Source organism: Halorubrum aidingense JCM 13560, assembly GCF_000336995.1.
In the GTDB taxonomy this organism is placed as follows: Archaea; Halobacteriota; Halobacteria; order Halobacteriales; family Haloferacaceae; genus Halorubrum; species Halorubrum aidingense.
In genome coordinates, this window is sequence record NZ_AOJI01000017.1 from 333,465 (window position 1) to 391,135 (window position 57,671).

Genomic DNA, 57,671 nt, shown 5'->3' on the forward strand with positions numbered 1-57,671 from the left:
TGCTGGCGGCGTTCCGTGGGTTCGACACCTTCGGCGAGGCGGTGGTCGTCTTCGCCGCCGGGATCGCCGCGTTGATCGTGCTCCACCGCGAGGTGTTCGCATGAGCGACGCTCGTCCGAACGACCGCGACGATGAACCCGGCGGCACAGGGGCCGTCGACGGCGAATCCGGTGACAACGGCACCGACGAGAAACCCGACGACGTTCCGCCGCATCGCGCGGTCGCCCGCTCCGGCCGGCTCGATTCGGAGCAGCGACAGGGAACGCCGTACACGGAGAGTCAAGTTATCATGCCGACGGTGAAGATCGTCGCCCCGTTCGCGTTCACGTTCGGGCTCTTCGTCACCTTCCACGGCAGCGGATCGCCCGGCGGCGGGTTCCAAGGCGGCGCGATCATGGCGGCCGTCGTGTTCATGATCGCGTTCGCGTTCGGCATCGAGGCGACTCGAGACTGGCTCGCGAACACGGTCGTCGTCGCGCTCGCGGTCGGCGGCACCCTCGCGTTCGCCGCTATCGGGCTGATTCCGGTCGCACGCGGCGGCGCGTTCCTCCAGTACGACCTCCTCCCGATCCCCGTGAAATACGGCCTCGAAAGCGTCGAGGTGTTCGGTATCGCCGCCATCGTGAGCGGCGTGCTCATGGGGCTGTTCTTCCTGCTCGCGAACGGGTTCGCGTCCGACGGCAGCGGGTTCGGAGACGGAGGTACCGGCGACGATATCGACGACATCGACGATATCGACGACACCGACGAGTCGGCATCGACCGGGTCAGACCCGTCGCCGGTGACCGACGGAGGCGAGCGATGACGGGCGTCGGAGCCGTGCTCGCGTCCGGGACGGCGGCGACCTCGGCGCTCAAAGTCGTGACCACGCGACACGCGTACGTCGCGTTCGCGCTGTTGTTGTGCGTCGGACTCTACATGATGATTGCCAACCCTCACCTCGTCAAGAAGATCATCGGACTCAATCTGTTTCAGACGGCGATATTCCTGCTGTTCATCACGTCGGCGTACGTGGACGGCGGCGCGATTCCGATCGTCCCCTCGGGGGCCGCGGAGACGGAGACGTTCGTGAGCCCGCTCCCGCAGGTGATCGTCCTCACCGCCATCGTCGTCGGCGTGAGCCTCACCGCGGTGGGGCTCGCGCTCTGTATCCGCATCTACGACGAGTACGGAACGCTCCGAACCGACACCCTCCGCGAGCTGCTCCGCGACGAGGGATCGATCCCGGAGCGGGCGCAGTTCGGTGACGAGACGACTGCGACCGACGACGGAGCCGCGACCGACGGCGGTGTCGCCGCCACCGGAGGTGAGACGGATGACTGACGTCCTCCTCCCGGTCGCGATCGCGGTCCCGATCGTGGCCGCGACGCTGCCGATCGCACTCGGCCTGTGGTACGAGGACGTCGGCTGGCCGATCGCCGCGGTGGCGACGACGGTCCTCGTCGGATTCGCGGGCGCGATCGGCGCCGAGGTCGCTCTCGGCGGGCGGTTCTCGCACGCGCTCGGGACCTACCAACCGCCGGTCGGGATCGAGCTGGTCGCCGACGAGCTGTCGGCCGCCGTGCTCGTCTTGGTCGCGACCGTCTCGCTCGCGGTGCTCGCGTTCTCGCGGGTCGCCGGGCCGCGCGGGAACCCGTTTTACAGCGGGTACCTGCTGTTGGTCGGCGGCCTCACGGGGCTCGTGCTCACCGGCGACCTGTTCAACCTCTTCGTCTTCTTGGAGATCGTCGGGATCACGACGTACGCGCTCATCGCGGCCGACCGCTCCGGCGCGAGCGCGTACGCCTCGCTCAAGTACCTCGTGTTGGGGACGGTCGGCGCGTCGCTGTACCTGATCGGCGTCGGATACGTCTTCCTCGCGACGGGGACGCTGAACATGCTCGACGTACAGGCGCAGATCGTCGAACAGGCGGGCTACGCCGACCCGCTCGTGCAGGCGAGCTACGCGTTCATCGTCGCCGGGCTCGCGCTCAAGATCGCGCTGTTCCCGGTGCACGTCTGGCAGCCGGACGCGTACCAACGCGCGCCCGACGCGGTGACGGCGCTGATGGCGGCGCTGGTGTCGACGACGAGCGCGTACGCGCTCATCCGGGTGAGCTACACCGTCTTCACCGTCGACTTCCTCGCCGCGAACGACGCGATCACGACCGCGCTGCTCGTCGTCGCCGGCGCGTCCATCCTCTCGGGCTCCGCGCTCGCGGCGATGCAGTCCGACCTCAAACGGATGTTCGCGTACTCGTCGGTGGCGCAGTTCGGGATGATCGCCGGCGCGGTCGGACTCGCGAACGAGACCGCGCTGCTCGGCGGGATGGTCCACCTCATCGGCCACGGCCTGCTGAAGTTCGGGCTGTTCCTCGGCGTCGGGATGCTCTCGCTCGGATACGGTGCCCGGCGGATCGAGGACCTCGCGAGCGTCGCCCGGGAGGCGCCGTACACGGCCGGTGCGATCGCCGTGTTGGGGCTCGCGCTCGTCGGCATCCCGCCGTCCATCGGGTTCCTCGGAAAGTGGTACATCGGCGTCGGCGCCGTCGAGTCGAGTCTGACCGGCGGCGGCGCGGCCGGCGTCGGTATCGCCGTCGTGATCTTCGTCAGCACGCTGTTCACGCTGGCGTACGTCGCGCGGCTGATCGAGCGGTTCTACTTCGCCGGGGTCGGGCTCCCCGGCGGACACGGTGACGACGCGTCCGATCCGGCCGTGACCGACGGCGGTCACGGGGGCGCGTCCGAGGCGTCCGAGGCAGACGCCGGCCCCGTCTCGCCCGTCGAGGACGCGCCGCGGTCGTCGTGGGTGCCCGATCGGGTGCCGCCGGCGTCGCTCGCTCTCCTCGTCCTCACCGCTCTCACGGCGGTGGCGCTCGGCTTCGGCGGGTTCGCGCTCGCCGAGTGGTTCGATCCGTATCTCACGGAGGTGTTCGCATGACTGACGTTCCAATCACTGACTTACGTCCCCTACTGGCGGTTCTCGTCTCGTTCGTCGCGGCGTTTTTCATCGTCGCGTCGCATCGCTTCCCGAACGTCCGCGAGGGGTGGACCATCGCCGCGGCGGTCGCGAAGTTCGCGATCGTCACCTCGATGCTCCCGGCGGTCCTCGGCGGCGCCGTCTTCGAGACGTCTCTCGGGGCGTTCCTGCCCGGTGGAATCGAGTTCGTGCTCCGCGCGGACGCGCTCGGCATGCTGTTCGCGTTCCTCGCGAGCGGGCTGTGGATCGTCACCTCGTTTTACAGCATCGGCTACATGCGCGGGAACGACGAGATCAACCAAACGCGGTACTTCGCCGCGTTCGCCGTGTCGCTGTCGGCGACGATGGGGATCGCCTTCGCGGGCAACCTCGTGACGATCTTCGTGTTCTACGAGATCCTCTCGATCGCGACGTACCCGCTCGTCGCCCACGACGAAACGCCGAAGGCGCGCTCGGCGGGCCGGAAGTACCTCGCGTACACGATGTTCGGCGGCGGCGTGCTCGTGCTCGCGGGCACCGCCCTCGTCTACCTCATCGCCGGAAACGTCGACTTCACCGCCGGCGGGATCCAAGAGCTCGCGAACGCCGACCCCGGCCTCGCGATGCTCGCCTTCTTCCTCCTGGCGATCGGGTTCGGCGTGAAAGCCGGGATCATGCCGCTCCACCAGTGGCTCCCCGAGGCGATGGTCGCACCGACGCCCGTCTCCGGACTGCTCCACGCCGTCGCGGTCGTCAAGTCCGGCGCGTTCGGCGTCTCGCGAGTCGTGCTCGACGTCTTCGGCCCGGAGCTCGTCTTCGATCTGTCGCTGCCGTTCGGTTTCTCGGCCGGGCTCGTCCTCTCGACTATCGGGGCGGTCACGCTGACGGCGGCGTCCATTATCGCCATGCGGAAGGATCACCTGAAACAGCGGCTCGCCTACTCGACGGTGAGCCAGCTGAGCTACATCATCCTCGGTCTCGGGCTGTTCGGCTGGTACGGGCTCGTGGGCGCATTGTTGCACATCCCGGCGCACGCGTTCATGAAGCTCACCCTGTTCTTCTGCGCGGGGAACCTCCACGTCTCGACGCACACCGACTACATCTCCGAGATGGCGGGGATCGGCAAGCGGATGCCCCTGACGATGGGGGCGTTCACGGTCGCCGCGCTCGGAATGGCGGGGATACCGCTGCTCGCCGGCTTCGTCAGCAAGTACTACATGCTGATCGGCGGCGTGCAGATGGGCGCGGAGCTGACGCCCGTCGCCTACTACCTCGTCGGCGCGCTCCTGCTCTCTGGCGTGCTCAACATCGCGTACTTCTGGCCGGTGATCTACACCGCCTTCTTCGAAGCGGAGGACGACCACGACGCGAAACCGCTCGTCGACTTCCGGCTGGGCGGGGAACGCCGGTCGACGCTGGCTGTGACCGACGGCGGGCGTGCGGGTGACGACACCGACGGCGGCGAGCGCGACGACGACGACACCGGAGACGGTGACGACGAGACCGACGATGACGCGATCGTCGAGAGCGCCGAGACGGACGTCGAGCCGACGACCGCCGATGCGAGCGAGGACGTCGAGGTTCCGGACGACTCCGACATCCCCGACGCCGAACTCGACGACCTCCCGACCGACGAGGAGGGCGTCGTCAGACCGGACTTCAACACGAGCGAGCGGGACTTCTCCGAGCCCGCCGAGCGCGTCGACACCGGCGACTACGCGGTCGATCAGAAGCCGTCCGACGCCGACGTGCCGTTCGGCGTGGGACGAGCTGATGACAGCGACGTCGACGACGCTGACGACGACCGTGGCATCGACGGTGCCCACGACCACAGTAGCGAGGGCGCTCACGACGAACACGTCGACGACGACCACGACGGACACGACCACCACGGTGGTCCGCCACCGGGCGGTTGGGAGCACATCACGGGGCTGGACGCGCTCCGCGGGCGCGAGTCGACGTGGTTCACGCTCGGGCCGATCCTCACCGCGATGAGCCTCGCGGTGCTGCTCGGCGTGATCCCCTACGAGATGGGCTTTTTGGAGCTGATCGAACTGATCGTGGACACGCGGCTCCCTGAGGAGGCGATGCGTCCATGAACTCGCTTCTCACCGCGATTCCACCGTACGTCCTGCTCGCGGTCGCGGCGGTGGCGGTGCTCGCGCTTCCGCGTCGCGCTGGGCACGCGCTAGCCGCGCTGGCGACCGCGTTCACGTTCGCACAGGCGGTGCTGCTCGGCGACGGGGGGACGGGCGCGCACCTCGCGACACAGCTGTTCGGCTTCGACGTCGTCTTCTTCAACGTCGATCAGTTCTCGCTGCTGATGGGGGTCGTCGTCGGATTCCTCGCGACGGCGGCGGTGCTGTACGCGTACGGGACCGACGCGCCGACGTGGGTGACGGCGTTCGCGCTGATCTACGTCGCCTCGACGGTCGGGACGATCTACGCCGGCGACTGGCTCACCCTGATCTTCTTCTGGGAGTTGATGGCCGTCACCAGCACGCTGCTCGTGTGGCAGTACGGCGGGGCGGCGGTGCGGGCGGGCTACCGCTACGCGATCTTCCACGGGATCGGCGGGACGCTCCTGCTCGGGGCCGTCGTCGTCCACGGCGCGTCGATGCTTGGCAGCGTGCCCGGGAGCGAGATCTTCCTCTTTTCGGCGACGACGGGGATTCACGCCTCCGCGACGCTGCTCGCGGCGATCGGCATCGGGATCAACTGCGGGTTCATCTTCCTGCACACGTGGCTGCCGGACACCTACCCGCGGCCGCACGTCGCGGGGTCGGTGTTCCTCTCGGTGTTCACCACGAAGACCGCGGTGTACGTGATGTACCGCGCGTTCCCCGAGGGCGGCATGTGGCTCGCGTACCTCGGCGGCTTCATGGCCGTGTACGGCGCGTTCTTCGCGCTGCTGCAGTACGACCCGCGCCGCCTGTTGTCGTATCACATCCAAGCGCAGGTCGGGTACATGCTCGCGGGGCTCGGACTCGCCACCTACGTCGGCGAGTTCGCCGTCACCGGCGGGTTCGCGCACCTGTTCAACAACGTCCTTTATAAGAGCCTGCTGTTCATGGCGGTCGGCGTCGTGATCTACCGGACGGACGTCGAGGACATCCGAGAGATGGGCGGACTCTGGCGGGTGATGCCGGTCACGTTCCTCGTGTACGTCGTGGGTGCGGCCTCGATTACGGCCGTGCCGGGGTTCAACGGGTTCATCTCGAAGGGGATGGTGATCGACTCCGCTCACGAACTGCACAACTTCGAGCTGCTGTTCGGCGAGGGGCTGCTCTGGTGGCTGCTCATCCTCGGCGGCGTGGGGACGTTCATGTCGTTCATCAAGCTCGGCTACTACATGTTCTTCCACGGCTCGGCGACGCTGTCGCCGAAGGACGCGACGCCGTTCCAGACCGCCGGCATGGTGCTGGCCGGCGGGGCGTGCGTCTTCTTCGGTGTGTTCTACTACCAGCTGATCGAGCTGATGCCGTTCACGGAGATCATTCTCAGCGAGGACGTGTACTTCAAGCCGTACAGCATGAGCCACCTGACCGAGAGCGCGGCGCTGCTCGTCACCGGCTTCGTCGGGTTCTTCACGCTGAAGCGCCCGCTCGGCTGGCTCGCACACCGGATGCCCGACGTCGACGCCGTGACGTACCCGGCGACGTTCTACCTCGCCCGGGGAACAGTGTGGGGCGTCACGGAGCTGTGGGCCGCCGTCGACCGTCTGACGATGGACCTCGCCGGTGTGACGATGTGGACGGCGATCAACCCGCGCGAGGCGCTCGGACGAGCGGGCGTCGACGCCGAGATCCGAACCGGGATCGGTCGCGGCGTACTGTTCTTGACCGTCGCGGCCGGCGTGCTGCTGTTCGCGCTGCTGCTCGGCTGATCGGGGGCCGGTGTCACCCTGCGGTGGGGACGCCGCCCACCGGTCGCCGATCCGGATCTCACCCGCGATAGTCGGACATCCACGTTTATCAGCGTTCCCGCGGAACCGTCAGTCATGAGCGGGAGCGCGCGCGCACAGAGCGAAGTGATCGGGACGGTGCTCCTGTTGGGGTTGACGATCGCGGTCGTCGGCTCCACGGTCGCGCTCGGTTCCGTCGCGCTCGCCGACTCCCAGCAGACGGCGGACCTCCAGCGGGTCGAAGGAGCGATGACGCAGCTCGACTCGAAGGCGAGCCTCGTCGCCCACGGCGAGTCGCCGAGCCAGCGGCTTCAGTTGGACCTCGACCGGACGGCCGACTTGCGCGTGGACGACGAGGCGGGATGGATGCGGATCGAGGTGGAGACCGACGACGGGACCACCAACGAGACGGTCCCGCTCGGTGCGGTCGTCTACGAGAACGGCGACGACACCGTGGCGTATCAGGGCGGCGGCGTCTGGCGGTCGAACGGCGACGGCGTGCGGATGGTCTCACCGCCGGAGTTCCACTACCGCGGGAGCGGTGGCACCGAGACACTCACGCTCCCGCTGGTGCGGATCGAAGACAGCCGGGGGCCGCTTCAGGACTCGGTCGCTCTCACCGACACGGGGCGTCCGCCCGAACGGTTGTTCCCGTCCGCCAACGGCTCAAACCCGCTCCTCGGCGGTAACGTCACCGTCACGGTCGGCAGCGAGTACGCCGAAGCGTGGGGCCGGTTCTTCGAGTCCCGGACGAGCGCGACGGTGACCGAACTCGGTGACGACCGAGTCGAAGTGCGGCTCCGGACGCGAACGATCCACCCGACGCTGAGCACGGGCGTCTCCGCCACGGGCCGATCCACGTTCGACATGGGGGGCGTCGACACCATGTACGCCGACAGCTTCGACTCGGCCGAGGGGACGTACGAATCCCAAGACCCACGAGACGGCGCGAGCGTGCAGACGCGCGACGAGTTCCGGCTCACGGCCGGTGGCGGCGGAGGGACCGACTCCATCACCATTCGCGGCGATCTCATCGCGGAATCGTACAACCTTCCCGGCGGACAGACGGACAAGCTGAACGTCACCGGAGAGCTACGCGAGGAATCGGCCATCGGCGAGCTGGCCCCGGTGTCGGGAGCGATAACGCAGCGCATCGACGCCGTCCGCGCCCTCGATCTCGCGACGAACGGAGACGTTCACACGGGGGGTCTCGAAGTTGCCGACGGCGACGAGAGAGTAATCGAGAACGACACCTACGTCGACGGCGGCGTCTCCGTCTCCGATGGCGGTCTTCTCAGGGTCACCGACGGGGCGACGTTGCACGTCAACGGCGACGTCGCAGTCGTGGGGTCGGGACGGATCGAGTTCGACACGTCAGGCGGGGAGACCAACGCGCTCGTCGAAGACGGCCTCAATCTCAGCGGTGACGGCGCGATCGCGGCGGACGGCGACGGCCGAGCTAACCTGTACGTCGACGACGCGATCACCCTCCGAGACACCGCGTCGATAACCACCGCGAACGACACCCACCTCGAGATCTACAACACCGGCGACATCCAACTGGACGACAACGTGAGTGTCGCGGCCGACGGCGACGTGACGAGCAACCTCTGGTTCTATTCGAGCACCGACCAGATCGATATCCGGGGCGACGAAGGCGACGGGATAGAGTTCACGGGCGTGTTCTACGCGCCCCAGAGCGACGTGGAGCTCGAAGACCGGATGACGATCAAAGGCTCGTTCACCTTCCGCTCCTTCTCGTTCAACGACGGCGACATCCGGCTCCACTACGACGAGTCGCTCCGCGAACTCCAGCCGTTCGGGGGCGATTCGGTCCCCGTCGTGAGCCACCTCCACGTGTCCACGCACGGTGTGACGGTCAGCGCCGACTGATAACCCTTCACAGCGGATCCTAGCGGTCGCTCAGTCAGAGATGTCGATCCGCACGGCCGTTCGGTGCACGACGAACCGGTCGTACTCGGCGGCGTCGAACGTCACCGTGAGGTCGGCGTCCCCCCCGTCGCTCACGGTGATCGATTCGTTCGAGGGGTCGAGTTCGTCGTAGTACCGCTTCCAGACGTTCGCCTGCGCCGAGTCGATCTCCAGGGTGACGTTCTCGGTCGCCGATCGATCGTCGACGGACGGCGTCCGCGCGCTGCGCTGGCCGACCACGAGGACCGTGCGATCCCCCGCGACAGATCGGGCCGAGCCGCCGAGACCGTACAGCGAGTAGACGGTGGTGTCGCCGAGCAGCAGATCGGGCTCGTTGATCATGACCCCGTTGTCGCCCTGCATCCGGAACACCGCGCCGTTCTCGTAGACGATCCGCGTGTCGCCGGCGCCGTGGTACGTGATCGATCCGGTCTCGGAGACGGGGCCGTCCCACGCGCTGCTGTTGAGTCGGAACTCGGACGTCTGGTCGAGCGCGAGCTCGCCGCCGCCGAGCCGGATCTCGGTGGCGCGGCTCGGGACTCCGTCCCGACTGATGTCGTTGAGGTTGTCGTGAAAGACGTCGAACGCGCGTTCGACGTTGTTGTCGCGCTCGGCGAGTTGGGCGTCGTTCAACCCGCCGAGCCCGACGGTGAACGTGACCGCGATCGTCGTCGTGATCAGCGCGAACACCAACACGAACCCGACGGTCTCGCTGACGCCGCGGTCGGCCGCGAGAAACCGGTTGGGCCGAGACTCTCCCGTCACGACTCGCTCACCACCACTGCACCGTCAGCCCCGGCAGTCGGGTCCCAGCGGATTCGGAGGTCGCCGCCGGTGACCGTCGCGTTCCGGATCTCGGTGTCGGATCGCGTCCGGAACGGCACCTCGACGATCGCGTCCGTGCGGTCGCTTTCCAACCTGATCGTCCCCTCGGTTCCCTCGGCCCCCGTGGTCGTGACGGTGATTCGGTAGCCGGCACCCGACACCCGCGGTGGGAGCGTCACGGGTCGGTCTACCGTGAGATTCGCCGGTGACTCGGCGGTCCCCGCCAGCCGGTCGACGGTCATCAGATCGGCCGCCAGCCGCTCGCCGATGACGCTGAGCTGTCCCTGCGCCGCGCGCTCGCGCTCCGTGTCGACGAACGAGCCGCCCGCGATGAACAGCCCCGAGAGCAGCAGCGACGCGATGGCGAGCGTCAGGACGTAGCCGACGGTGACGGAGACGGCGCGGTCGTCGTGGCGGAGACGACCGCGGGAACCGGTGCGGTCGTCGTGGTGGAGACGACCGCGGGAACCGGTGCGGTCGTCGTGGTGGAGACGGCCGCGGGAACCGGCGCGGTCGTCGCGGTGGCCCCGGTCTTGTCCGGGACGGCTATCACGCATCGCGCTCACCCGGTGCGACCCGAATCACGTCGCCGTACTCCAGTTCCGGCGTACGGTGAGATATCTCGACGTCGGCGCTGTACACGGCGTCGACCACGTAGGGCTGTGACGACCGGTCAGCGGGCGAGCTACCGTACTGATCGTCATCGCCACTGTCGAGGTCGTCGGACTGCACGACGAGGTGGTACGTCCCCGTCGCTTCGTCCCCGTTCTCGTAGCGGATGTCGTAGTCGGCGGTGCCGTCGTCGTTCTGAACGCCTTCGGCCCAGACCAGCGCGTCGAACGGCTCTCCGTTGACGGTCCCGCCCGTGACGTCGACGGTGTGGTTCCCGTCTGCGGCCGGTGCGAACGTCTCGGTGACGCTGGCGGTTTCGTTCGTCACCGTGACGTTGATATCGTCGGGGTCGGACGCCGACCAGAGCGAGACCGACCAAGTCGCGTTCGATCCGCCCGGCGCGCCTTCAGCCACGATCGTGAACGCGTCGCCCGACGACGCCGATAACGAGTCGGGAGCCACCGTCACTCGATAGTCCCGGGCTCGGGTGGCATTTCCGGCGACCGTCCAGTCTGCGGTCGTCCCGTCGCCGGCCGTCAGTTCATCATAGCCACCGCCGTCCTCCTCCTGTGCGATGAAGTGGCCGGGTTCGATGCCGACGACCGTGATATCGGCGACGACGCCGTCGCGCGCCCGGAGGTCGGTGGTCGCGTTCGCGTACGCCGCTGCGCTCGCCTCGAAGTCCGCGATCACGCCGTCTACGCTGCTCTCGGTGCGGTGCTCGCGGTCCATGATCGCCCCCAGATCGTCGACGGCCCCGTCGCGGAACTCGACGGCCTCGCCGCCGCCCGCGTCGACCCCGCGCGTCGCGAGGTTCTCCGTGTAGATGACGGTGTTCAACAACAGGACGACCGTGACGAAGATCACCGCGAGCGTCAGTCCGGTGATCAGGATCAACTGGGCGCGGTCTTCGTCGCGGCCGGTCGCAGTCTCGTCGCGGTCGCCGGTGGTGTCACCGCTTCTCCAGTCGGCGCGGCTCACGTCGGGGTTGCTGGGGCGGCTCACGTCGCCGTCGCGCCGCTCACCGTCGCGGCTATCGCCGTGTCGGGCGGGCGCTACATCTGCCATGCGGTGATGCGCACCTCCACGACCGTGTACAGCGTGTCGCTCCCGCCGATCGGGGCCGCGAAGTACTCCGCGCTACCGTTCTCCGCGAGGGTGTACTCGTCGTCGGCCCCGAATCGGTCGTCCCCGTAGAGCGCCACGCGAGTGCTCGCGACGGCGGCGTTGTCGGTCGGCGTCCCCATGTCGACCATCCGCGTTCGGTCCGTGGCGCCCGCAGCGGTGGGGTCAGGGTGGTACACGTCGATATCGAACGCGATCTGCCGCCTGTCGAACGCCTCCGCCAACGAGTCGTGTAGCGGGTGCGTCTCGTTCATCAACCCCGTGTAGTGGTCCCCGTTGTCCGCGCCGACGAAGCCGTCGTCGTAGTAGAGTATCGCCAGTTTCAGGTCGCCGCGCGCCGCCGTGGTCGTGAGCACGTCCTGGGCCGCGATCTCGGCCTGGTTCTCGACGTGCTGGTTCGACGTGCTCGCCGACAGCGGCGTCACGGCGGTCGCCTGCGTCGCGAAGATGAGTCCGGCGACGAGCAGCAGTGCGGCTGCAAACGCCTCCAGCGTGTGCGCCTGTCCCCGTTCGTCGGGGAGGTGTTCGACGAACATCTCACCACACCCGGAGCGTGAGCCGGTACGGTTCGCCGCCGATGTCGACGATGCGACTGGCCGCGGCGACGCTCCGGCTTCGCGGCAGCTCGTCGCCGGCGCGCATCGGAACGTCGGCTGGGCCGATCGTCCCGACGGTGCCGTTCTGAGTGATCGTGACGTTCGCGCCTCGGAACTTGGCGATGCCGAGTTCGGTGTGCAGCGCGTCGGCGTTCGCCTCCCACCCGCACTCCCACTCCGACTCGGCCCTCTCCGGGCTCGTGCCGTCGAAAAAGGCGAGCGTACAGGCCGGCGACAGCACCGCCGACGACTCCGCACTCGCGAGCGACGACTCCGCCAACTGCGCGGCGCCCCGCTCGGCGACGATGACCGTCGCTCCCTCGCCGGCGGTGTACGGCTCCAAAAGCGACGGTACGAACGCGAAGGTGAACGCGACCACCGCGAGGAACACGGACATCCCGACGACGAAATCGAGGACGGTCTGGGCGCGGTCCTCGTCCGGATCGGATCGACGTTGGGCACCGTCAGCCGGGGAGCGACGCCGGCCCCCCGTGCGATCACCCGACATAGATCCACACCCCCAGCGCGAGCGTCATCAGGATCACGGCGAACTTGACGCCGGAGATGATCTCCGCGTCGCGGATGTACCCGCTGATGAACCCCGACAGCACCGCTTGGATCGTCACCGCGTGGAAGAACAGCATCGACAGCACGTCGGGGTCGACGCCGCCGCCGCCGAACTGCGAGTTCCCGGCCTGCCCGCCGCCTCCGCTGCTTCCCTGCGCGACGAGATCGCCCATCACTTCGATGAACTGCGTCTGGAGGATGGCCATCACGCCCAACAGCGTGATGTACGTCATCACGATGATCGCGACCTGCATCCGCGTCCGGGACTTTCGCTCGCGGTCGATGTCGTCTTGGTTCTCGGACGCCTGCGCCGCGGTCGTCAGCACGTCCGTGATCTGTGAGGACGCCTCCTGCGCCTCCGAGATCAGTTTCACCGTCCGGGCGAGCCGCGGCACGGCGTAGGAGTTGTTGAACTCGACTAAGGCGTCTCGGAGGCTCATCCCGTAGTTCACCTTCGCGTGGACGACTTCGAACTCCTCGGCGAGTTGGCCCGTCGACGTCTCCGACACCGTCTGGACCGATTCGAGCAGCGTCTGTCCCGTGTCGTTCGCCGACGACAGCTTTCGCAGGCTCTCCGAGAGCTTCCCGGTGATCGCCCGCTTCGAGCGCTGGCTCCACTCGTAGAACACCGCGAGCGGCACCATGACCAGGTAGGCCGGAACGTACACCCAGACGAACGCCGACCAGACCGGGCGGTCCACCCAGCCGTCGAAGGTCGTCGGCGCGTTGCCGGTGGCCGCCGCGACGCCGACGATGACGAACGCCGCCGGAATCGTGAACGCGAGGGTGTACAGCGGGTTGTCTCGAAGGAACAGATGCGGCGCCGAGACGATCTGTGTGGTCTTGTAGGTCCCCTCCCGCTCGCGGATCCGGTCGAACACGCTGAACGTCCCCACGAACGCCTCGATGAGTCCGAAATGGAACAGCCCCTCTTTGCTCGTCTGCCGGAGCCGCTCGCTCCCGCCGTCGGGACGGAGGTAGCCGTCTCCGGGCTCGTCCTGTTTCACCGTCGAGACCAACACGAGGAATCCGGCCCCGGTGAGCGGGATGAGCACGTACACGGTCGCGTACAGCAGCCTGTCGTCCGCTTCGCCCATCATCCCCATGATGACGAGGATGATGATGAGAAGCAGGGGGAAAAGCGAGAGCGTCATGTACATCTCGCCGAACAGCTCCAGCGTCTCCAGCGTCATCTCCCGCTCCTGTTTCGACGTGCGGAGGTGTTTCTCCTTTTTATCCTTTAAGAAGCTCTCCATGTTGCCGCCGGAGTTGACGATCGAGAGCATGTCCGCGAGAAACTGCGACAGCTCGTCGGAGGGCGTTTCGAGGGACTGCTGGCGGATCGCGTTCCGGTAGTCGGTCCCGAAGTACTCCGTCTCGTTGACAATGCTCTGGAACTCTCGGGACACCTCGCCGTAGGTGTCCTCTGCCGTCGCCATCGCGCGGAGGATCTCCAGTTGATTGAGCCCCCCGACCGACAGCGCGTACATGAACGAGACCGAGTCGGCGAGCAGGAGGTTGATCTCGCGTTTCCGCGACGACGCCCGCGAGTAGGGGATCGCGATCACGCCCCCGAACCCCGTGGCGAACCCGATCGATCCGAAGACGAGCCCGCTGATGAGTATCGCCGTCGGCACGACGAGCGAGCGGAGAAACGCCCGAACTTCGGGTGTGGGAGCCGGCATGCCGAGCGAGAGCGCGTTCGGGTCGATCAGTCCGAGCGAGAAGACGCCGTACCCGACGGTCGTACCGAGCGCCCAGAGGAGTCCGCCGACCAACAGGCCGGCGCCGAGCGCCCGCGAGACGTACATCTCGACGTGGTCCGGCATCCGGGCTTCCGCCAGCTTGCGCTCCACGTCGCCGACGAAGTCCCCGTCAGCGTCGAACAGCAGTTCGAAAACGGGGTAGAACAGCTCCGCGATGACATCGCCGTCGGCCGAGCCGTCGCCGACGCCGGTGTCGAGACTCATCGGTGCCACCTTGCTCGACGCATGCCGCTAACGCTCCTCCGGGGACTCGACCGTGCCGAATCCCCAGTCGTCGATATCATCGCTGTCGGTGTCGTCGCTGTCATCGCTATCATCGCTGTCGGCGTCGTCGGCGTCGACGGCGTCGTCGCCGTCAGTGTCGCCGTCGTCAACATCGGTGTCGCCGTCGTTCGCCCCGTTCGGGTCGGAGGCGTTCGAGTCCGGGTCTAGCACGTCGATCCCGTCATCGAACGGTTCGTCGAAGTCGATCGCGCTTCCGTCGTCGGTTCCGTCATCGTCCGGCGTCGTCGTGTCGGTGACCCCCTCGAACGCGTCGTGCGGGAGGGGCTTCGGCGCCCGAGACGAATCGGTCTCGACCGCGGACTCACCGCCGTCGGATTCATCACCGTTGGACGGGCCGGCTTCGGGAGCGCCGTCGGGTGAACTCTCCTCACTTGAGCGGTTTGCGGGCGAGTCTCTCGCGAGCGTCGCCGCCTCCCGAGCCGTCTCTGCGAGCGTCGCGTGGTCGCTGTCGGGTTGCGCCTCGACGTCCAGTGCCGGTTCGACGCTGAGGAGCGCATCTGCGACCGAGTCCGGCATCTTGCCGCGGTACTCCGCGAACAACTCATCGGCGCTGTCGAGGATCTCGGCGACCTCCTCGCGACCCGCCTCGTCGGGATCGGGACGCGGAACCATCTCCTCTTTGTCGCGGTCGACGTTGATCAGCACCGACTCCATCTCGCGGAGGTCCTCTAACGACCGTTCCAGCTCCTCGTTGGCCATCAGCGCTAACACCGTCTCCGGGTCGTTGATGAACGCCTGGAACGTCGCTGCCACCTGCGCGTAGCTGTTCAGCCCGCGGTCGATGAGGTACGCCAACACGACGCGACGCTTCCGGAGCTCATCGTCGAGCGTCTGCCGGTTCCACCCGCGATCGAACATGATGTCTTCGAGGGTGTTCGAATCGCCCATCTGGAGGAACTCGTCGGTCTCCGCCTGCCACTGGAACACGTCTTGCACGTTGATCTCGTCGTTCTCGGCGTCGTAGTGGTTGATCTCGGTCAGCGACTTGTTCCGGCGGACCTTCTTGCCCTGGACTCGCGTCGACGTCTGGACGGAGACCAGATCGAGGGCGGTGAACATCGTTTTCGAGACGTTGATCGGGTCCGTGGTGAACCGCTTGAGCACCTCGCCGACGGAGTCGGCGTGGAACGTGGTGTAGGTTGTGTGGCCCGTCGACATGACCTGGAAGGCGGTGCGGCCCTCCTCGCCGCGGATCTCGCCCATCACGATGTAGTCGGGACGCTGCCGAAGCGCGGCCTCCAGCAGGTCGAACTCGTCAATGTCGCCCTTGTCGTCGTCGGAGAAGGAGGGACGGGTCACCGACGCGATCCAGTTGCGCTGCGGGAGTTCGACCTCGCGGGTGTCCTCGATCGAGACGATCTTGGCGTTCGAGGGGATGAACAGCGAGACGGCGTTCAGGCTCGTCGTCTTCCCCGACGCGGTCCCGCCGGCGAAGATCAGGCTCTTGTGGTTCTCGATGGAGAGCCAGAGGAACGCCATCTCCTCTAAGGAGAACGTCTTCCAGTTGATCAGATCGATCGGCGTGAAGGGGACGTCGTTGAACTGCCGGATCGTGTAGTTGGTCCCGTGATCGGACACCTCGCGACCGAGCGTGAGCTGGGCGCGGGAGCCGTCGGGCAGGGTGGCGTCGACCTGCGGGCGGCGCTTCGAGATCCCCTTCCCGGAGCGCTGCGCGAGCTTCACGACGAAGTCGTCGAGCTCGTCGGTGCCGTGGTAGATGTTGGTGATGATCTGCTCGTAATCGGAGTGGTAGACGAACGCCGGCGAGTTGTACCCGTCACAGGAGATGTCCTCGACGTTGATGTCGTATTTGATCGGGTCGATCCGCTCGTAGCCGATGAAGTCCCGTTTGAGGTAGTACAGCAGCTTCTCGACCTGATGCTCCGAGAGCGTCTCCGGGTCCTCCGCCAACACCGCCGGCTCGGGTCGCGCGAGGATCCGCGGCGGGGTCGGGCTCGCCTCGATTGGCGGCTCGTAGCCGAGCGACTCGGCGATCCGACCCACGACCCCCTCAGTAACGTCGAACCCGAACCGGTCGGCGAGGTCGTCCGCGAGGTCGTGGACGAGCCCGCGACCGTCCTCCGGCCGGTCGTACAGATCGTATCGGTCGAGCAGCGTCAGCGTCTCGTCGACGATGACCTCCTTGCGGAACGCCTCGTCGCCGCCCGCGATCGACTCGTCGGCGTACTTGATCGACGTTCGGAGCTTCCCGGTGAGGAACTCGACGAGGTCGGTCTCGATCTCGGTGCGATACGGCTGGACCGCGTAGTACTTGACCTCGTTCTCCTTCGTCGACCGGAACACCATCACGAACGCGTACGGCTTGTTCACCCAGTAGCGCTCGATCTCGGAGAAGTGCGTCTTCTTCGCCATCGGGACGGCCTTCTCCAGGTCGTACCGATTCGCGAGCGTCGTGTGGCCGTCGTCCGTCGAGAAGAACGCGTCCTCGTCGACCTCGGGGTTGACGTTCACCGTGCGCTCGTCGACCAGCTCGGCGAGGTCGGCCGCGGCGTTGCCGCCGGCGCCCAGCAGGTCCTCGGTCCGGTCGGGGTCGAACCCGAGGGCTTCGGTCTTGTCCTCATGAGTGAACGAGAGCGGCTCCTCTTCCCCCGCTTCGTTTGTTTCGGTCGGGGGGTTCCCCTCCTCGTCGAGGAAGTACTCGTCGCGGTAGTCATCCCACGTGTAGTACCCTTTGAGCACCGGCACCTCGTAGAGGTTGTACCGGGCAGCGCACAGGTCCCACAGGGCGTCTCCGACCGCCGCCGCCGCGGTCGCACGGAACGCCGTCTCGCTCGGGTCGAAGCCGAGGAACTCGCTCGGGTCCACGTCGACGCGAGCCCACTCCTCGGTCGTCGGCGCCCGCCGCGGAACGGTCTCCACGTCGGCGCCGGCGGCGACGACCGTGCCCGCGACGCCGACGCCGTTCACGTCGGCGACCGGGGAGGCGGCGAGCTCTGAGACGGCGGGCTCTGAGACAGCGGAGTCGCCGGGCTCGACCGCCGCGGTGGTCCCCGCTTCCGCAGTCTCGCGCTCCGTCTCGTCCTCTTCACCCACGTCGTCCCCCTCGTCATCCTCACCCACGTCGTCCCCCTCGTCATCCTCACCCACGTCGTCCCCCTCGTCATCCTCACCCACGTCGTCCCCCTCGTCATCCTCACCCACGTCGTCTTCGCCCGTCGGCGCACCGTCGCCCTCACCCTCTTCCGCATTCTCACCGGCTTCCGCGTCGCGGTCGCCCTGCGAATCTCGTTCGAGAGGCTCAGTGTCCCCCGATCGCGCGGTGATGTTCGTCTCGCCGTCGGCGACGACCGCGCGCCCGTCGAGCACGACGTCCCCGCGGCCGACGACGAGGGTTCCGGCCTCGGGCGTGCCGTGGCCGGGGACAGACGTGTCGCCGTCGGCCTCGAACGCCTCGTCGATACCGTCGGCGCGGACGATTGCGGGCGCCCCGTCCGGGAGGTGAACGCGCACCGCGCTCGCCGGCACCGTCGGTGCCTCTCCGATGTCGTCGTACAGCGCCGCCGCAGCGTCCTCGCGTCCGCGATCGCGGAGGAACGACCGCCACGAGTACCGGCCCAGCGAGACCGGCGGATCGGACGCCGAGGCACCCGCCGCGTCGTCGGGAGACGGGGGCGAACGCTCGGCGTCCTCAGTAGCCATACGTGCGGCAATGATTCGCCCGTTGAAAAAGGTGTCTAGCAAAAACCCGGGAGTGATAATCGATCGTCTCGACGGGGTTGTCTGCCGACTGACGGTTTTTAAGGTCGACGGGTGCGGAACGGACGATGTGACGCCACCAGACCGCCCCCCGATCGGACGATCGATTCGGCGCTCCATCCGACGCCTCCGCGATCCGACGATCCGCGGGCGCGTTCGCGCGGCGGTCGCCGCGGAACTGCTCGGAACGCCGCGGAGCCTCGGCGTCGTCCTCGTGCTCACCGGGTTCATGTTCGCGGTGGGCGTCGGGTACTACGCGCCGACCGCCGGGTCGGTCCCCCCGTGGCTGTGGCCGCTGTACGCGGACTCCGCCGTCGCCGTCGCGCTCGGTGCAGTCGTGTTGCTCCGTCTCGTCCCGACGGTCAGGGCCGGGGAGCCAGTCACCGCCGACGAGCCGGGTTCCGCGTCGCTCGCGTACCTCCACACGCTGGCGTTCGTCTGGCTGGTCCAGTTCGGGCTCTGGCCGCTCGTCTCGTTGAACCTCGCGTTCGACGCGTACGTCGCCGCGCCCGACGCGTGGATCTACTACTGGGGCGTGCTCGGCACGCACCTCTGTTTCGTCGGGCTAGCGCTGTTGTTTCCCGCGTTCGGACGGACCAGCCGCGGTGCGCTGACGCTCGCGCTGGCGCTCGTCGTCGTCAACGTCGTCGTCGACTACGGGTTCGGCTACCACCCGCCGCTCCTGTACGAGCCCGGCCCCCCGTTGGCGGGCGCGACGCTCGCGATCGGCGTCGGCTCGGTGTGGCTCGCTGGGCGATCGTTCCGGCGGCTGAACGGGAGCGAGTGAAGACCGGTCGTGCCCGTCTTGACCGAAGTAAAATACGGGCACGGCGGGATTCGAACCTCAGTCACTCCGCTCGCTGTGCTCGCTCGTTCCCTACTTCGAATCTCGCTTATGCCGCTACTGCTTCACTTCGCTCGCAGATAGCGGGCACGGCGGGATTCGAACCCGCGATCGAGAGGTTAGGAACCTCTCGCCCTGTCCGCTAGGCCACGTGCCCAGGAGTGCAGAAAACGTGTCGTCGCGGGTCGATCGGCGCCGCGGAGCCGGTTACGCGCTCGTCTCTTTCTCGGTTTCGAGCTCGTCGTCGTCCTCGTCGAGCGTCGCGTCGTCGTCCTCCTCGAGCGCCGCGTCGTCCTCGTCGGTCTGCATCTGTTTCAGTTCGTCCTCGACCTCCTCGCGGCCCTTCTTAAACTCGCCCATCGCTTGGCCGGTCGACCGTGCGAGTTTCGGGATCTTGTTCGCGCCGAACAGAAGGACCAGAACGAGCAGGATGATGAGGAGCTCCGGGCCCGCCGGGATACCGCCGATCAGTGGAATCGCGCTTGCCATCTCTATACCGGAGTAGCCCTGTGGCGATTATAGTCTTTTTGCCTCGGTGAGCCTACCGCAGACGCCGAATGCACAGCCGACACACCCGCCAGCCGCGGGGTTCTCCTCGCTCGCAGTCGCCGTCGAAACCGTGATACCTCTCCGCGGGCACCGATCGGTATGCCACGCGTTGGCGATACCGCACCGACGTTTACCGCCTCGCTCGTGAACGGCGATATCGAACCGTTCGACCTCGCCGAGCACCTCGGCGACGAACCGGTCGTGCTCGCCTTCTTCCCGGCCGCGTTCTCGAACACCTGCACCGACGAGATGGCGGCGCTTCGCGACGAGTTCGACCGCGACGGCGCCGCCCTCTTCGGGGTGAGCACCGACCTCCCGCACGCGCTCGCGGCCTATCGGGCGCAGTACGATCTCCCCTTTGCGCTCGTCGGCGACCCCGACCACCGCGCGATCGAGGCGTACGACGTGATCGAGGACTTCGAGCACTACGGGGTCGAGACCGTCGCCCAGCGAGCGGTGTTCGTGATCGACGCCGACGGCGTCGTGACGTACCGCTGGCTCGCGAACACCGCCGGACAAGAACCCGACTACGACGCGCTCGCCGAGGCGGTCGCGGACGCGAACTGAACCGGCAGAGCCGACGGACCGGTCGCGCCCCGTGCTCAGATCGGGTCGCGAAGCCCCTCCAGGGCCTCCGGGTTCTCCATCGAGGAGAGGTCGCCCGGGTCCTCGTCGTTGTACACCGACTCGATCGCGCGCCGGATGATCTTCCCGGACTGCGTCTTCGGGAAGGCGTCGACGAACAGCAGCTCGCGCGGGCGGAATGGCTTCCCGTGCTCCTCGCCGACCAGGGTCCGAAGCTCTTCGCGGAGGTCGTCGGTCGGCTCGACGCCGGGTTCGAGGACGACGTACGCGACGACTGCGGTCCCCGTGGTGTCGTCCGGAACGCCGACGGCGGCAGCCTGATTGACCGCGTCGTGGTCGATGAGCACGCCTTCGATCTCGGCGGGGCCGACCTTCCGACCCGCGACGTTGAGCGCGTCGTCGGCCCGCCCGTGGAGGAACCAGAAGCCGTCGTCGTCTCTCTGCGCGAAGTCGCCGTGGTCCCACAGGTCCTCCCACGTCGACCAGTACTCCTCGAGGTAGCGCTCGTCGCCGGACCACAGCGACTTCGTCATCGACGGACAGGAGTCGCGAGCGACGAGGAATCCTCGTTCACCGGACGCCTTGATCGACTCACCGGTCTCGTCGACGATGTCGATCGCCATCCCGAGCCCCGGTCCGCCGAGCGTGCACGGTTTCAGCGGCTGGTTCGGCATCGGCATCAGGAAACAGCCGCAGATCTCCGTGCCGCCGGAGATGTTGATGATCGGGCACTCGCCGCCGCCGATCGCGTCGTGGAACCACTGCCACGACTCGGGGTCCCACGGCTCGCCGGTCGACCCGAGAATCCGGAGGCTCGACAGGTCGTGGTCGTCGACCCACTGGTCGCCGTGTTTCCGGAGCGCGCGGATCGCGGTCGGCGAGATGCCGAACTGGGTGATTCCGTGACGGTCGATCATCTCCCAGAACCGGTCCGGCTGCGGGTGGTCGGGCGCGCCCTCGTACATCACCACCGTCCCGCCGAACGCGTGGTTGCCGATCAGCGTCCACGGCCCCATCATCCAGCCGATGTCGGAGACCCAGAAGAACCGGTCCGCGGGCTTCTGGTCGAACCCGAAGTGGATCTCCTTGGCGCACTGCGTCAGGACTCCGGCGTGGGTGTGAACGATCCCTTTCGGGGTCCCGGTCGTCCCGGAGGAGTACAGCAACATGGACTCCTGGTCGCTCGGGAGGCGTTTCGTCTCGTAGCTCGGCGACTGCGACGCGACCGCGTCGGTCCACGTCACGTCCCGGTCGTCGTTCCACGGAACCGGCTCGTCGGCGTCCCCGTCGGGCGTCGCCCCGAGCCGGTCGTAGACGACGGTGTGTTCGATCTGACCGGCCTCGTCGATGGCGGCGTCCGCAGCCTCTTTCAGCCGCACCTCGCTTCCCCGGCGGTAGAAGCCGTCGCCGGTGAACAGCACCGACGGCTCCGCGTCGTCGATGCGGGTCGCCGTCGCCTCCGTGCCGAAGCCGGAGAAGATCGGGACGGCAATCGCGCCGACCTTCAGGCACCCGTAAAGAATCGAGACGACTTCGGGCACCATCGGCATGTAGAGCCCGACGGTGTCGCCCGTCTCGACCCCGACGGAGTCGAGATAGTTGGCGACGCGGTTGCTGTCGCGGGCCAGTTCGTGGAACGTGATCTCGCGGACGTCGCCCGGTTCGCCCTCCCAGATCAGCGCGACCCGGTTGCGAGTCGGCGAGTCGACCGCGGCGTGTCTGTCGACGACGTTGTGCGCGACGTTGATCTCGCCGCCGGGGTACCAGTCGGAGAACTGCGGCCCCTCGCTGTCGTCACCGGACTGCGTCCGGTTGCCCGCGGAGCTCCGCTCCGCGCTGTCGCGGACCGCGTCGTAATCGGTGTAAAACTCGATGTCGAGGTAGTCGACGATCTCGTCCCAGAACCAGTCGACGCCGGAGGCCGGCTCGCCCTCGACGTCCGAGGTGGTCCGGGCGATCAGTTCCTCGTAGTCGTCGATGCCGTACTCGCGCATGAACGCCGCGACGTTCGTCGCCTCGGCGAACGCCTCGGTTGGTTCGTGTACGACTTCGGTTATCCCCTCGTACTCGTCCATTCTACGTCCGTGTTTCCGCGGAGATAGTAAGTAACTTTCCTGAATGATTCGCTACCGCGGCTCGACGCACTCGCCGGCGACCGCGACGGTTCGATCGGTATCGACGGCGACCGTCCCGTCGAACAGGCCGCAGACCGAAGCGTCCCACGCGAGCCGTCCCTCCCAGTCGTCGCCCGTCACGGTGACCTCGTGGCGACCGGTTCCGCCGACGGTCGCCTCGAACGCGCGGGCGACGCCGACGTCGACGCGCTCGGAGCGCTCCGCATATATCGTTCCGTCGTCGCCGCGGACGACCACCTTCACGTCGACGGGGGCGTCGCCGTCGCTTCGCACCGTCAGATCGAGTCGACCGGGTTCGGCCTCTCCGAGCCCGAGGCATCCCGAGATTGCTCCCGCGGTCACGGTCGCGGCCGCCGCCGTGAGGAGTTCGCGTCGATCCATGGAGAAGAGTCGTCGCCCCGAGGTTTGAATCCCGCCCACACGACCGTTCGAACGCGGACGGCGCAGGTCACGACAGAAAAACACCTGAATCGAGACGGACGCGTCGCGTCCGGGCGACTCGTTCGGGACGCCTATTGGGCGTCCACGTCGCGGTCGACCGGCTAGTCGTCGTCGAGCTCTTCGTCCGTGTCGAGCTCTTCGTCGGCGTCAGCGTCGAGTTCGTCGGTGTCAGCGCCGGCGCCAGCCGCTTCGTCGTCGTCACCGTACGTCGCTTCGGAGACGATGTCGACGGAGGCGACTTCGTCGTCGGGGTCCAGATTCATCACGATGACGCCCATCGTGTTGCGGCCCACCGTCGATATCTCCTCGACGCGAGTCCGCATGATCTGGCCCTGGCCGCTCATCGCGAGCAGGTGGTCGCCGTAGGTGACCGCCTCGATGGCGACGGCCTCGCCGTTGCGGTCGCCGGTCTTGATGTCGATGAGCCCCTTCCCGTTGCGGGACTGGAGCCGATACTCGTCGAGGTCGGAGCGCTTTCCGTAGCCGTTCTCGGTCACGGTGAGCACCCAGTTGTGGTGGTCCTCGTCGATGGCGGCGACGCCGGCGACGGCGTCGCCCTCGCGCAGGTCGATCCCGATCACGCCGCGAGCGGTCCGGCCCATCGCACGAGCCTCCGACTCGTCGAATCGGATCGCCATCCCGTTCCGGCTTCCGATGACGATGTCGGTGTCGCCGTCGGTCACCTCGACGTCGACGAGTTCGTCGCCGTCCTCCAGCCGGATCGCGCGGATCCCGGTCGACATGATGTTGCCGAACTGGTCGACGGCGGTCCGCTTGATGTACCCGTCGCGGGTGACCATCGTGAGGAACTCGTCGTCGTCGAGGTCGTCGGTGTTCACCACCGCCTCGATCTCCTCGCCGGCGTCGAGATCGAGGAGGTTGACCGCCGACTTCCCGCGGGCGGTCCGCGACATCTCCGGGATCTCGTAGGTCTTCAGCTCGTAGATCTGGCCGCGGTTCGTGAACACCAACAGGTAGTCGTGGGAGTTGGCGGCGAACACGGAGGAGACGCGGTCACCCTCCTTCAGGCCGGTGCCGATGATCCCCTTCCCGCCGCGGTTCTGCGCGCGGAACGTGTCGAGGGACATCCGCTTGATGTAATCGTCCTCGCTCATCACGACGACGCACTCCTCCTCGGGGATGAGATCCTCGTGGGTCACGTCGCCGACGTCCTCGATGAAGCTCGTGCGGCGCTCGTCGCCGTACTCCGCTTTCATCTCCTCCAGCTCCTCGACGATCACGGCGTCGAGTTCGTCGGGGTCGCCGAGGATCGTCTCCAGCCGCTCGATCCGAGCGGTGACGTCCTCGTACTCCGATTCGATCTCTTGGGTCTCCATCGAGGTCAGCGAGCCGAGCTGCATCCGCACGATGTGTTCGGCCTGCGCCTCCGAGAACTCGTACTCGGCTTCGAGCGCGGCCTTCGCGGCGTCGCGGTCGTCGGAGTCCTGAATGGTCTCGACGACGCTGTCGACCTGTTCGAGCGCCTTCAGTCGCCCTTCGAGGATGTGCGCGCGGTCCTCGCGCTCTTCGAGTTCGTGCTCGGAGCGCCGACGCACCACCTCTCGGCGATGCTCGACGTAGTGTTCGAGCGTCTCTCTGAGGTTGAGCACCTGCGGCGCACCGTCGACCAAGGCGAGGTTGATGACGCCGAAGGTCCGTTCGAGGTGGCTCTCCAGCAGCTGGTTTTTGACGACCTCCGCCATCGCGTCGCGTTTGAGTTCGACGACGACGCGGATACCGTCGCGGTCGGACTCGTCGCGGAGGTCGCGGATCCCCTCGATCGATCCCTCGTTGACGTCGTCGGCGATCCGCTCGACGAGCCGGGACTTGTTCTGCTGGAAGGGGAGCTCCGTGATGACGATCCGGCCCTCTTCCTCGTCGACCTCGAACTCGGCGCGGACGCGGACGCGGCCGCGCCCCGTCTTGTACGCCTTGTGGACCGCGTTCCGGCCGACGATGTTCGCGCCGGTCGGGAAGTCCGGTCCCTTGACGTGTTCCATGAGGTCCTCGACGGTCGAGTCGGGGTTCTCGATCAGCTCGACGGTGGCGTCGACGACCTCACCGAGGTTGTGCGGTGGGATGTTCGTCGACATCCCCACGGCGATCCCCGAGGACCCGTTGACGAGCAGGTGCGGGATCGCCGACGGTAACACCTCGGGCTCCTCCAGACGGTCGTCGTAGTTCGCTTGGAAGTCGACCGTGTCGCGCTCGATGTCGGCCAGAAGCTCCTCGGCGATGGGCGCCATCCGCGCCTCCGTGTACCGCATCGCGGCCGGCGGGTCGCCGTCGACGGAGCCGAAGTTCCCCTGTCCGTCGACGAGGGGGTACCGCATCGAGAAGTCCTGCGCCATCCGCGCGAGCGTGTCGTAGATGGCGCTGTCGCCGTGCGGGTGGTAGTCACCCATCGTCTCGCCGACGATGGAGGAGGACTTGCGGTGCGAGGAGTTGCTGGTGACGCCCGCCTGGTGCATCGCGTAGAGGATCCGCCGGTGGACGGGCTTGAGCCCGTCGCGCACGTCGGGGAGCGCGCGACCCGCGATGACGGACATCGCGTAGTCGATGTACGACTGCTCCATCTCGTCTTCGATGCGGGCGTTCGTCACCTGCGCGGCGCGGACGTCGCTCGGGTCGACGTCGGGTACGTCGGAGCTCATATGTCCACCCACTCCGCTTCGGTCGCGTGCTCCTTGATGAACTGCTTGCGCGGCTCGACCGCGTCACCCATCAGCACGTTGAACATGCGGTCCGCCGCGGCCGCGTCGTCGATGTTGATCTGCTTGAGAATGCGGTTTTCCGGGTCCATCGTCGTGTCCCACAGCTGGTCCGGGTTCATCTCGCCGAGCCCCTTGAACCGCTGAACCTGGTCGGGGTTGCCGTCGCACTTCTCCTCGACGATCCGGTCGCGTTCCGCTTCCGTCATCGCGTCGTACGTTTCACCGCGGTAGCGGACGCGGTACAGCGGCGGCTGGGCCGCGTAGACGTAGCCGGCCTCCAACAGGGGCTTCATGTGCCGGTAGAGGAGCGTGAGCAGCAGCGTCCGGATGTGGGCGCCGTCGACGTCGGCGTCCGTCATCAAGATGATCTTGTGGTACCGGGCGTCGTCGATGTCGAACTCCTCGCCGATCCCCGCGCCGATCGCCGTGATCAGCGCGCGAATCTCGTCGTTCTCCAGAATGCGGTCGAGCCGGTGCTTCTCGACGTTGAGGATTTTTCCCTTGAGCGGGAGGATCGCCTGATTCTTCCGGTTTCGGCCCTGTTTTGCGCTTCCGCCGGCGCTGTCGCCCTCCACCACGAACAGCTCCGCCTCCTCTGGGTCGCGGGTCTGACAGTCAGCGAGCTTGCCGGGCAGCGCCGTCGACTCCAGCGCGGACTTCCGGCGAGTGAGCTCTTCGGCCTTCTTCGCCGCCTTGCGCGCCCGTGCGGCCTCCGCGGCCTTGTGCACGACTTTGCGGGCGGTGTCGGGGTTTTCCTCGAAGAAGGTGCCGAGCTTCTCGTGGGTCGCGGACTCGACGATACCGCGAACCTCGCTGTTGCCGAGTTTCGTCTTCGTCTGCCCCTCGAACTGCGGGTCGGGGTGTTTCACCGAGATGACTGCGGTGAGCCCCTCGCGAACGTCCTCTCCTTTCAGGTTGGCGTCGAGGTCGTCGACGAGCCCGTGCTCGTTGGCGTAGTCGTTGACGGTCCGCGTCAGCGCCGTTTTGAACCCGGTGAGGTGAGTCCCGCCCTCTCGGGTGTTGATGTTGTTCGCGAACGCGTGGACGGAGCCCTGTAGCTCCTCGGTCGCCTGCATGGCGACCTCGACGTGGATGTCCGCGTCCTCGTCGGCGAAGTAGATGACATCGTCGTGGATGGGCGTCCGCGTCTCGTTCAGGTACGCGACGAACTCGCGGATGCCGCCGTCGTACCGGAACGTCTCCTCGTCGCCCGCGTCGCTGATGTCGGCGTCTTCGCGCTCGTCGGCCAGCGTGATCGCGACGCCGGAGTTGAGGAACGCCAGCTCGCGCAGCCGGTTGGCGAGCGTCGAGAACGCGAACTCGGTGGTCTCGAAGATCTCGGAGTCGGGCCAAAAGCGGATGTACGTGCCCGTCGACTCGCCCTCCTCCATGTCGCGGACGCGTTCGAACCCGTCCTCGACGGGCTCGCCGCGAGCGAACTCGTGGCGGTAGACGCCGCCGTCGCGTTTGACCTCCACTTCGAGCCGCTCGGAGAGCGCGTTGACGACGCTCACGCCGACGCCGTGGAGCCCGCCGGAGACCTGGTAGGATTTGGAGTCGAACTTTCCGCCGGCGTGAAGGACCGTCATGATCACTTCGAGCGCCGGTCGGTCGTACTTCTCGTGGGTGTCGACCGGGATCCCTCGGCCGTCGTCGGTGACGCCGACGGAGCCGTCGGCGTGGATGGTGACGGTGATGTCGTCGCAGTACCCCGCGAGCGCCTCGTCGATGGAGTTGTCGACGACCTCGTAGACGAGATGGTGGAGCCCGCGCCCGTCCGTGGACCCGATATACATCGCCGGACGTTTACGGACGGCCTGAAGGCCCTCGAGGACCTGTATCTGGCCGGCTCCGTATTCACTCTGCTCTGGCATAGAACTTAGTGGAGGTAATCCGTGCCGGGTTATAAAGGCGGCGCACGCGCGCGGGCGTGTGAGCGAAGAACAGTTTGAATTCCCCTACGTACCCGAGGTTCGAACGACCCGCCGCACGCGGTCCATCGCCGCGGTCCGGAACTCGTCTCGGTCCACGGCGACGGCGAAAGCTGCCTCGCCGCCGAACCCGACCGGCGTCTCGCGGGCGACCGACTCGACGACCCGATCCGCGATAGGGCCGATCGCGGGCGGGTCGCCGCCGCGCCCCGCCGAATCGACTGCTCGGTCGACTCGCGCCCGAGTCACGTACCGTGCCACTATCTCGTCGAGGGCGTCGAGTTCGTCCGATGCCGACCGGTCGATCGGATCCGAAGCCGGAGCGCTCGCGTCTTCCGACGCATCGGCGTGGTCCGGAGTGATCCTCCCGCGCCCGCCGCGCTTGTTCCGGACGACGACGCCCGCGGCCGGGCCGTCGCGCCACGCCGATTCCGGGATTCGGTACGCTTCCGGGTCGAAGTCGCGCGCGTTCCGCTCGCGTTCGACGACGGTGATCGGGTCGAGTCCGACGCCCTCGAAGATCGCCGCGGCGGCGTCGGGCGGGCGGAACGCGCCTCCGGCCGTGGCGGCCTCGTCCGACCACACGTCGGTTCCGAGAAACGGCGGCAGTCGCTCCCAGTCGTACTCGGTCCCGCGGTAGTGCGGTGCCACGCCGAAGAAGACGACGCCGGCGGGGTCGTCGACGCTCGCTCGGAGCGCCTCGCGGTCGAACCGCTCGCGGACGTGTCGAACCGCGGGCCGGAGCGCGAGCGGCACGGCGTCGAAAGACTCGTAGATCGTCTCGGGATCGCCGAATCGGAGGAGCCCCGACTCGTCCATCCGGACCCGGAGGCCCGTCCCGTCGATCAGTTCGAGCAGCCAGAGGTGCCCGGAGAGCAAGTCGTCGGGGGCGTCCGGACCGAGAACGTTCGGAAGCGGTGGGAACGAGCGCATGGTGTCGCGCGTGGAGGTATCGCGTCAGTGCGGGTAGGTGCTGCGGTCGACCCGTGTGTCCCGTTCCCACAGCTACAAGCCGCGTCCGGACATATCGGGGCGCAATGCTCCCGATCGCGGACGCCTTCGAGCACGAGTACCGAGGCTGTGAGATCCTGTACGGTCGCGGCCGCATCGGCGATCTCGGCGGGGTTCTCGGCGATCGCGGGTTCGACGAGGCGCTCGTCGTCTGCGGCTCGAACGTCGGCGCCAACGACGACCTGATGGACCCGATTCGGGCGGGGCTCGGCGACCGCCTCGCGGGGGTCTTCGACCGGACGACGCCCGCAAAGCGCGTCGAGACCGCCTTCGACCTCCTCGATCACCGGGCCGAGGTGGGCGCGGACGTGCTCGTCGCGGTCGGCGGTGGAAGCAGCCTCGACACCGCGAGACAGGCCGCCTGGATCGACGCCGACGGGCGCGACCTCGCGGACCTGCGGGCCGACGCGGAGCGCGGTCCCGGCGCTCTCGGCTCGCTGGCGCCCGACGGCACCCCGTCGATCCCGTTCGTCGTGGTCCCGACGACGTTCGCCGGCGCGGACGTCTCGACGGGCGGCTCTCTGGAGGTCCTCGACGCCGACCACTCCCCGACCGGCCAGCCGCTGACCGTGAGCGGGGGCGGTGCGATGCCCGTCGCCGACGTGGCTGATCCGTCGCTGTTCGAGACGACGCCGCAGTCGGCACTCGCGGGATCGGCGATGAACGGCTTCAACAAGGGGATCGAGACGCCGTACGCCAGCGGCTCGACGCCCGTGAGCGACGCGGCGGCGGTCCACGGCCTGCGACTCCTGAGCGACGCCCTACCGCACGTCGCCGGCGACCGGCCGGACAGCGAGGCCGCGATGGACCGGGCGGTCGTCGGCTCGCTGCTCGTCCAACTCGACCGGAAGGTCTCCGTCATCCACGCGTTCGGCCACGGCTTCGCCCGCCGGTACGACGTCCAGCAGGGCGCGATTCACGCGATCGTCGCGCCGCACGTCCTCGCGTACCTCTTCGACGAGATCGACGGCAGCCGCCGCCTGCTCGCGGAGGGGCTCGGGGTCCGGACCGACGGCCGCGACGACGACGCGATCGCCGAAGCCGTTATCGAGGCGGTGACGGCAGTGCGCGACTCGCTGCCGGTCCCCGCCCGCCTTCGTGAGCTGTCCGCGGTCGAACAGAGCGATTTCCCCGCGATCGCGGCGTTCATCGCCGACGACTGGTCGATGGATCGCGCGCCCGACGGGCTGGACGCGACGCCCGAGGCGATCGAGGGCGTGTTGCGCGCGGCGTGGTGACCGGCCGAGAGTGCGAGTCTCGCGGACCGCCGCGGGCGACGACCATTTTTAAGCAGCGATACCAGTCCCCGATCCGTTTATAAGCTAACCGCCGTGGCGTTGTTAGTTATTTATAACAGACCGACAGCGACGTCTCAGTCGTCCGCGGTCGCCTCCGGCCGGTACGCCTTGCTTATCGCCTTCCACTTCCCGGAGCGGAACCGCCAGTAGTTGATCGCGGCGGGGATCGTCGTCTCGGCCATAAACGCGAGGTACAACCCCCAAATCCCGATCGCAGGCAGCGCTATCTCGGGGATCGTCAGCCCGACCAGCGGGAGGTCGATCGCCGGTGTCGCGTCGTGTGCCCCGACGTACGCCAGCGGGATCGACACGCAGAACATCCCCAGAAACTGGCTCGCGAAGGGGATCTTCGTGTCGCCGGCGGCGTCGAGCGGCCCCGCCGCTCCGCCGGAGACGCCCTGAAAGACGACGGCGGCACAGGCCGCGTACACGAGGTTCACGGCGATCGGAATCTCGGGGCTGTCGGGGCTCTCGGCGAACAGCGAGACGATGTCCGTCGCGAAGATCCCGATGAGCACCGCCGAGACGACGTACGTCGCCACGGAAAAGCGAATGATGTCGCGGGCGTACGCCTCGGCCTCCGCGGGGTCCTCACCGCCGAGTTCCTGGCCGACCAGACTAGAGGAGGCGAGCCCGAAGCCCCAGCCGGGGGTGTTCATGAGCCCCCAGATGCGCCGGGCGATGACGAACGCGGCGACGGTGTTCTCGCCGAACACGTCGAGGATGGCGAGCATGGGGAACTCCGCGACGGTCCACACGAGGTTGCGCGCGCCGACCGGCAGTCCGATCTCGACGAGGTCGCGGAGCATGTCCGGGTTCACGTACGAGCCGAACGGGTCGATCGCGATCGGGAACGCCCCGAGTCCGGGGAGCCGCCCCCGCACGAGTCCGCCCGCGAACGCCGCGGTGACGACGACGTTCGAGAGCACGGTCCCGAGCGCGGCGCCCTCGACGCCCCACCCCAGCCCGAAGATGAACGCCGCGCTGAGCGCGATGTTCGCGAGCGCGCCGCCGGCGCGCACCTGCATCGCGGTGTACGCGTCGTCACAGCCCACGAGCACTCGGCTCCCCACGAGGTTGAGCGCGGCGAACGGGACGCCGAGCCCGACGACGCGGAGGTAGTCGCCGCCCAGCCGAATCGCACGCTCGTTGCTGCTCAGTACGTCGATGAAGGCGGGTGCGAACGTCCAGAAGGCCGCCGCGACGGGGATCGTGATCAGCACGACGAGGAGGACGCTCGCGCGGACGGCGTCGCCGAGTTCGGCGTACGCCTCCGCGCCGTACCGCTGGGAGACTAACGCGATGGTTCCGCCCGCGACGCCGCCGCCGATGGCGAACGAGAGCCCCCAGTAGGGACCGGCGAAGCCGACGCCAGCGACCGCGCTCGTTCCGACGGCGACGCCGACCATCGCGACGTCGACGGCGTTTTTCGACATCCGGGCGATCCCCGTGATGATCCGCGGCCACGCGAGGTCGGTCGTCCGGACCACCCGGTGGCGGTCGATCAGTCCGGCCTTCGCGAGGGCGAAACCGATGTAGAGGATAACGGCACGGAACGGGTTCGGGAGTTGGACCACTGCGAGTACCGCCCTTTATCCGTGGTCAGTAAAGGGGTTTCGTCACGCGGCGGGCGTTTCCGGATCGGCCGAGCGACCGCGGCCGCGTCACGAGCCCGACACGAGGTACACCGACAGCGCGGCGAAAACGATCCCCAGCGCCTTCCGAGCGGTGAACGACTCGCCGAGAAAGAGGAAGCCGATCACCGACGAGAACACGAGGAACATCGCGAAGATGGGCGTGACGACACTCACCGGGCCGAGCGCGAGCGATCGGTACAGCGCCAAGATCCCGATCCCGAGGAAGACGCCCGCCGCGAGCACGTGAAGCAGTTTCGGCGAGCCGAGGTGTTCCGTGAATCCCTGTCCCGTGTACGCGAGGACGCCGATCGCCATGCCGATGAGCAGCGTGTTCGAGATCACGACGGCGACGTCGCTCGGGACGGCGTTCGGCCCGGTCGTCGCGACACGCATCAGCGGCGAGACGAGCGCGTATGCCCCCATCGCGAGCAGGGCATACGGGAGGTAAGTCGCGTCCATGGATCGGAATCGAACGGGGCGAACAAGTGCCTACCGACCCGCGCCGGCGGAGGAGCCGGACGAGTCGGACGAGTCAGCCGCGTCGGACGATTCGACCGCATCGGACGATTTGACCGAGCCGGACGGCCCGATCGAATCGACGGCGGTGGCCGCCCGGTCCTCATCGCTGATCGGGACGGGACCGACGCCGTCGTCATCGGCGGCGACCGGCGCGGCCCCCACCGTCGGCACCGATACCGTCACCTTCGTTCCGCGGGGGTCGCGGGCGCCGAACGAGACGTTCCCGCCGATGTGATCGATCGCCCACTTCACGATCCACAGCCCGATCCCGCTCCCGTGTTTGAGCGGGGTCTCGGTGCCGCGTTGCAACACGTCGTACTCCGACTCGTCGATCCCCGGGCCGTCGTCGGCGACGACGAGTTCGACCCAGTCGCCGTCCACGGACGCGGTGATCCACACCGACGGGGTATCCGTGTCGTTGTGCTGGATCGCGTTCGAACAGAGGTTGTCCACGATCACGTGGACGACCGCCGGCACGGACACCGTGGGAACGTCGGGGTCGACGGCGACGTCCGCGCAGGGGAACTCCGATCGGAGGTCCGAGACGACGCCGTCGACGAGTTCGTCGAGCGGGATCGGCGGTGACGGTTCCGAGACCGGATCGAACATCTTGCTCGCCGTTCGAGTGCGTTCGCTCAACTCCAAAATGCGCGTCGCGCTCTGTTTGACGACCGAGAGCGCCCGCTCGTCGGTCGGATCCGCCTTCAGCTGGTCGGCGTAGCCGTGAATGAGGTTCGTTTCGGTCCGCACGTCGTGTCGAAACACCCGGTTGAGCACGTCGAGACGCTGTTGTTGGCCGAGGTATTGACCCACGTCGTGGAAGACGACCACCTGTCCGATCGAGCGGTCGTGGGCGTCGGTCACGTCTCTGACCGTGGCTTCGTACGGCCGGCGACCGTTCGCACCCACGATCGCGAGCGGGGAGCGGTCGTCGTCCCCGGCGGCCAGGTCCTCGTACCGCGGCACGACTTCGGTCGCCGACTCACCGATCGCGGCCCGGCGGTCGATGTCGAAGATCTCGACGGCGCTCTGATTCAGATCGACGACGTAACCTTCGGTCCCGACGACGAACGCCGGGTCGTGGAGGTGCTCGAACACGAGCTGGCGCGCTCTCCGGCGCGGCGCCGGCGCGAGCGTGAGCAGCCGGAACCGAGAGAGCGCGAGGAGGTACGCCACGCCCGAGACCGCGAACGCGAGCGGCGTCGGATCCAGCCCGGCGACGGGGATCGCGTCGACGAGGTACAGTACGCTGCTCGCCCACGGCGCCGCGGTGCCGACGATCAGCGCGGCGCTCTGTCCGCGGAACGGCCGCGCGTCGTCGCGGACGAGCTGGAGGATCGGTACGGAGCCGATCAGCCCGAGCAGGTAGGTGTACCCGGCGGTGACGTAGTACCACGGTCCGGGGGAAACGCGCAGAAACGACCCGACGGCCGACTCCGCCACGCTGGCGTCCGCTCGGAGGAGCCCGCCGGAATCTCCGACCGCGACGACGAGGAGCGTGACGAACGGCACGACCAGCAGCGCGGTGACGACGCCCGGGGTCACGTATCGGTCGCGGCCCGTGTATTCGAGCGCGAACAGCACCCACGCGACCGGGATCAACACGACGCCGATCCACTGGACGTCGTACCACAGCGCCTTCGCCGCCAGCGTCGACGCCTCTAACTCGAAGACGAGGAACGTCGTCCACCACACTTGCCCGGCGAGCAGCAGCGAGAGCCACGTCGCTCCCGCCTCCGGCCGCTCGCGCCACGCGAGTATCGTCCCGGAGGTGCCGGTAACGACCGCTGCGAGCAACGCGACCGAAAGCGGGCTCAATGCGATCACTACTTTATTACAAACAAGGGGTGTATAAATCATTTTGTTACGCCGATCCGACATCGACGGGTCGGATCGGGCGCGTCGATCCCGTCCGCGATCGACGGGCTCAGCCGACGAGGTGCACCCCCGCGAGGAGCGCGCCCACGACGAGGTAGCTGCAGTCGGGAGCAATTCCGAGCGCCGAGCGCTTCTCGATCCGTCCGGCCAGCCCCGTGATCCCCAGCGAGAGGACGATCCCCGCGACGAGCGCCCCGGCGATCGGCCACGCGATCAGCCCGCCCGCGACCGCGACCGCCAACAGCGCCGCGGTCGCGACGTCGACGCCGTACAGCACGCGCCGGGTCGCGACGACCCCGAGCACGACCGGCAGCGTCGCCACGCCGACCGCGGCGTCTGCCTCCACGTCCCGAACGTTGGGGAGTTCCGCGTCGACGAACGACCGCAAGAAGAAGTAGCCGAACGCGACGGCGACGAGCGGCGCGCCGCCAGCGGCCGCGTCGCGGGCCGCGCCGAGTCCGCCGACCGTGCCGGCACCCGCACCGGCGAACGCGAGCGGGAGGGCGGTGACCGCGACCGCCCAGCCGAGCGCGACGACCGCCGAGTTGAGGACCAGCACGTCTTTCAGCCGCGGGATACGGCGCCGAACGCCCTCGACCGTTCCGCTCGACACGAGCCCGCTGACCGAGTCGGTCGCGAGCCGGCCGACGTTCGGGAGCCAGTCGGATGCGTACAGGACCCAGAACGCGCCCGGAAGCAGCGTAACTGCGAGCGCGAGCGGGCCGCCGAGAACCGCCAGCGCGAGCGCGAGTCCGTACGCGAGCGTGGCGGCGATCATCAGTTGATCGGCGTATCGGCGCGCGAGAGTCGCCCGCTCCGGCGTCGATCGGGCGTCGGCGTCGGCGTCAGCGACGTGATCGACGGTGTACACCGCGAAGGTGACGAGTGCGACGACGGCCGGTGCGGGCGTCAGTGGGACGCCGAGCAGGACGGTCGCGATGAGCGTCTCGACGGCGGCGACCGTCGCGACGAACGGCGATCCGGACGCGAACGCCGCGACGGGGCCGGCGATGCGAGCGGCGCGTCCGGTCTGCGCGGTACGGGCGCGAGCGGAAACGCGGCTCGCGACCGAAGCGGGTGTGCTGACGGCGGTCCGTGCGACGTGCCGGGCGCCGTCGGCGACGCGCGCGGCCGCGGCCGACGCTCCGTCGCCGGTGGAGGATTCGTCGGTTCTGGTCGAGTTCGAGCGGTACAACGATTCGGTGCCGTCAAATGCTGTCGACGGCGGGTCTGATGTGTCTTCCATAGGTCGGCGGGCGACGCCGTCCGCGACGGCGCCCGCCGCTCTGACTTCTCGTCCGAGGGATTATTTATCCGATTGCTTGAAACAAAATCAAGCGTGTCACTGTGTTGATCATATTCCCCGGCCGACGGGGCCGACGAGGGAGTCCGATCGAGGGGGTGCCCTTCAGTACGCTTTTGAGGCGAGCGGTCGACCTCGTGGGTATGGACGGAACCTTCGATCACGTGATGATCCGCGTCGAGGACTTAGAGGAGAGCCTCGACTGGTACCAGACTCACCTGAACTACGAGGAGAAGGGCCGCTGGGAGGCCGACACGTTCACCAACGTCTACCTCGGCCCCGAGGAGCTGCACGAGGACGGCGCGACGCTCGAGTTGACCTACAACCACGGCGACAACACCTACGAGAACGGCGACGCGTGGGGCCACATCGCCGTCCGCGTCCCCGAAGACGCGCTACAGGAGTCCTACGATCAGTTGATGGAGGAGGGCGTCGAGGACTACCGCGACCCCGAGTCGTGCGGCAACCGCTACGCGTTCGTGAAGGACCCGGACGGCCACGAGATCGAGATCGTCAAGCGCGACTACGGCGAGAAGTGGAGCATCGACCACACGATGATCCGCGTCGAGGACGCCGACGAGGCGCTCGGCTACTGGACCCGGAAGTTCGAGTACGCCGAGGTCCGCGGCCGGTGGGAGGCCGACACCTTCGCGAACTACTTCATGGCCCCCGAGGACGCCCCGAAGGAGGCGATGAAGCTCGAACTCACCTACAACTACGACGGCCGCGAGTACACGATGGGCGACGGCTGGGGCCACGTCTGCGTCCGCGTCGACGACCTCGACGAGGCGTGGGACCAACTGATGGTCCGCGAGGCGCCCGACTACCGCGACCCAGAGTCCTGTGACCACAACTACGCGTTCACGAAAGACCAGGACGGTCACGAGATCGAACTGCTCGTTCGCGACTGATATCGAAAGATCGACCGCGGATGAGCGCCGATCGCTGCCCGATCGGCACCCGTTCGGTCGCGTTTGACGCGCCCTTTTCGACGCGGTGGTTCCCCGTTCAGTCGACGCGGTCAGCGACGTCGACTCCGGTTATCTCGAAACGAGCGCCGGTGGCGACGACGTTCGCTGTGCCGGCCGCCGACTCCACACCGGCGTCGTCCGCCGCGTCGGCGACCGCGACCTCCCACCCGTGGGCGTCCGCCACCTGCTCGACGATCCGCAGCCCGAAGCCGGTTCCTGTCCGCGTCGTCGACACGCCGGCGTCGAACACCGAATCGCGGATATCCTCGGGGATACCCGGACCGTCGTCGGCGACGTAAAAGCCGGTTCCGTCGTCGAGCGCGCCGATCGTCACCGTCACGTCGTCGCCACCGTGTTCGATCGCGTTGCGGATCAGGTTCTCGAGGAGCTGCTGGAGGCGGCTCTCGTCGGCTTCCAGCCGCAGGTCCGCCGCGACCGTCAGCGTCGCCGCCGCGGTGTCGACGTTCAGCCAACAGGCCTCGGCGACCGCCGACAGGCTGACCGTGCTCGTCTCGCTGACTCGCTGGCCCTCCCGGGCGAGCGTGAGCAGGTCGCCGATCAGCGTGTCCATGCGATCGTGGGCTCGGCCGGCGGCGTCGAGGTGCTCCGAGTCGTACTCCTCGCGCGCCAGTTCGACGCGGCCCTGCGCGACGTTGAGCGGGTTCCGGAGGTCGTGTGAAACGACGCTGGCGAACTCCGCCAGCCGGTCGTTCTGTCGCTCCAGTTCCGCGCTCCGCTCGTGGAGGCGCCGAGTTCGCGCCTCGGCGTCGAACGCCGTCTCGGCCGCCGTCGCGAGAATCCGGGCGAGGAACTCGTCAGTCGCGTCGAACACGTCGGGCGCCGTCTCACCGATCGAGATGGTTCCGGTGTCGCCGATCGGGAGGATCATCAGGCTCCGGAGCCCCGTGCCGGAGTCGAGCGCCTCCACGGTCTCGATGTCGTCGTACACGTGCGGCTCGCCCGACTCGAACGCCGCCCAGTTGAGGCTCCCGTCGTCGGGCGTGAAGAGACTGCGCGGCGGGAGGAGGTCGTCGGCGATGTCCGAGACCGCAATGGGGGCGAGACCGCCGGCCGCCTCGTCGTGGAGCCGGACCGTCGCCACCGAGAAGCCGAGCACGTCTTCGGCGGCGGCGATAACGCGGTCGGCGATCTCCTCGCGCGAGCCCGCGCGGATCAGGCTTCGCGTGGCGTCGTGAAGCCCCTCTAACCGGGACTCGCGGACGACGCGGTCGAGCGCCGCTTCGAGGTGGTTCGCCACGATCTCGGCGATGAGCACGTCGGTCTCAGTGAACGCGTTCTGAGTCGGCGCCGAGATGATGAAGAGCCCGTGGTCCCCGATCGGATGGAGCACGATGCTCTCGGTCGGCGTCTCCTCGGTGAGCCGGTCGGACGCCGACAGCTCTCCGATGGCGATCGGCTCGTCTCCTCGGTAAGCCTCCCAGGCGAGCGCGGCGCGAGACCCGGCGGGGGCGTCGCGATCGTACGACGGCAGATCGTCGAAGAACGTCGCCACGGAGTCGGCGAGGGCGGTCGGTTCGAGGCGATCGCCCGCTTCGTTGAGGAGGTGGATACCGCTGAGTTCCGCCCCGACGATCTCGTCGACCGCGTCGACCGCCAGCCGCGTCGTCTCCGCTATCGTCCGCGTGTAGTTGAGCTGCTGTGTCCACTCGCGGAGCTGCGCCAACTTCCGCTCGCGTCGCTTCCGCTCCGCGACGTCCCGCGTGTTGATCACGTACCCGGCGACCGCACCGCCGTCGAGCCTGTTGCTCCCGACGGATTCGAGCCACCGGTACTCGCCGTCGGCGCACCGAAACCGGTATTCGACGGCCGGGTACCCGGGGTCGTCGCCGGTCGTCCCGCCGAACGTCTCCTCGAACGTCTCCTCGAACGACTCCATTGCGGCGTCGCGGTCGTCCGGGTGGACGTACTCGAAGGCCGGCTCACCGTACAGCGACTCGGGCTCGTACCCGATGATCTCCTCGGCAGACGGGCTCAGGTACCGGAACCGCCCGGCCTCGTCGAGCACGGTGACGATGTCGGTCGAGTGCTCGACGAACGCCCGGTGTCTGTCGCGCTCGCTGACGTCCCTGACGATGCCGACGAACCGGCGCTCGCCGTCCTCCTCGAACTCGCCGAACGAGATGGAAAGCGAAAGCCCGCGGCCGTCGCGGTGTCGGCCGGGGAGTTCGACGGCCGACCAATCGATCGACGGGTCGTCCGTTTGGAGGTAGCGCTCGACGCCATAGCGGTGCTGTTCGCGTCGGTCCGCCGGCATCAGCGTCTCCACCGATTCGCCCACGAGCGTCTCGGGGTCGTACCCGAACAACCGCTCGACGGCGGGGTTCGCAAAGCGGATCGTCCCGTCCGCGTCGATGGTGATGATCGCGTCCATCGAGTGGGCGGTGATCGCTTGGAGGTGCGCCTGCGTTCGCTCGGCCTCGCGTTCGAGCCGGCGTTTCTCGACCGCCTCGACGATCCGGTTCGCTAAGATCTCGTACTGCTCCGTGCCGCCCGCCTTCTGGAGGTAGTCGGTGACCCCCGCGGAGATCGCGTCGCTCGCGACGGCCTCCGACCCCTTGCCGGTGTACAGAATGAACGGGAGGTCCGGGTCCCGGTCCCGAACCGACCGGAGGAACTCGATCCCGTTCGGCCCGGGCATGTCGTGGTCCGAGACGATACAATCGACGGCGCGATCGTCGAGGACGCGGAGGCCCTCGGTCGCGTCGGTCGCCGTGTCGACCGCGATCCGGTCGTCCTCGCGCTCGAGGAACGACGCGGTGAGCCCCACGAGGTCCGGGTCGTCGTCGACGTGAAGCACGCGGATCTGGTCGACCATCCTCTATCTGTACAGACGACGCCGATATAACAATTTGGCCGATCGACGCACGTGGAGCGACCCCGACCGCGGGGACGCCCCTACGCGTCGTCGGCGACGGGACGGAACACGACCAGCGGCTTCCCGTCGGTCGCCCGCTCCTCGACGCCGGCGCCGACCGACCGTCCGACCGCGACCGCGTCGAGCTCGGGCTCGACCCCGCGGAGCACCCCGGTGAGTCGAACCGGGCCGAACTCGGCGATCGCGCTCACGTACGGGGCGTCGTCGGCGAACTCGGGCGACGGGACGTGGACCACGCTGAACGTCTCGACGGTCCCCGTCTCGGGGAGCGGCTCCCGGGAGAGCGCCGTCGACCCGCAGTCCGGACAGACCCGTCTCGGGGGCAGCGAGCCGTGGCCGTCCGGGCAGACGAGCGCGTACCCGTCGCCGTCGGCGAGGGCGTCGAGCCACTCGTCGTGCCCGGCGTTCCCCGGCCGCGACTCGCCGCCGTCCGCGCGCACCTCGTCGCCCGCGGATCGGTCGGTCATTCCGCCACCTCCAGCACGTGGACGACCGCGCTGGCGACCGTGCCGCCGGCGTTGTGAGCGACGCCGACTTCCGCGTCGGCGACGTGCTCGCTGTTCGGGTGGTCGCCCCGTAGCAGGCGAGTCAGCTCCGCGATCTGCGAGCCGCCGGTCGCCCCCACCGGGTGTCCTTTCGCTTTGAGACCCCCGGAGAGGTTCACGGGGAGGTCGCCGTCGGCGGTCGTCACGCCGTCGCGGGCGGCGCGGATTCCCTCGCCGGGCGCGAAGAAGCCGAGCGACTCCACCGCCAGCACCTCCGCGATGGTGAAACAGTCGTGGACCTCAGCGACGTCGACGTCGGCAGCCTCCACACCGGCGTCGGCGTAGGCAGCGGCCGCCGCGTCGTCGGCGGCGGGCGTACGTGCGAGGTGATCTCTGTCCGCGAGCGCCATCCGATCCGTTCCCTGGCCGGTGCCGGTCACCGCGACGGGGGCGTCAACGTCGTGCGTCTCGGCGTATTCCTCGGAGACTATCACGAGCGCGCTCGCGCCGTCGGTGATCGGACACGCGTCGTACAGGTGAAGCGGCTCGGCGACGGGCGGCGCCGACAGGGCGTCCTCGACGGACACTTCCCGTCGGTACTGTGCGTACTCGTTCGGGAGGGCGTTCTCGTGGTTCTTCGACGCGACGTGCGCGAGGTCCCGGCGGCTCCCGCCGTACGCGTCGAAGTAGGCGCTCGCCATCAGCGCGTACGCGCCGGGGAACGTCACGCCCGCGCGCACTTCGAAGAGGTCGTCGGCGGCGATGGCGAGCGCCTCCGTCACCTCGTCGGTCGGCAGGTTGGTCATCCGCTCCATTCCCCCGGCGAGGACCACGTCGGCGTCGCCCGCGCGAACGGTCCGGACCGCCTCGCGAACGGCGACGCCGGCGGAGGCACACGCCTCCTCGTAGCGCGTCGCCGGGCAGTCGAGGCCCGCGGCCTCCGCCATCAGCGGGGCCTGGTGGCCCTGGTGCTCGGCGAGCGCGCCCATGAAGTTGCCGTAGTTCAGTTCCTCGACGTCCCCGCGCGGGACGCCGGCGTCGTCGAGCGCTCGCAGCGCGGCCGTCGCGAACAGATCGCGGCCGGTTCGGTCCGGGTGGCTCCCGAAGTGGGTGAGCCCGACGCCCGCGACGCGTGCTTCGGTCATGCATGAACGATAATCGGGGATCGGTTTATAAATTCGCAAAGCAAAAGCCCGCGGCGTCGTCCGCGAGTGGACGTCACCGCTGCCGGAATCGGTGGGTACCTGTCGATCGCGATCGAGCCGAGACTAGCCGATGTACCGCAGGTCGTCGTCCGGCACCGCCGGCCCCTCCTGCATCTCGCGGATCTTGCCGACGACTTCCTCCATCTCCTCGGCGCGGTCTTCCAGGCTCTCGTAGTCGACGGTGAACTCCAGCACCGTTTCGAGGATTTCGAGCACCGCGCGGGCGCTCTTCGGGTCGACGAGGTAGCCGCTCGTCTCGCCCATCAGGCAGGCGGCGTCGAATCCGCGGCGGCCGCCGAGGCCGAGCACGAGCCCCGAGACGCCGACGATGCCGCCGGCCGGTTCGTCGGGGCGGAACTCGACACCGGCGTCTTTCAGCGCTTCGACGAGATCGACGTCGGAGACCGCGCCGAGGACGGTGTACTCCTCGACGAGTTCGCCGGTCGGGACGCCTCCGAGCGCGAACGCGCGCTCGGCGCCGAACTCCTCGGCGACGTCGAGGAACGTCGTCGTCAGCGTGTAGTGGCCCGCGTTCGAGCCGGCCTGGTGGTCACCGGTCAACACGAGCATGTCGGCGCCGTCGGTCTCGACGGCGTGGAACTCGGCGCAGGTCAGCTCGGCGACGCCGTCGCCGTCGACGTTCACCTGCGGCGGGAACTCGGTGGTGTACACGCGGCGAACCAGTTCGCTGTCGAACTCCTCTAAGAGGTGTTCCGCCGCGAGCTTCCCCACGTGGCCGACGCCCGGCAACCCCTCGATGAGCACCGGGTCGTCGAGCTCCGGCGTCGCGACCTCGTCGATCTCGATGTCGTCCATATCCGACTCATCCGAGCGGCGGTCACAAGAGGGTGGCTATTCCGGCGTCGCGGCCGCGCGGACGGGCACAACAGATCTCGGCCCGGCTTCTCCGAGACCTTCGGCCCGGCTACTCGGCGTCTCGCCGCCGGGCCCGCCGGCGGTATTCCCCGTAGGGATCTTCGGGACTGAACGGCGCGGGAGCGCTGTTGGCGGTCGGGCCGTCGCACTCGGGACAGCGGTCGCGGAGGGTGTACACCGGGCGGTCGTGGGCGGTCTCCCAGTCGGCACAGACGCGGATGTCGGATTTCACGGGTAGAAACGTGTGGGACGACTACTCGTCGTCCTCGCGGCGGTCACGGTGGAAGCCACCGATGCCGCCGACGGACTCGATCGCCTCGCGGGCACGCGCCGCGGCGGCTTCGAGCTGGTCCTCGGCCGTCTTGTAGTCGGGCGCGCGGACCTTGATCCGGTACTCGGGCGAGCCGACGTAGCCGACCTCGAGGTCGACGCCGTCGGGGACCTCGCCGTTCCCCTCGGCCGCTTCGAGGGCGGCCTTCACGTCGTCGACGCCGTCAGGCCCCATCGATTCGAGATCGACGTAGCCGGTCACGTCGACGTACGGGACGGAGACGTTGTCGCGGGCGGCCTCGACGATGGCGTCGAGCGCCTCGTCGTCGATGTCGACCCCCTCGAGCGCCTCGTCGCCGCTGATCGCGGCCGCCTCGAAGGCGTCGTACAGGGACTCGTACTCGACGAGGAGCGCGTTAGCGACCTCGGTGTAGCGCTCGTCGTCGACGTCCTCGCCGAGCGCGATGAGCATCCAGTTGTCCGCCTTCTGGGCGTTCTTCCAGGCCTGTATCTTGTCTTTCCGCTGGTGTTCGTTGACGTCTTTGATCGACAGGTCGATCTGGTTCGAGGACTCGTTGACCTCCAGCACCTTCGCGACGACCGTCTGTCCCTCGCGGACGTGGTCGCGGACGTTCTTGATCCAACCGGACGCGACCTCGCTGATGTGGCAGAGCCCGCGCTTGTCCTCGTACTCGTCGAGGTCGACGAACACGCCGAAGTCCGCGATTTCGTCGACGTCGCCGACCACGAGTTCGCCGGGTTCGGGCCAGCCGCTGTACTTCATACGGAGTTGGTGAGGCGGTTACCGCGCCTCAACGGTTTCGACGATCTCGCCGTGGAACTCGGCCTCCCCGCCGGTCGGGGTCGCGAGCGTCGTGCCGCAGACCGCACACGACACGACGGAAGCGGCCTTGCCAAAGACGACCTGTTCGTTCTCGCAGTCGGCGCAGGCGACGCGGTGGAAATCTCCTGCCATGCTTACTCCTGGAACGTGAGTCGGCCGGCGCGCCAGCCCTCGCGCATGTGGGCCTTGCCGCAGTCGCCACAGCGGTAGTTCAGGTGGGTCTTTTTCGTCGGCTTGTCGCCACCGGGCACCTTCGAGTACCCGCCGGCGTTGCCGATCGTCGCGAGCGCACGGCGTCGCTGACGCGCGTCGCGTTTCATTCCGGTCGCCCGACCCGATCGAACCTTCTCCACTTCGTGCTCCTGGTGGGAGTCACAGTGCGGACAGTACGTGTTGAAACGACGTGGCATCTCCATGGATATCTACCTTGGAACGCGGTTCGTCACGGACGCTTAAAACGGGTTTGGTCTGTCTCGGAGCCGCCGGCGCCCGGACCGGGGCGTCGGACGGACCGCCGCCACTCAGTCGCGCCACTCCGCGACCGCTCGCACCGGCGACCCGTCGCCGCCTCGGAGCCGGAGCGGGAACGCGTACAGTCGAAACCGATCGGGGAGCCCGTCGAGCCCGCACAGATTCTCGACGATCGGCAAATTGGCCCGGAAGAGCGTGTCGTGCGCCGGGGTTCCGGCCGGCTCGGCGTCCGTTTCGGTCGCGCCGTTCGTCTCCGACCCAGTCGGCGTCGGGTCCGGCCCGAACGCGTCGAGGCCGATACCGACGCCGAGATCGCGACACCGCTCGGCCGCCGCTTCGGTCAGGTACGGGTGGTCGCGGTACCGGTCGGTTCCCCAGTGAGCCGCCCAGCCGGTTCGGAGGACGAGGAGATCGACTACGGGGTCGACCGCGTCCGTTCCACCCCCGAGCGCGTCCGACAGCGTCGCCGCCCCGATCGGCTCTCGCGGCCTCAGCGGTCGGAGATCGACGAGCCGGGCGGTGAACGCGAACTCGCCCACCGCCCGCTCGTCGATCGCGTCCCCGTCGGGGAGCGTGTGTTTGGGCGCGTCGACGTGGGTGCCGGCGTGGGTGCCCGTCCGGAGTTCGCTCGTCGCGTAGCCGTCCGCCTCGTGGGTGGCGTCGGGCGCCAGCGTCACGTCGGGGTCGCCGGGATACGTCGGCATCCCCGTCTCGATCGGACGCGAGAGGTCACGGAACATGGCGGGAAGTGGCGACCGCGGCGGTTAAAAAGCGGTGGTGAAATCCGCATTTTCAGTCGCCGATGAGCGTTTGCAGAAACGAACGTACGGCCTGCGGAAGGACAGTTCACCGTCGATGGCGTTGATGCCCCCCACATTTTCCATCTCCGGAGTGCGTACGGTATGTCAACTCATGGATCTCTTTACTGCCCTTCTCTATGGAGTAGGGACGGGGCTTCCGCTGGTCGTAGGAGCCACGGTCGGTGTCTTCTCACGACCGTCACGCCGAATCACTGCCGTCGCTCTCGCGTTCGCGAGCGGGTCGCTCATCACGGGCCTCTCGTTCGAGTTGTTCGAACCGGCGTTCCGGACCGCAGGTCTCGGTCTCACAACTGCGAGCCTCCTCGTCGGGACCGGATTCTACGTCGGGGTGAAGTACGTTGCAAGTGTGCGAAGCGACACGGACGGCGTTCCAATCTTCATCGCCGTCGTTATCGACGGTCTCGCAGAGAACGTCACGCTGGGTATGGTTCTTATCGGTGGTGGTCCGGTCGGTGGCCCGCTCGCACTCCTTGCTGGAATTGCGGCGAACAACGTTCCCGAAGCGGTCGTTGGCACTTCGCAAATGATCGATAGCGGACGGTCTGCGAAGTGGGTTCTCGGCCTCTGGACAGCGACAGCAATCGGGCTCGTACTCGCGGTCGTCATTGGGTATGCCGTGTTCTCCGGCGTCAGCGACACGACCCTAGCCCTCATTCGGGGCGCGGGTGGTGGCGCTGTGCTGGCTACTCTGGCTGTGGAGATTATGCCTGACGCGTACGACAGCGGTGGCCCGTCGATCGCGTTCGCCACCGCCCTGGGACTTGTCGCTACGTTTGCCCTGTTGTGATGCCCCTCGCGTGGCTCTCGATACGGGCGTTGTTTTGTTTCTACAGGCGTTGTTTTGTTTCCGTCATACGGAGGTGCTGGGGACGGTTCGCCGCCCTCAGTGCTCGACGAACTCCACGAGCACGCCGCCCGTCGACCGCGGATGGAGGAACGCGACCTCGTGGCCCCACGCGCCGGGACGCGGCGCCTCGTCGACGCAGTCAACGCCGAGGTCGCGAGCGCGGTCCAGCGCCGCCGCGACGTCGTCGGTCGCGAGCGCGACGTGGTGGATCCCCGGCCCCTCGCGGTCGAGGTAGTCCGCGATCGCGCCGTCCGCGGCGGGTTCTAAGAGTTCGAAGTAGCCGCCGTCGTCGAGTTCGAGGAAGACGACGGACATTCCGTCGAACGTCTCCTCGTGAGCGATCGGCGCGTCGAGCAGTCCGTCGAACAGGTCGGCGAGATCGGCGGCGTCGCGCGTCGCGACGCCGACGTGGTCGAATCGCATACGTCCCCGATCGAGCGCCGGCGACTTATAAAGACTGAGCGACGGTGGATTCGGTCCCGTTCCCCGCCGGGATCCAAAGCTTTGGGTACGCTCCGGGAGTAACACAGCGCGACTCCACCAGTGAGCGACTCACAGACCGACGCGTCGACGGAGCAGATGTCGTCACGGGGCATCCTCGACTCGCTGCTCGAGAGCGGGCTCCACGAGATGAATCGAGAGCGATCCGGGCTGCTGCTCTCGGGGCTCTCGGCGGGGCTCGACATCGGGTTCGGCCCGCTGATGATGGCGGTCGTGTTGACCCTCTCGCCGGGGACTTTCGGCGACCTCACGACCGAGCTGCTGTTGGCGAGCGTCTACTCCATCGGCTTCATGTTCGTGATCCTGGGCCGCTCGGAGCTGTTCACCGAGCACACGACGCTGGCCGTGATCCCGGTGCTCGACCGGCAGGCGTCGATCCAACAGTTGGGCCGGCTCTGGGGACTGGTGTACGTCGGGAACCTCGTCGGCGGGCTATTCTTCACCCTCCTCGTGACCCTGTTGATGCCGGAGCTCGGCGTCGTCGATCCCGCGTCCTTCGAGACGATCGCGCTGAAGCTCGTCGACCACGACCTCCCGTGGCTGTTCATCGGCGGCGTCTTCGCCGGGTGGCTGATGGGGCTGCTGGCGTGGCTCGTGACGGCGGCGCAAGACACGACCGCCCGGATCCTCCTCGTGTTGATCGTCACCGGAACGATCGGGCTCCTCCACCTCCCGCACTCGATCGCGGGCAACGTCGAGGTGCTGTTCGGGCTCGTCGTCTCGGACGCGATCACGCTGACCGACTACATCGGGTTCCTCGTGCTGGCGACGCTCGGCAACGCCTTCGGCGGCGCGGTGTTCGTCGCGCTGTTGAAGTACGGTCACGTCGTCCGCGGCGCGAACTAAGCGGGTTTCGGAACCGAACCCTCCCGCCGACTCACCGTCCCGGCTTGTACTCGCCGAACTCCTCGCGGAGCACGTCCGATATCTCCTGGACCGTCGCGTACGCCTTCACGGCGTCGACGATGTGGGGCATCACGTTCTCGGTGCCCCGCGCGGCCTCGCGCAGCGACGCGAGCGCGTCGTCGACGGCGTCGTCGTCGCGGTCGGCTTTCACCTCGTGGAGACGCTCGCGCTGAGCCTGTTCCTGTTCGGGGTCGACCTCCTCTAAGTCCATCTCCGGCTCCTCGTCGACCGCGAACTCGTTGACGCCGACGATGACGCGCTCGCCCTCCTCGATCTCGCGCTGACGCTCGAAGGCGACGTCCTGGATCTGCCGTTGGACCCACTGGCTCTTCACCGCCTCCAACATGCCGCCGCGGCGGTCGACTTCCTCGATGATCTCGAAGGCGTCCTCCTCGATCCCGTCGGTGAGGTTCTCGACGTAGTACGAGCCCGCGAGCGGGTCGATCGTGTCCGCGGCGCCCGACTCGTGCGCGAGGATCTGCTGGGTGCGGAGCGCGGTCCGGACCGATTTTTCGGTCGGGAGCGCGAGCGCCTCGTCTTTCCCGTTCGTGTGGAGGCTCTGGGTGCCGCCGAGCACCGCCGCGAGCGCCTGGTAGGAGACCCGGACGACGTTGTTCTCGATCTGCTGGGCCGTCAGGGTGGAGCCGCCGGTCTGCGTGTGGAACTTGAGCTGTTTCGATTTGGGGTTCTGCGCGTCGAAGCGCTCCTCCATGATCTGCGCCCACATCCGCCGGGCGGCGCGGAACTTCGCGGCCTCCTCGAAGATGTTGTTGTGCGCGTTGAAGAAAAACGACAGTTGGGGGGCGAACTCGTCGACGTCGAGGCCGGCGTCGATCGCGGCCTGCACGTACTCGATCCCGTCACCGAGGGTGAACGCGACCTCCTGGGCCGCCGTCGAGCCGGCCTCCCGGATGTGGTACCCCGAGATGGAGATGGTGTTGAAGCGGGGGGTCTCGGCGGCGCAGAAGTCGAAGATGTCCGTGATGAGCCGCATCGACTGCTCGGGCGGATAGATGTAGAGGTTCCGCGCGATGTACTCTTTCATGATGTCGTTCTGGATGGTTCCCCGAAGCTCCTCGCGGGGCACGCCCTGTTTGTCGCCCATGGCGACGTACATCGCGAGGAGGACGCCCGCCGGGGCGTTAATCGTCATCGACGTCGACACCTCGTCGAGCGGGATCCCGTCGAACACGGTTTCGAAGTCGTCGAGCGTGTCGATGGCGACGCCGGACCGCCCGACCTCGCCCTCGGCCATCGCGGCGTCGGAGTCGTACCCCATCTGCGTCGGGAGGTCGAACGCCATCGAGAGCCCGGAGGAGCCCTGATCGATGAGGTAGTTGAACCGCTCGTTCGTCTCCGCCGCGGTGCCCATCCCGGCGTACTGCCGCATCGTCCAGAGCCGCCCGCGGTGCATCGTCGAGTAGACGCCGCGCGTGTACGGCTCCTCGCCCGGGTTCCCCACGTCCTCGCGGTAGTCGTGGTCGGGGACGTCGGCCGGCGTGTACAGCGGATCGACCTCCTGACCGCCCGTGTCGGTGGTAAACGTCTCCTTGCGCTCGCCGAATCGGTCGACGGTCTCGCCGTAGGTCCCCGACTCCCACGACGCTTTGGCCTCCCGGATCGCGGCCAGTTCCTCAGGGTCGTACATTATCGAATCGGTCGGCCGACCGCGACTTAACACTTTTCGGGCGCGAGGCGACCACGACGGTCCCGAATCGTCGCCGGCAGTCGGTTTCAAGTGCCGAGCGGTCCATTTTCCGACATGGACGTCCTCTCCGACTCGGCCGAGCGTTTCCTCGCCGCGACGGCGCCCGAACACACCGCGACGCAGGCGGAGATGGCCGCCCTCGCGGACGACTGGGGGTTCCCGATCATCGGTCCCGAGGCGGGCGCGGTCCTGCGGCTGCTCGCCCGACTGACCGACGCCGGGCACGTCTTCGAGTTCGGCTCGGGGTTCGGCTACTCCGCGACGTGGTTCCTGCGCGGCGGCGCCGACGCCGTCGTCTGCACCGAGTTCGACGAGGACGAGGCGACCCGAGGGGTCCAGTTCGCCGCCGACGGCGGGTACGCCGACCGGGTGACCTTCGAGGTGGGCGACGCGATGGAGACGATCGAGCGCTACGACGGCCCCTTCGACGTCGTCCTCATCGACCACCAGAAGGAGCGGTACGCCGACGCCTACCGGACGGTTCTCCCGAAGGTCCGCACCGGCGGCGTGATCGTCGCCGACAACGTCACGAGAGGCCCCATCGACTTCGCGGACCTCGTCGCGCACTTCGAGGACGGCGCCCCCCTACCGGATCCCGAGGTCGACGCGGAGACGCGCGGGATCGGCGAGTACGTCGGCACGGTGCGCTCCGACGACGCCGTCGAGACTGCGATCCTGCCGGTCGGCTCCGGGATCGCGGTGTCGACGAAGGTGGCGTGAGACCGCGAGGACGCGACCCATTTATAAATAAACCTGCGGTCGGCGCGCTCCGGTGAGCGCCGCTTCGCGGCGCGAATCCGAGCGCGAGGGAGTCGGAGCGGCGCTTATAAGCGCCGCTCCGACGAGGTTGGGGAGGCGTGAGGTGCGGCCGCGGTGTTGTGTGGGGTGACTGAGTTTTGGCAGCCTTCGTCGCTAGCTTTCCAGCGGCCGTTTATAAGCGATCGACTTCCTCCAAAACCACCCACGGACCGAACCTATTCGGGCGTCGACACCGAACCCCGACCCGATGAAGGTGGGGCTCATCTCGGACGTGCACGCGAACCTCCCGGCGCTCGAAACGGTCCTCGACGACATGCCCGCCGTCGACCGGATCGTCTGTGCCGGCGACGTGATCGGGTATAACCCGTGGCCGGCCGAGTGCGTCGAGCGCGTCCGCGAGGTCGCAGCGACGACCGTTCGCGGGAACCACGACCGCACGGTCGAGACGCCCGAGCGCTACCGGGCCAACCGGATGGCCGAGGCCGGACTCGAACACGCGAAGGCGACCCTGTCGGACGATCAACTCGCGTGGCTCCGCGGACTCCCCCGAACCGCCGAGATCGCCGGCGGACGGTACCTCCTTGTGCACTCACACCCCGCGGCCGAGCGCGAGGACGCCTACGTCTACCCGGACGAGTTCCCGAACTTGGACCGCCACATGAGCGAGTACGACGGCATCGTCCTCGGACACACCCACGTCCAGGGGAAGCGGGCCGTCGCGGGCGGGGTCGTCGTCAACCCCGGCAGCGTCGGGCAGCCGCGCGACGGCGACCCCGACGCGGGGTACGCCGTGCTCGACACCCAGCGAGACGAGGTGGACCTCCGTCGCGTCGCGTACGACATCGACCGCGTGAGCGACGCCGTCGCGGACGCTGATCTCCCGGAGCGCACCGCCGAGCGGCTTTATAAAGGTGAGTGATGGCCGCAACGGAACGACAACGCCGCCCCAATAGCCCCGGCCGATCGCTCACGGCCAGATACCGACGACGAGCAGGAGGTTTCGCGCGGCGATCGCGAGCGAGAGGAGTCCGACGCCGGCGCACATCAGCGTCGCGACGAGCCGTCGGGTCCCGCCGGCGACCGCGACGGGGATGCCGATGACGATCATCCCCGCGGCCTTGGTGAGCAACATCCCCGGCACGAGCCCGTAACGGCCGATCAGCGCACGTCCAATCGGCGACCCCTCGACGTACTCGCCGCTGGCGAGCGCGGCGTACGTGGTGCACACGTCGGCGGCGATACCGACCGCCAGGAGGACGACGGCGGCGACGAGTCGGGAGGGCACTGCCACAGCGCACGCGGCGGATCGACATAAACGACCGGGAGGACGACGGCGGTCGATCCGGTTCGGTCCGCCCTCGGCGGCGCGACGATTCGCCGCCGGCGGCGTCGTGCGCCAGATCGTACCACGAGACGCGGTAACACGCAGACGGCGGGCTGGCCGCGAGGCGCGCACAGCACGAATCCATTTAAACCGGCGCGCGCCGTACCACGGGTAATGAGTTCGTCCGACGACGAGTACGACATCGCGGTTGTCGGCGGGGGACCGGCCGGTCTCACGACGGCGCTGTACGGCGCCCGACTGGGCCACGAGACGGTGCTGATCGACCGCGGCGGCGGCCGCGCGGCGATGATGGCCGACACCCACAACGTGATCGGCGTCACCGAGGAGGTCTCCGGCAACGAGTTCCTCGCGACCGGCCGCGAGCAGGTGCAGTCGTACGGCGGCACCTTCGAGCGCGGCTTCGTCACCGACGTCGAGGAGACCGACGACGGCCGCTTCCGGCTGACGGTCGGCGACGACGACCTGCTCGCCGACCGCGTCGTGCTGGCCACGGGCTTTTCGGACAAGCGTCCGGACCCGCCGCTGCCGCGGACCGGAAAGGGACTGCACTACTGTCTGCACTGTGACGCGTACATGTTCGTCGACGAGCCGGTGTACGTGATGGGCCACGGCGAGGCGGCCGCCCACGTCGCGATGATCATGCTCAACATGACCGACGACGTGGACATCCTGACCCGCGGGGCGGAGCCGACGTGGAGCGAGGAGACCGCGGCGCAGTTGGAGGCGCACCCCGTCGAAATCGTCCACGAGGACGTGAGCGGCGTCGAGAACGACCCCGACTCCGGGTGGCTCGAAGCCTTGGAGTTCGAGGACGGCACGCGCCGCGAGTACCGCGGCGGATTCCCGATGTACGGCTCCGACTACAACACGGCGCTCGCGGAGGGGCTCGGCTGCGACCTCACCGACGGCGGCGAGATCGACGTCGACGATCACGGCCGCACCAGCGTTGACGGCGTCTTCGCGGTCGGCGACATCACGCCCGGCCACAACCAGGTGCCGGTCGCGATGGGGCAGGGCGCGAAGGCCGGCCTCGCGATCCACAAGGAGATTCGCGAGTTCCCGCGCTCGACGGAAGATATCGCCCGTGACGGCCCCGTCGACGCCGACGAGGTGCCGGCGATCTCGGCGGAGCTCTTGGCGACCGCAGTCGCCCACGAGGGGCACGCCGGCGGGCCGCGAAAAGAGGCGAGCGCCGAACCGGAGCAGCCCGCGACCGACGACGACTGACGACGGCTGACGACGGCTGAGCCGCCTGAACTCCCGGCGCCAGCGGCTTCCGAGGCGAGGAGACCCCGGTAGACGGGAGCCGACGCCAATCTTTTTGATCCGGAGCGTTCGACCGTCAGTATGGGAACCATCGACGCGGACTTCGCCGGCGAGACGGTCGTGGTCACGGGGGGATCGAGCGGTATCGGCCGCGCGGTCGCAACCGGGTTCGGCGACGCGGGAGCGACCGTGATCAACGCCGACGTTCAGGCGGAACCGAAGGACGTCGACACCGAGACACCCACACACGAGGTCATCGAGGAGCGCGGCGGGACCGCCGCGTTCGTCGAGACGGACGTCTCCGACCCGAGCCAGATCGAGACAGTGATCGAGGCGGCCCGCGAGTTCGGCGGGGTCGACGTGATGGTGAACAACGCGGGCGTCCACCGCAGCCTGGAGTTCCTCGACGTCACTCCCGACGACTTCGATTTCGTTCACGGCGTCAACCTCCGCGGCGCGTTCTTCGGCACGCAGCTGGCCGCCAAGGACATGATCGACCGCGGCGTCGAGGGGGCCATCGTGAACACGTCGTCGACGACGGCCGAGCGCGCGGAGCGGAACCACTCCCACTACGCGGCGACGAAGGGGGGCATCCAGATGCTCACGCGAAGCGCGGCGCTCGAACTCGACGCGCACGGGATCCGGGTGAACGCGGTCGCCCCGGGTCCGATCGCCACCGAGATTCGGGAGGGCTGGGCCGATGAGGCGAGAGGGGCCATCGAGGAGTCCGACGGGCTCCCGTCCCGAGCCGGTATCCCCGCTGACCTGCGTGGCGCGTACCTCTACCTCGCCTCCGCGGACGCGGGCTACGTGACCGGCGAGACGGTGTGGGTGGACGGCGGATCGAGGCTGTAGGTCACGAAGTGCGGCTTTCAGGAGTCAAATCTCTCTCAGTATTTTTGAGCGAAGCGAGGAACATCGCCGGCCGGGACTCCCGCGAGCGAAGCGATCGGGAGGTCGGCCGGCGCACGACCGAAGGGAGTTTGCTGAGCGAAGCGAAGCAAACGTCGACTGACGCAGTCAGTCGGAAGTGCGCCGGCCGGGATTTGAACCGGAGGAAGACGGTCCGGGCGTGCGGCGCTTCGCGTCGTTCCGGGCTGCGACTTCCAGGGTTCAAACCCCTTGGCGCATCTTCCCGCACGACTCACTCGTCGCTGTCGCTCCTCGTTCGTAGTGTGCGGGAAGATGCGCCGGCCGGGATTTGAACCCGGGCCATGAGCTTGGAAGGCTCAGGTCCTACCACTAGACCACCGGCGCGCACCTACACGTAGGCCGAACTGTTCTGATAAACGTTCCGTGTTCCCGTCGAGAGTCGAGTCGACGACGACCCGGAACCGATCGGCAGGAGTATTTAAAAAGCCACAATATTGAGGGCCGTTCCCGCTGGATTAGAACGCTTTTCAGGCCCTTAGAAGCCGGTTAGGTACATATGTGTCTCCCCGGTCAACGTTCACTTGCAAGGTGACGACGATGTCATACCAATCGAGCAATCCCCTGGTCGACGAAGTCGAGTTCGCGCTTGACGGCCCGTGGGCGGCGTACTGGATCGCCTTCCTGCGCGTCGTCACCGGCTGGTGGTTCTTCCACGCCGGCATCACCAAGATCATCGAAAACGGGCTCTCGTTCACCTACGGGACGGCCTACATGCAGGACATGACGGGCACCGCGCTGGGCGGGCTCCCCGTCTGGATGGGGAACAACCTCGCGTGGCTCATCGAGCCGGGCGTCCCCCTCTTCGAGACGCTGATCGGGCTCGCGCTGATGGTCGGCGCGTTCACCCGGTTGGCCGCGTTCGGCGGGGTCATCTTCATGGTCCTGTTCTGGGTGGGCAACGCCGGCTTCGGCAACGGCGTCGTCAACAGCGACCTGATGGGGCTGCTGTTGTTCATGACGATGATCATGCTCGCGGCCGGTCGATACTACGGGCTCGACGCGGTCATCGAGAAGCTGGACGTCGTCGAACAGCACCCGAAACTCCGCTACCTGCTCGGCTAAGAGGTGACATCCAATGACAGACATCATCGACAAGGCGGCGATGGCGCTGAGCGCGGGACTGATGCTGCTCGGAATCGTCGGCATGGGGATCATCGAGCTCCTCGTCGGCGCCCCGTACAGCCCGGTCCCGATCACCAACGAGGCGGGCGAGGTCGTGGCGACCCCACTCATCTCGCCGCAGATCCGAACGGGCGTCGTGCTGGCCGGCATCGCGGTGCTCGGCCTCTACGCGGCCTACAAAATCGCGACTCCGCTCGCTGAGGACGCGCGGGCCGGCCACGAGACGGTCGCCGACTGAGGACCGTCCCGACGACGACGCGACCAGTCCGTGACGACGCGACCGGTCCGCAACGATCCTTTTCAGTTCGCGTTCGACGAGCCGCCGAGTGGCTCCTCTCTACGGTCGACGCCGCCGTCGGCGCTCACCGAGCCCGGCTCCGTCCCGCCCGAGAAGTCGAATCCGGAGTCGTCGGTGTCGCCCCCCTCGGCACCGCTTTTGTCGGCGTCGTCGGTGCCGTCGGCGTCGCCGACGTCGACGTCGTCGGCCGCCCACTCGACGACCTCGAAGCGGTCGGTCATCCGACGCAGGTCGCGGGCTCTCGCGGTCAGGTCGTGGGCTTCCTCGGAGACGCGCTGGAGCGTGGCGGCCTGCTCCTCGGCGGTCGACGCGACGGTCGTCGCCTCCGCGGTCGTCTGCTGGCTCACGCCGGCGAGGTCGTCGACGGCGCCCGTGACCTCGTTGACGGAACTCGCCTGCGCGTCCATCGCTCCCGAGATCTCCTGTACGCCGTCGTCGGCCGCGGCCACCCGCTCGGCGACCTCGCTGAGCGCGTCCTCGGCCGTCTCGACGGTGTCGACGCCCTCGTCGACGCCCTCGCGGATCGCGGCCATCTCCGCGACGCTCTCGTCGGTCCGCTCCCGGAGGTCCTCGATGAGCGACTCGACCTCCGCGGCCGACTCCTGGGTCTCCTCGGCGAGCGATTTCACCTCCTCGGCGACGACCGCGAATCCGGATCCCGCCTCGCCGGCGCGGGCGGCCTCGATCGACGCGTTGAGCGCGAGCAGGTTCGTCTGGTCGGCGATCTCGGCGATGGTTTCGACGATCGCGTCCACCTCCGCCATCTCCGCTTCCAACCGCGCGATGGTGTCGGCGGCGGACGCCGAGCAGTCTTCAATCGCGTGAAGCTCCTCGACCGCTTCGACCGCGGCCTCCCGGCCCTCCGCCGTGAGCGCGCTCGCGCGCTGTGAGGTGGTCGCGACCTCGTCGGCGGAGGCCGCCACCTCCTCGACGGTCGCCGACATGTCTTCCATCTCGCCGGCGACGTCGCTCAGGCGGCGGCTCTGCCGTTGTGCGCCCGCGGAGATCTCGTCGACCGCGTCGCTCGTCTCCTGACCGGCGGCCGCCACCTCGTCGGCGCCGTCCGTGACCGCCTCGCTTTTATCGGTCACCTCCTCGGCGAAGCGGTCGACTCGCGCGATCGCCACCTCCAGTTCGTCCATCGCGTCGTTGAACCCGTCTGCGATCTCTCGGAGTGCCGCCGGATCGTCGGCGTCGGCGTCCAGCCGGGCGGTGAGGTCGCCGTCGGCGCACGCCGCCATCGTCTCTCCGAAGGCCGCCGCGCGCGTCTCCAGCGTCTCGGCGAACGCCTCGCTCTCGGCTTTCGCCGCCTCGGCGCGCTCGCGCTGCGTCTCCGCCGACTCGATCTGATCGCCCAGCGAGTCGCGCATCGTCGAGAACGCCCCGTACAGATCGCCGAACTCGTCGCGGCGGTCGGTGTCGAACGCGACGTCGAGATCGCCCGATTCGAGCGCTCGTGCCTTGCCGGTGAGCCGATTCAGCTCGGCGACGGTTCCCCGGCCGAGCGTCGCACCGAGCAGCCCGAGCCCCGCGACCGCGACGCCGATGATGAGCAACAGGTTTCGCCCAATCATCCCCGAGAGGGCGTACGCCTCGGACAGGGGGACGTGAACCGCCACGTACCAATCCTCGGACGAGACGGGCGCGTACGCGACGAAGTACTCCGCGCCGTCGGCGAACTGGAACGACGCCGACGGCACGTGACCGACCGGCTGCTCCTCGTCGAACAGGGCGGTTTGCAACGCCTCGTCGTAGCGTTCCCCGGCGACGCCGGCCCGGTCGCTCGCGCCGAGCGTCCCGTCGGCCTCGACGAGCGTCGTGAACGACCCGGCGGTCGGCTGCCGGAAGTCGCCGACGACGGGACCGAGATCGATCTCCATGACGAGGTAGTCGCGAAGCGGGGTCGCGGCGACGTACGCGACGCGCCGCTGCCCGTCGGCCTCGTAGGTGGGCGTCGTGTACACCCGGTCGCCGAACAGGAGGTTCTCGTCGAACCACTCCTGGTCAGTGACTGCGGCGCCGGGGTCGTCGGTTCCGTCGCCGTCCGCGCTCGACGCGATCACGGTGCCCGCCTTGCGGTCGACGTAGTGGAGCGCCACCACCTCGTCGGCCGTCCGGGAGTGATGCGAGGCGAGGTAGCTGCTCACCTGCGACTCGTCGCGCGAGAACGCGTCGGAGTCCGCGATGTCGCTCGCCATCGAGCGACGCTCGCTCGCCCAGCCGTCGAGTTCGGTGCCGCTCAGTTCGGCGACCGCGGTGTAGTCCGCTTGGGCGTTCGCTTCGAGGTGATCGGTCGTCTCCGCGTACGTGACCACGCCGACGGCGCCGATGGCGGCGAGCACGAGCAGCACGACGACCAAGAACTTCGCAAGATAACTCCGGGCGACGACGTCCGGACTCGCCCGACGGAGGAGGCGTTCGAGGGGAGTGGCGTCCATTACATCGACGCGGTCGACACGGTTGCTTTAATCCACTCCTTTCGATATCGATATTGATATTCAGGGCGCAGGCGCGGTGACGACCGCGTAGCAGTTTCCGCTGGAGACGTCGACGTCTATCGGTTCGAGGTCGCTCGCGTCGAGGTCGCGCTCGAACTCGCTCGGCGAGTAGATGTGATAATACCGCGGGACCGTCTCGCCGCCGGGCAGGGTCCAGTCGACGGTCGTGTCGAACCCCGACTCGCGGTCGAAGCGGTCGTGGGCGGTGCTCCAGACGCTCACCAGCGCGGTCCCGCCCGGTTCGAGCACGCGAGCGAGTTCGTCGAGGCTCCGCACTCGCGCGGCGCGCGGCGAGAGGTGGTGAAGCGTCGCCACGTAGACGGCGAGATCGATCGACTCGCCGGCGATCGGCAGCGCGGCGGCGTCGCCGTGGACGAAGTCGGCGACCGCGTCGAAGTCGCGCTCGCGCGCCCGCGTCGTCGCCTCTCGGAGGAGTTCGCGGCTGAGATCGACCCCCACGACCGACGCTGACCGCGCCGCGAGCAGTTCGGTGTGACGGCCGTTCCCGCACCCAACGTCGAGCGCGCGCGTGGCCGACCGCCCGTCGAGGAACGATTCGACCTCGGGCCACGCGTACTCCCGCGTCTTCGAGAAGTGAGCGGCGATGCGGTCGTAGGTCGCCTGCGGGGTCCCGCCGGCGTCCGTCGCGTCCTCCGGATCCATACCGGGCGGTCGGCCGCCGCCGGTATAGGTGCGCCGTCATCGGGCGCGTTCGCCGTCCCGCGTGTCGCTCTCGACCGCGCTACACGAGGCCGATCACGAGGAACGTGAGCAGTGTCAAGCCGAGCAGGACCACGACGTGTTTCACGCCGTCGTTCACCGATCCCTCGCCGAGTTGGCCGGCGACGAGCCCCGAGCAGATCGCCTGGACCGTCGCGGCGTGGAAGAACAGCTGTTCGTAGGCGAACGCGTTGATGTCCCCGAGCCCGTCGGTGAGTCCCCCGGATCCGCTGGGCATGCCGTCGGTCGAGCTACCCGGAAGGTCACCGCCGGCACCGCTGGGGATCGCCGCCTCCTCGATCGCCGGGATGAACGAGACCGACAGCGAGGCGATGATCCCGAGGAAGACCAGAAAGGAGATGTAGATCACGATAAGGTACGTCACCATGACCTGCCGTCGTTCGCGCCGCAGCCCCCACGTCGCTCGCGCCTCCTCGGCCGCGATGCGGAGGACGGGGCCGACGTCGCCGCTCGCGTGCATCGCGTTCGTGATCAGCGCGACGGCCCGCGAGGTCATCGGCGACCGGACCCGGCGCTCCAGTCGGCGCAGCGCGGTGCCGACGTCGGCTCCCCAGTCGATGTCCCGACGGGTGCGTTCGAGGTCGGTCGTCAGCGCCTCCAGGTTCGACCCGGCGACCCGGCGCACGCTGCCGACGACGGAGGTTCCCGCCTCGTTGACGCTCGCCAGCCGGTCGAGGAAGTCGGGTACAGCCGACTCGATCCGGCGCGTCCGCCGCTTGCGGACCTCGTAGACGACCGCGTAGCTCGCGAGCACGAGCGCCGTCGCGACGACGACGGCCGTGTCGACCTGCGCGAC

51 protein-coding genes and 2 tRNA genes (2 of these 53 cut by a window edge) are annotated in these 57,671 nt (G+C 68.1%); 19 read left to right on the forward strand and 34 right to left on the reverse strand.

Features of this window, described 5'->3' with window-relative positions:
- The 7 genes from C461_RS04885 to C461_RS04915 form a co-directional block, all read left to right on the forward strand.
- Positions 1-104 carry the 3' end of a DUF4040 domain-containing protein gene (locus C461_RS04885; protein WP_007999158.1) on the forward strand. Its footprint begins 463 nt before the window's first position, so 104 of the gene's 567 nt are visible here — the last part of the coding sequence; its start codon lies off the left edge, out of view; the stop codon is at positions 102-104.
- The gene (locus C461_RS04890; RefSeq protein WP_007999159.1) at positions 101-805 is read left to right on the forward strand and encodes an MnhB domain-containing protein; all 705 of its coding nucleotides are present in this window, start codon (positions 101-103) and stop codon (positions 803-805) included. The genes C461_RS04885 and C461_RS04890 overlap by 4 nt, the downstream gene beginning before the upstream one ends.
- On the forward strand, positions 802-1,323 hold the full coding sequence (locus C461_RS04895) for a sodium:proton antiporter (RefSeq protein WP_007999160.1): 522 nt from the start codon (positions 802-804) through the stop codon (positions 1,321-1,323). The genes C461_RS04890 and C461_RS04895 overlap by 4 nt, the downstream gene beginning before the upstream one ends.
- Entirely contained in the window at positions 1,316-2,920 is a 1,605-nt protein-coding gene (locus tag C461_RS04900) for a proton-conducting transporter transmembrane domain-containing protein (RefSeq protein ID WP_007999161.1), read from the forward strand. Before C461_RS04895 ends, C461_RS04900 begins: the two co-directional genes overlap by 8 nt.
- On the forward strand, positions 2,917-5,037 hold the full coding sequence (locus C461_RS04905; protein ID WP_007999162.1) for a cation:proton antiporter: 2,121 nt from the start codon (positions 2,917-2,919) through the stop codon (positions 5,035-5,037). Before C461_RS04900 ends, C461_RS04905 begins: the two co-directional genes overlap by 4 nt.
- Positions 5,034-6,824, forward strand: coding sequence for a Na(+)/H(+) antiporter subunit D (locus C461_RS04910; protein ID WP_007999164.1), 1,791 nt, complete (start codon positions 5,034-5,036; stop codon positions 6,822-6,824). The genes C461_RS04905 and C461_RS04910 overlap by 4 nt, the downstream gene beginning before the upstream one ends.
- A gap of 114 nt (positions 6,825-6,938) precedes the next feature.
- Positions 6,939-8,735, forward strand: a complete 1,797-nt coding sequence (locus tag C461_RS04915; protein ID WP_007999166.1) for a DUF7289 family protein — start codon at positions 6,939-6,941, stop codon at positions 8,733-8,735.
- 30 nt (positions 8,736-8,765) lie between these two features.
- Here C461_RS04915 and C461_RS04920 read toward each other — a convergent pair whose 3' ends face one another.
- From C461_RS04920 to C461_RS04950, 7 genes are read right to left on the reverse strand one after another with little or no spacing between them, the layout of a single operon-like run.
- Entirely contained in the window at positions 8,766-9,539 is a 774-nt protein-coding gene (locus tag C461_RS04920) for a DUF7289 family protein (RefSeq protein WP_007999168.1), read from the reverse strand.
- The gene (locus tag C461_RS04925) at positions 9,536-10,156 is read right to left on the reverse strand and encodes a DUF7266 family protein (protein WP_007999170.1); all 621 of its coding nucleotides are present in this window, start codon (positions 10,154-10,156) and stop codon (positions 9,536-9,538) included. The genes C461_RS04920 and C461_RS04925 overlap by 4 nt, the downstream gene beginning before the upstream one ends.
- On the reverse strand, positions 10,149-11,279 hold the full coding sequence (locus C461_RS04930) for a DUF7261 family protein (protein ID WP_007999172.1): 1,131 nt from the start codon (positions 11,277-11,279) through the stop codon (positions 10,149-10,151). Before C461_RS04930 ends, C461_RS04925 begins: the two co-directional genes overlap by 8 nt.
- Positions 11,267-11,872, reverse strand: a complete 606-nt coding sequence (locus tag C461_RS04935) for a DUF7288 family protein (protein WP_007999173.1) — start codon at positions 11,870-11,872, stop codon at positions 11,267-11,269. Before C461_RS04935 ends, C461_RS04930 begins: the two co-directional genes overlap by 13 nt.
- A 1-nt stretch (position 11,873) precedes the next feature.
- On the reverse strand, positions 11,874-12,440 hold the full coding sequence (locus tag C461_RS04940; RefSeq protein ID WP_007999175.1) for a DUF7287 family protein: 567 nt from the start codon (positions 12,438-12,440) through the stop codon (positions 11,874-11,876).
- Positions 12,430-14,469, reverse strand: a complete 2,040-nt coding sequence (locus C461_RS04945; protein ID WP_007999177.1) for a type II secretion system F family protein — start codon at positions 14,467-14,469, stop codon at positions 12,430-12,432. The genes C461_RS04940 and C461_RS04945 overlap by 11 nt, the downstream gene beginning before the upstream one ends.
- 27 nt (positions 14,470-14,496) lie before the next feature.
- Positions 14,497-18,210: a type II/IV secretion system ATPase subunit gene (locus C461_RS04950; protein WP_007999179.1), complete on the reverse strand. Its 3,714-nt coding sequence runs from the start codon at positions 18,208-18,210 to the stop codon at positions 14,497-14,499.
- 127 nt (positions 18,211-18,337) lie between these two features.
- Between C461_RS04950 and C461_RS04955 the strand changes: the two genes are divergently transcribed.
- Positions 18,338-19,054: a DUF1405 domain-containing protein gene (locus C461_RS04955; RefSeq protein WP_007999180.1), complete on the forward strand. Its 717-nt coding sequence runs from the start codon at positions 18,338-18,340 to the stop codon at positions 19,052-19,054.
- Between the two features lie 141 nt (positions 19,055-19,195).
- Here C461_RS04955 and C461_RS04960 read toward each other — a convergent pair.
- Together C461_RS04960 and C461_RS04965 are read right to left on the reverse strand one after the other, a co-directional pair.
- A tRNA-Arg gene (locus C461_RS04960) sits at positions 19,196-19,268 on the reverse strand.
- Between the two features lie 50 nt (positions 19,269-19,318).
- On the reverse strand, positions 19,319-19,600 hold the full coding sequence (locus C461_RS04965) for a Sec-independent protein translocase subunit TatA/TatB (RefSeq protein WP_007999181.1): 282 nt from the start codon (positions 19,598-19,600) through the stop codon (positions 19,319-19,321).
- Positions 19,601-19,759: 159 nt separating this feature from the next.
- On the opposite strand from C461_RS04965, the gene C461_RS04970 reads away from it, so the two are divergent.
- Positions 19,760-20,227 (forward strand): redoxin domain-containing protein, encoded by a 468-nt coding sequence (locus C461_RS04970; protein ID WP_007999182.1) that lies wholly within the window; start codon positions 19,760-19,762, stop codon positions 20,225-20,227.
- 35 nt (positions 20,228-20,262) lie between these two features.
- Here C461_RS04970 and C461_RS04975 read toward each other — a convergent pair whose 3' ends face one another.
- The 5 genes from C461_RS04975 to C461_RS04995 all read right to left on the reverse strand — a co-directional run bounded on the left by C461_RS04975 (position 20,263) and on the right by C461_RS04995 (position 28,399).
- Positions 20,263-22,320 (reverse strand): AMP-binding protein, encoded by a 2,058-nt coding sequence (locus C461_RS04975; RefSeq protein ID WP_007999184.1) that lies wholly within the window; start codon positions 22,318-22,320, stop codon positions 20,263-20,265.
- 51 nt (positions 22,321-22,371) lie between these two features.
- A complete protein-coding gene (locus C461_RS04980) occupies positions 22,372-22,761 on the reverse strand; it encodes a hypothetical protein (protein ID WP_007999186.1) in 390 nt (129 codons plus the stop codon).
- Between the two features lie 161 nt (positions 22,762-22,922).
- Positions 22,923-25,475, reverse strand: a complete 2,553-nt coding sequence (gene gyrA / locus C461_RS04985; RefSeq protein WP_007999188.1) for a DNA gyrase subunit A — start codon at positions 25,473-25,475, stop codon at positions 22,923-22,925.
- Positions 25,472-27,409: a DNA topoisomerase (ATP-hydrolyzing) subunit B gene (gene gyrB, locus C461_RS04990; RefSeq protein WP_007999189.1), complete on the reverse strand. Its 1,938-nt coding sequence runs from the start codon at positions 27,407-27,409 to the stop codon at positions 25,472-25,474. The genes gyrA and gyrB overlap by 4 nt, the downstream gene beginning before the upstream one ends.
- An 84-nt stretch (positions 27,410-27,493) precedes the next feature.
- On the reverse strand, positions 27,494-28,399 hold the full coding sequence (locus tag C461_RS04995) for a hypothetical protein (RefSeq protein ID WP_007999190.1): 906 nt from the start codon (positions 28,397-28,399) through the stop codon (positions 27,494-27,496).
- 104 nt (positions 28,400-28,503) lie between these two features.
- Between C461_RS04995 and C461_RS05000 the strand changes: the two genes are divergently transcribed.
- Positions 28,504-29,715: an iron-containing alcohol dehydrogenase family protein gene (locus C461_RS05000; protein ID WP_007999191.1), complete on the forward strand. Its 1,212-nt coding sequence runs from the start codon at positions 28,504-28,506 to the stop codon at positions 29,713-29,715.
- A 134-nt stretch (positions 29,716-29,849) separates the two neighbouring features.
- Here the strand turns inward: C461_RS05000 and C461_RS05005 are convergent, their stop codons facing one another.
- From C461_RS05005 to C461_RS05020, 4 genes are all read right to left on the reverse strand, one after another.
- Positions 29,850-31,352, reverse strand: a complete 1,503-nt coding sequence (locus C461_RS05005; protein WP_007999192.1) for an MATE family efflux transporter — start codon at positions 31,350-31,352, stop codon at positions 29,850-29,852.
- Between the two features lie 87 nt (positions 31,353-31,439).
- Entirely contained in the window at positions 31,440-31,871 is a 432-nt protein-coding gene (locus tag C461_RS05010; protein WP_007999193.1) for an EamA family transporter, read from the reverse strand.
- A 30-nt stretch (positions 31,872-31,901) separates the two neighbouring features.
- Positions 31,902-33,758 (reverse strand): sensor histidine kinase, encoded by a 1,857-nt coding sequence (locus C461_RS05015; RefSeq protein WP_080506257.1) that lies wholly within the window; start codon positions 33,756-33,758, stop codon positions 31,902-31,904.
- A 100-nt stretch (positions 33,759-33,858) separates the two neighbouring features.
- The gene (locus C461_RS05020) at positions 33,859-35,055 is read right to left on the reverse strand and encodes a UbiA family prenyltransferase (protein WP_007999195.1); all 1,197 of its coding nucleotides are present in this window, start codon (positions 35,053-35,055) and stop codon (positions 33,859-33,861) included.
- Positions 35,056-35,255: 200 nt separating this feature from the next.
- Here C461_RS05020 and C461_RS05025 point away from each other — a divergent pair, with 200 nt between their 5' ends.
- Positions 35,256-36,023 (forward strand): VOC family protein, encoded by a 768-nt coding sequence (locus C461_RS05025; RefSeq protein ID WP_007999196.1) that lies wholly within the window; start codon positions 35,256-35,258, stop codon positions 36,021-36,023.
- 97 nt (positions 36,024-36,120) lie between these two features.
- On the opposite strand, the gene C461_RS05030 is transcribed toward C461_RS05025, so the two are convergent.
- The 9 genes from C461_RS05030 to C461_RS05070 all read right to left on the reverse strand — a co-directional run bounded on the left by C461_RS05030 (position 36,121) and on the right by C461_RS05070 (position 43,870).
- On the reverse strand, positions 36,121-38,919 hold the full coding sequence (locus C461_RS05030; RefSeq protein ID WP_007999198.1) for a PAS domain S-box protein: 2,799 nt from the start codon (positions 38,917-38,919) through the stop codon (positions 36,121-36,123).
- 80 nt (positions 38,920-38,999) lie between these two features.
- On the reverse strand, positions 39,000-39,446 hold the full coding sequence (locus C461_RS05035; RefSeq protein ID WP_007999200.1) for a Zn-ribbon domain-containing OB-fold protein: 447 nt from the start codon (positions 39,444-39,446) through the stop codon (positions 39,000-39,002).
- The gene (locus C461_RS05040; RefSeq protein ID WP_007999202.1) at positions 39,443-40,609 is read right to left on the reverse strand and encodes a thiolase domain-containing protein; all 1,167 of its coding nucleotides are present in this window, start codon (positions 40,607-40,609) and stop codon (positions 39,443-39,445) included. The genes C461_RS05035 and C461_RS05040 overlap by 4 nt, the downstream gene beginning before the upstream one ends.
- A 123-nt stretch (positions 40,610-40,732) precedes the next feature.
- Positions 40,733-41,485, reverse strand: a complete 753-nt coding sequence (locus C461_RS05045; RefSeq protein ID WP_007999204.1) for a proteasome assembly chaperone family protein — start codon at positions 41,483-41,485, stop codon at positions 40,733-40,735.
- A gap of 109 nt (positions 41,486-41,594) precedes the next feature.
- A complete protein-coding gene (locus C461_RS05050) occupies positions 41,595-41,777 on the reverse strand; it encodes an RNA-protein complex protein Nop10 (protein ID WP_007999205.1) in 183 nt (60 codons plus the stop codon).
- A 21-nt stretch (positions 41,778-41,798) separates the two neighbouring features.
- Positions 41,799-42,599, reverse strand: coding sequence for a translation initiation factor IF-2 subunit alpha (locus tag C461_RS05055; RefSeq protein ID WP_007999207.1), 801 nt, complete (start codon positions 42,597-42,599; stop codon positions 41,799-41,801).
- Positions 42,600-42,617: 18 nt separating this feature from the next.
- Complete coding sequence (locus tag C461_RS05060; protein WP_007999209.1) at positions 42,618-42,791, reverse strand: 30S ribosomal protein S27e; 174 nt, start codon at positions 42,789-42,791, stop codon at positions 42,618-42,620.
- Between the two features lie 2 nt (positions 42,792-42,793).
- A complete protein-coding gene (locus tag C461_RS05065) occupies positions 42,794-43,075 on the reverse strand; it encodes a 50S ribosomal protein L44e (RefSeq protein ID WP_007999211.1) in 282 nt (93 codons plus the stop codon).
- A 105-nt stretch (positions 43,076-43,180) separates the two neighbouring features.
- Positions 43,181-43,870 (reverse strand): cyclase family protein, encoded by a 690-nt coding sequence (locus C461_RS05070; RefSeq protein ID WP_007999213.1) that lies wholly within the window; start codon positions 43,868-43,870, stop codon positions 43,181-43,183.
- Positions 43,871-44,042: 172 nt separating this feature from the next.
- On the opposite strand from C461_RS05070, the gene C461_RS05075 reads away from it, so the two are divergent.
- On the forward strand, positions 44,043-44,738 hold the full coding sequence (locus C461_RS05075) for a ZIP family metal transporter (protein WP_007999215.1): 696 nt from the start codon (positions 44,043-44,045) through the stop codon (positions 44,736-44,738).
- 96 nt (positions 44,739-44,834) lie between these two features.
- Here C461_RS05075 and mce read toward each other — a convergent pair whose 3' ends face one another.
- Positions 44,835-45,221 carry a methylmalonyl-CoA epimerase gene (gene mce / locus C461_RS05080; RefSeq protein WP_007999217.1) on the reverse strand — a complete coding sequence of 129 codons (387 nt, stop codon included), beginning with the start codon at positions 45,219-45,221 and terminating at the stop codon, positions 44,835-44,837.
- Positions 45,222-45,341: 120 nt separating this feature from the next.
- Here mce and C461_RS05085 point away from each other — a divergent pair, with 120 nt between their 5' ends.
- Positions 45,342-46,145, forward strand: a complete 804-nt coding sequence (locus C461_RS05085; RefSeq protein ID WP_007999219.1) for a formate/nitrite transporter family protein — start codon at positions 45,342-45,344, stop codon at positions 46,143-46,145.
- A gap of 31 nt (positions 46,146-46,176) precedes the next feature.
- Here the strand turns inward: C461_RS05085 and C461_RS05090 are convergent, their stop codons facing one another.
- A complete protein-coding gene (locus C461_RS05090; protein WP_007999221.1) occupies positions 46,177-47,853 on the reverse strand; it encodes an acyl-CoA mutase large subunit family protein in 1,677 nt (558 codons plus the stop codon).
- A 114-nt stretch (positions 47,854-47,967) separates the two neighbouring features.
- Here C461_RS05090 and C461_RS05095 point away from each other — a divergent pair, with 114 nt between their 5' ends.
- Entirely contained in the window at positions 47,968-48,633 is a 666-nt protein-coding gene (locus C461_RS05095; protein WP_007999223.1) for an O-methyltransferase, read from the forward strand.
- A gap of 286 nt (positions 48,634-48,919) precedes the next feature.
- Entirely contained in the window at positions 48,920-49,591 is a 672-nt protein-coding gene (locus C461_RS05100; RefSeq protein WP_007999225.1) for a metallophosphoesterase family protein, read from the forward strand.
- 48 nt (positions 49,592-49,639) lie between these two features.
- Here the strand turns inward: C461_RS05100 and C461_RS05105 are convergent, their stop codons facing one another.
- Positions 49,640-49,957 carry a hypothetical protein gene (locus C461_RS05105; protein WP_007999226.1) on the reverse strand — a complete coding sequence of 106 codons (318 nt, stop codon included), beginning with the start codon at positions 49,955-49,957 and terminating at the stop codon, positions 49,640-49,642.
- Positions 49,958-50,170: 213 nt separating this feature from the next.
- Here C461_RS05105 and C461_RS05110 point away from each other — a divergent pair, with 213 nt between their 5' ends.
- On the forward strand, positions 50,171-51,244 hold the full coding sequence (locus tag C461_RS05110; RefSeq protein ID WP_007999229.1) for an NAD(P)/FAD-dependent oxidoreductase: 1,074 nt from the start codon (positions 50,171-50,173) through the stop codon (positions 51,242-51,244).
- 120 nt (positions 51,245-51,364) lie between these two features.
- Positions 51,365-52,138 (forward strand): SDR family NAD(P)-dependent oxidoreductase, encoded by a 774-nt coding sequence (locus C461_RS05115; protein WP_007999230.1) that lies wholly within the window; start codon positions 51,365-51,367, stop codon positions 52,136-52,138.
- Between the two features lie 331 nt (positions 52,139-52,469).
- On the opposite strand, the gene C461_RS05120 is transcribed toward C461_RS05115, so the two are convergent.
- Positions 52,470-52,540, reverse strand: a tRNA-Gly gene (locus C461_RS05120).
- 213 nt (positions 52,541-52,753) lie between these two features.
- Here C461_RS05120 and C461_RS05125 point away from each other — a divergent pair.
- Complete coding sequence (locus tag C461_RS05125; protein WP_049906358.1) at positions 52,754-53,278, forward strand: DoxX family protein; 525 nt, start codon at positions 52,754-52,756, stop codon at positions 53,276-53,278.
- A 13-nt stretch (positions 53,279-53,291) separates the two neighbouring features.
- A complete protein-coding gene (locus C461_RS05130; protein ID WP_007999232.1) occupies positions 53,292-53,576 on the forward strand; it encodes a hypothetical protein in 285 nt (94 codons plus the stop codon).
- A gap of 62 nt (positions 53,577-53,638) precedes the next feature.
- Here C461_RS05130 and C461_RS05135 read toward each other — a convergent pair whose 3' ends face one another.
- The 3 genes from C461_RS05135 to C461_RS05145 all read right to left on the reverse strand — a co-directional run.
- Entirely contained in the window at positions 53,639-56,074 is a 2,436-nt protein-coding gene (locus C461_RS05135) for a methyl-accepting chemotaxis protein (protein WP_007999233.1), read from the reverse strand.
- 60 nt (positions 56,075-56,134) lie between these two features.
- Positions 56,135-56,797, reverse strand: a complete 663-nt coding sequence (locus C461_RS05140; RefSeq protein ID WP_007999234.1) for a class I SAM-dependent methyltransferase — start codon at positions 56,795-56,797, stop codon at positions 56,135-56,137.
- Between the two features lie 79 nt (positions 56,798-56,876).
- On the reverse strand, positions 56,877-57,671 hold the final stretch of the coding sequence (locus C461_RS05145) for a type II secretion system F family protein (RefSeq protein ID WP_007999235.1). Its footprint extends 1,332 nt past the window's final position; the window shows 795 of its 2,127 coding nt (coding positions 1,333-2,127); the start codon falls outside the window, past its right edge — the gene reads right to left on this strand; it ends in the stop codon at positions 56,877-56,879.

Coding starts and splice junctions, on each gene's coding strand:
- C461_RS04890 (WP_007999159.1), top strand. CDS start 101: ATGAGCGACGCTCGTCCGAACGACCGCGACGATGAACCCGGCGGCACA.
- C461_RS04895 (WP_007999160.1), top strand. CDS start 802: ATGACGGGCGTCGGAGCCGTGCTCGCGTCCGGGACGGCGGCGACCTCG.
- C461_RS04900 (WP_007999161.1), top strand. CDS start 1,316: ATGACTGACGTCCTCCTCCCGGTCGCGATCGCGGTCCCGATCGTGGCC.
- C461_RS04905 (WP_007999162.1), top strand. CDS start 2,917: ATGACTGACGTTCCAATCACTGACTTACGTCCCCTACTGGCGGTTCTC.
- C461_RS04910 (WP_007999164.1), top strand. CDS start 5,034: ATGAACTCGCTTCTCACCGCGATTCCACCGTACGTCCTGCTCGCGGTC.
- C461_RS04915 (WP_007999166.1), top strand. CDS start 6,939: ATGAGCGGGAGCGCGCGCGCACAGAGCGAAGTGATCGGGACGGTGCTC.
- C461_RS04925 (WP_007999170.1), bottom strand. CDS start 10,156: ATGCGTGATAGCCGTCCCGGACAAGACCGGGGCCACCGCGACGACCGC.
- C461_RS04930 (WP_007999172.1), bottom strand. CDS start 11,279: ATGGCAGATGTAGCGCCCGCCCGACACGGCGATAGCCGCGACGGTGAG.
- C461_RS04935 (WP_007999173.1), bottom strand. CDS start 11,872: ATGTTCGTCGAACACCTCCCCGACGAACGGGGACAGGCGCACACGCTG.
- C461_RS04940 (WP_007999175.1), bottom strand. CDS start 12,440: ATGTCGGGTGATCGCACGGGGGGCCGGCGTCGCTCCCCGGCTGACGGT.
- C461_RS04945 (WP_007999177.1), bottom strand. CDS start 14,469: ATGAGTCTCGACACCGGCGTCGGCGACGGCTCGGCCGACGGCGATGTC.
- C461_RS04950 (WP_007999179.1), bottom strand. CDS start 18,210: ATGGCTACTGAGGACGCCGAGCGTTCGCCCCCGTCTCCCGACGACGCG.
- C461_RS04965 (WP_007999181.1), bottom strand. CDS start 19,600: ATGGCAAGCGCGATTCCACTGATCGGCGGTATCCCGGCGGGCCCGGAG.
- C461_RS04970 (WP_007999182.1), top strand. CDS start 19,760: ATGCCACGCGTTGGCGATACCGCACCGACGTTTACCGCCTCGCTCGTG.
- C461_RS04975 (WP_007999184.1), bottom strand. CDS start 22,320: ATGGACGAGTACGAGGGGATAACCGAAGTCGTACACGAACCAACCGAG.
- C461_RS04980 (WP_007999186.1), bottom strand. CDS start 22,761: ATGGATCGACGCGAACTCCTCACGGCGGCGGCCGCGACCGTGACCGCG.
- gyrA (WP_007999188.1), bottom strand. CDS start 25,475: ATGAGCTCCGACGTACCCGACGTCGACCCGAGCGACGTCCGCGCCGCG.
- gyrB (WP_007999189.1), bottom strand. CDS start 27,409: ATGCCAGAGCAGAGTGAATACGGAGCCGGCCAGATACAGGTCCTCGAG.
- C461_RS04995 (WP_007999190.1), bottom strand. CDS start 28,399: ATGCGCTCGTTCCCACCGCTTCCGAACGTTCTCGGTCCGGACGCCCCC.
- C461_RS05000 (WP_007999191.1), top strand. CDS start 28,504: ATGCTCCCGATCGCGGACGCCTTCGAGCACGAGTACCGAGGCTGTGAG.
- C461_RS05010 (WP_007999193.1), bottom strand. CDS start 31,871: ATGGACGCGACTTACCTCCCGTATGCCCTGCTCGCGATGGGGGCATAC.
- C461_RS05020 (WP_007999195.1), bottom strand. CDS start 35,055: ATGGAAGACACATCAGACCCGCCGTCGACAGCATTTGACGGCACCGAA.
- C461_RS05025 (WP_007999196.1), top strand. CDS start 35,256: ATGGACGGAACCTTCGATCACGTGATGATCCGCGTCGAGGACTTAGAG.
- C461_RS05030 (WP_007999198.1), bottom strand. CDS start 38,919: ATGGTCGACCAGATCCGCGTGCTTCACGTCGACGACGACCCGGACCTC.
- C461_RS05035 (WP_007999200.1), bottom strand. CDS start 39,446: ATGACCGACCGATCCGCGGGCGACGAGGTGCGCGCGGACGGCGGCGAG.
- C461_RS05040 (WP_007999202.1), bottom strand. CDS start 40,609: ATGACCGAAGCACGCGTCGCGGGCGTCGGGCTCACCCACTTCGGGAGC.
- C461_RS05045 (WP_007999204.1), bottom strand. CDS start 41,485: ATGGACGACATCGAGATCGACGAGGTCGCGACGCCGGAGCTCGACGAC.
- C461_RS05055 (WP_007999207.1), bottom strand. CDS start 42,599: ATGAAGTACAGCGGCTGGCCCGAACCCGGCGAACTCGTGGTCGGCGAC.
- C461_RS05060 (WP_007999209.1), bottom strand. CDS start 42,791: ATGGCAGGAGATTTCCACCGCGTCGCCTGCGCCGACTGCGAGAACGAA.
- C461_RS05065 (WP_007999211.1), bottom strand. CDS start 43,075: ATGGAGATGCCACGTCGTTTCAACACGTACTGTCCGCACTGTGACTCC.
- C461_RS05070 (WP_007999213.1), bottom strand. CDS start 43,870: ATGTTCCGTGACCTCTCGCGTCCGATCGAGACGGGGATGCCGACGTAT.
- C461_RS05075 (WP_007999215.1), top strand. CDS start 44,043: ATGGATCTCTTTACTGCCCTTCTCTATGGAGTAGGGACGGGGCTTCCG.
- mce (WP_007999217.1), bottom strand. CDS start 45,221: ATGCGATTCGACCACGTCGGCGTCGCGACGCGCGACGCCGCCGATCTC.
- C461_RS05090 (WP_007999221.1), bottom strand. CDS start 47,853: ATGTACGACCCTGAGGAACTGGCCGCGATCCGGGAGGCCAAAGCGTCG.
- C461_RS05095 (WP_007999223.1), top strand. CDS start 47,968: ATGGACGTCCTCTCCGACTCGGCCGAGCGTTTCCTCGCCGCGACGGCG.
- C461_RS05100 (WP_007999225.1), top strand. CDS start 48,920: ATGAAGGTGGGGCTCATCTCGGACGTGCACGCGAACCTCCCGGCGCTC.
- C461_RS05110 (WP_007999229.1), top strand. CDS start 50,171: ATGAGTTCGTCCGACGACGAGTACGACATCGCGGTTGTCGGCGGGGGA.
- C461_RS05115 (WP_007999230.1), top strand. CDS start 51,365: ATGGGAACCATCGACGCGGACTTCGCCGGCGAGACGGTCGTGGTCACG.
- C461_RS05125 (WP_049906358.1), top strand. CDS start 52,754: ATGTCATACCAATCGAGCAATCCCCTGGTCGACGAAGTCGAGTTCGCG.
- C461_RS05130 (WP_007999232.1), top strand. CDS start 53,292: ATGACAGACATCATCGACAAGGCGGCGATGGCGCTGAGCGCGGGACTG.
- C461_RS05135 (WP_007999233.1), bottom strand. CDS start 56,074: ATGGACGCCACTCCCCTCGAACGCCTCCTCCGTCGGGCGAGTCCGGAC.
- C461_RS05140 (WP_007999234.1), bottom strand. CDS start 56,797: ATGGATCCGGAGGACGCGACGGACGCCGGCGGGACCCCGCAGGCGACC.